This window comes from Parvibaculum sp., from assembly GCF_039973015.1.
GTDB lineage: Bacteria > Pseudomonadota > Alphaproteobacteria > Parvibaculales > Parvibaculaceae > Parvibaculum.
Genome location: NZ_JBDWLT010000008.1, coordinates 677,610 through 735,062 on the forward strand (window position 1 = coordinate 677,610; position 57,453 = coordinate 735,062).

Below are 57,453 nucleotides of genomic sequence, written 5' to 3' on the forward strand. Positions count from 1 at the left end.
ACTGCAGGTAGTGAAGATTTCGAACAATCTCGGCGACTCGAAAAGCCTCATTACACATCCCGCGACGACGACCCATCAAAGGCTTACCCCGGAAGTCCGCGAGGAGCTTGGCATCAGGGAAGGATTGTTGCGTCTTTCAGTGGGGCTGGAAGATTCCGCGGACCTCATCGAGGACATGGAACAGGCGCTCGCATAAAGCGTTAACCCTGTGCCCTGAAAACGCCGCTATTAACAGGAAGTTAGAGGGTGTCCGCTAGTGTCGGCATTCTGCGGGGGACGGGCTTTGCGGCGCTTGCCGGAAGGTCCATGCGGCACGTAACCCTGCAGGGCCTGGCCAGGAAGGCCTTGTCCCGCACCACCGACGCTCTCGCGCAAGGATCGCCCGATGTACAGCGCCATAACACGGTCCATCAATATTCTGGTCGAGCCGACCTATCTTGAGGACCAATCCGAGCCCGAGCAGGATTATTACGTCTGGGCATATCACGTCACGATTGAAAATCGTGGCCGTGAGACGGTGAAGTTGCGCGCGCGGTACTGGAAAATCACCGATGCCAGCGGCTATGTGCACGAGGTGCGCGGGCCCGGCGTGGTGGGCGAGCAGCCGGTGCTCAAGCCCGGCGAGAGGTATGAATATACGAGCGGCACACCGCTCGGCGAGCCCTCCGGCATCATGTTCGGGAATTACGAGATGGAAACGGACGAGGGCGAGACTTTCGAGGTCGATATCCCCGCCTTCTCGCTCGACAGCCCGCATGCCCTGCGAATGCTGCACTAGGATATTTCACACGCCTCGCATCCCGGCCTGCTCCGGTTTAGGATGATGTACGCTTTCAAAGCGTCCCCTCTTCCTGCCGGAACACAGATCTCATGGCCAAGCCGCAAATCTTCTCACCCAGAGAGATGATCGAAAAGCTCATCTCGTTCGACACGACGAGCCACCTCTCCAATCTCGAACTGATCGAATTCGTGGAGACCTACCTTGCGAGCCACGGCGTCTCATCCCGGCGCGTGATGAACGAGGAGGGGACCAAAGCCAATCTGTTCGCTACGCTTGGCGACGACACCCAGGCAGGCGGGATCGTCCTTTCGGGCCACACGGATGTCGTACCGGTGGAGGGGCAGGACTGGTCGAGCGATCCCTTCGGCGTTGTCGAGCGCGACGGCAAACTTTTCGGACGCGGCACCAGTGACATGAAGAGCTTCATCGCTCTCGCGCTTGCCTATGTTCCCGAATTCCTGAAGGACGGACCAAAGGTGCCGGTCCATCTTGCGCTTTCCTATGACGAGGAAGTGGGCTGCCTCGGCGTCCGCCCCATGATCGAAAGCATTGTGCGCAGCCTGCCGCGCCCTCAGGTCGTGATTGTCGGCGAGCCCTCCTCGATGAAGGTCGTCAACGCGCATAAAGGCATTCAGTCCTACAGCACGACCGTTACCGGTCTCGAATTCCATTCGAGCCAGACGCATCTCGGCGTCAGTGCCATCCAGTATGCCGTTGAACTGATCTCTTTCCTGATGAGGCTTGCGGAGGAAATGCGCGAGAACGGCGATCCCTCCAGCCGGTTCAGCCCGCCCTATACGACGATCAATATCGGCACCATCAAGGGCGGTACGGCCCTCAACATCATTCCGAAGAGCTGTTCCTTCGTCTGGGAGTATCGCCCCCTGCCCGACGCGTCCCCCTCGGAGATCATCGACCGTTTCAACGCCTTCGCGGAAGAGGATGTGCTGCCGCGCATGCGCAAGGTCTTTGCCGGCGCAAAAATCGAAACGATCACGCGCGCGCAATCGCCGGGACTGGCGGCACTTGACGGCGATCCGGGCGAGACGCTCGTCATGAAGCTCGCGCAGTGCAATTCGGCCGAAGCGGTCTCCTACAATACGGAAGCCGGGCTTTTTCAGCTTGCGGATATTCCGACCGTCATCTGCGGGCCGGGCGACATCGCACAGGCGCACAAGCCCGACGAGTTTGTCGAGCTCTCGCAGCTTGCGGAATGCGAAAAATTCATGAAGCGGCTCGTTGACCACGTCTCCGGGCGATCGATCTAAGCGCGGGATGAAGGCCCTGCGTTTTCCTTTTTTTTGCGCAGAGGGCTAGCGCAGTACCGGGCCCATGCTGCGTTCGACTTCGGCGGTAAGCGCGGCGTCGAATTGCCGGGCAAGGCTCTGCATCAAAGCCGCATAGGCCTCATCGCGCTCATTGAGGCTCGCGCTTTCCAGAATGGTGCGTTCCGCGGTGGCGTCTACATTGGCGGTCCATGATGCGGGGTTTCCTTCGGCGTCGGGCTTCTCGATGGTCAAGCGTGCCTTGAGGCGCGCCTTCAGCCGCGTGTCGAGCTGATCGCCGAAGACGCCGGTGAGACCGCCCTTCTTGTCGAGCTGCTCGGAGATCACTGTCCCATCCAGAATGGCGAGCGACGCCGTGCCCGAACCGCCCGTGGCGACGAGGCGCGCCTGCGCCCATGAGCGCGCAATCGTCTCGGGCGAGACATTGTGCAGATGCTCGACATAAGGAGCGCGCCCGGAAGAGGTGAAATGGCTGTCGACGGCGACAAAGGCAACCGGAATGCGGAAGGCAGGCCGTGCCTCGAAAGAAACGGATTGCGGCACATTTGCAGCGGGCGGATCGCCCGCACATGCCGCGAGCAGCGGCAGAAGAAACACGACTGAAAAGATGCGCAGGAAAAAAGAGTGCCGGCTTTCGGTACGAGTCAATTTCGTGCCTCTTTCAATTCAGCCCTTCCTTCAACTCGGCGGGCTCGAAAATGTAGACCTCGCTGCAGAATTCGCAGGTCACGGTAATGATACCTTCTTGCGCCATTTCGTCGATTTCATGACCGCCGAAAGAGCGTAGAACGGAACTCATGCGATCACGCGAGCAATGACAGGAAAACTCGACAGGAGAGGGGTCATAGGCACGTACACCATCCTCGTGGAACAAGCGGAAAAGAAGCCGGGTGGGCTCGATCTCGGGATCGAGCAATTCGTGATCTTCCACCGTGGCGAGCAGGATCGAGGCGCGGTTCCATGCCTCCTCCTCATCCGTATAGGGACGCTCGTCATCATCGCCCTCGCGGTAGCCGGTCAGGCCACCATCCCGCGCTATGTGCTGGATCATGATGGCGCCCGCGCGCCAGTTCTTTTCCGGCCCCGTTTCTTCGCGATGATAGAAAGGACCGGCAGCAAGGCGGATGCGGGTCGCCACCTGCTCCGAATTCGCAAAATATTCATGTGCGCTATGGCTGAGACCGTCTGGATGGAGCGCGACGATCCCCTGGTACGGCGCCATGTCCGGACCCTGATCGATCGTAAGCGCGAGATGTCCGCTCCCCATCAGATCGGCCGGCTCGGTGCGGCCCGCCTCGATTGCCTCGGCGACCCGCTCGGCGTTCATCATCGCATAACCGCGAATTTTCCCTGGCGCTTCATAGTCCGCGACAAGCATGCTGACCGGACCATCGCCCTGCGTCTGCAAGATGAAACGGCCGTCGAACTTCAGCGCGGAGCCGATCATGGCCGTCAACGCCAGCGCCTCACCGAGAAGCCGCGATACGGGTTCGGGATAGGCATGCGAAGTCAGCACACGGTCGACCAGCGGTCCGAGGCGGACGACCCGCCCGCGAATGCCCAGACCCTCGATCTGGAACGGCTGGACGAGATCGTCAATAGCGACACCGATTGAACTGCTCACGAAGACTCCCGGTTCTGCCCGCCAATATTACTGAAAGCACCAGGCGAGGACGCCCTTTTGCGCGTGCAGCCTGTTTTCCGCCTCGTCGAAGACCACGGAAGACGGACCATCGATCACATCCGCCGTCACCTCCTCGCCGCGATGCGCAGGCAGGCAGTGCATGAAGATCGCTTCCTTGCCCGCCGCCGTCATCAGACGCTCGTTCACCTGATAGGGTGCAAGAAGATTATGGCGGCGAGCGGCCGTCTCTTCACTGTCACCCATGGAGACCCAGGTATCCGCGTTGACGCAGTCCACATCCTTGACCGCTTCATACGGGTCGGTCGTCAGCACGACATTCGCCTTTCGGCTTTTTGCCCATGCAAGCGCTTCGGCACTCGGCGCCAGTTCCGGGGGGCATGCGAGCCGCAACTCGAAATCGAGCTGCGTCGCGGCATGAATCCAGGACGTTACCATGTTGTTGCCGTCGCCAACCCAGGCGATACGGCGCCCTGCAACCGGCCCCTTATGTTCCTCAAAGGTCATGACATCCGCCATCAATTGGCACGGATGGGAGCGATCTGTCAGGCCGTTGATAACCGGCACACTCGCGTATTCCGCAAGCTCCAGCAGATGCTTGTGGTCTGTCGTGCGGATCATGATCGCGTCGACATAGCGCGAGAGTACGCGTGCCGTGTCGGCGATGGTCTCGCCGCGCCCGAGCTGCGTATCGTTGCCATTCAACAGCAGCGTCTCGCCGCCAAGCTGGCGCATGGCGACATCGAAGGAAACGCGTGTGCGCGTCGAGGGCTTTTCGAAGATCATTGCGAGAAGCTTGCCCTTGAGCGGCTTGTCCGCGTCGGGCTCTGCATGCCCCAGACCGATGCGCGCGGATTTGCGCTGCCTGGAGCTTTCAAGAATCGTCCGAATATCCGCCGGCGAGACCTCATCGAGATCGAGAAAATGCCGAGTGCTCATGACTTTGCTCCCGAGGCGGAAGCTTCTTCCTCAAGGCCTGCGTCGATTTTCGCACAGGCATTGCCCAGCTTTTCGAGTGCCTCTTCGAGATGCTTCTCTTCAATGTTGAGTGGCGGCAGAAGGCGCACGACATTGTCGCCTGCGCCGACAGTCAGCATGTGTTCCGCGCGCAAGGCCGCAACCAGATCGGTATTCACAACCTTGCACTTGATGCCGAGCATCAGACCTTCGCCACGCACCCCCTCGATCACCCGTGGATATTGATCCGCGAGCATGGCGAGTTTCTGACGGAGTTTCAGGCCCAGCATGTTCACATGCGGAAGAAAATTCTCATCGAGCACCATCTCCATGACCGCACTCGCAACCGCCATCGCCAGCGGATTGCCGCCAAAGGTCGAGCCGTGCGTGCCCGCCGTCATGCCGCGCGCCGCCTCTTCCGTTGCCAGGCAAGCACCGACGGGAAAGCCGCCGCCCAACGCCTTTGCAATGGCCATGATGTCCGGCGCGATGCCCGCAAGTTCATGAGCGAAGAGCTTGCCAGTACGGCCAACGCCCGTCTGCACTTCGTCGAGGACAAGAAGGATGCCCGCCTCGTCGCAGAGCTCCCGGATATCTCGCAGCATCTCATTGGGGATCACGCGGATGCCGCCCTCGCCCTGGATCGGCTCGATCAGAATGCCTGCCGTCGCCGGACCAATCGCAGCCTTGAGGGCGTTCAAATCACCGAAGGGGACTTGCGGGAATCCGGGCATCGCCGGACCGAAGCCTTCGAGATATTTCTTCTGGCCGCCAGCCGCGATGGTCGCCAGTGTGCGTCCGTGGAAAGCACCTTCCATCGTGATGAGTTCGTAGCGCTCAGGCGCGCCGCCTGCGGCGTGGTATTTGCGCGCCATCTTGATCGCGCATTCGAGAGCTTCCGCCCCCGAATTGGTGAAGAAGACGGTGTCGGCAAATGTCGCTTCGACAAGCATGCGGGCGAGCTTTTCCTGGCCGGGAACGCGGTAGATGTTCGAGGTGTGCCAGACCTTCTGTGCCTGCTCCATCAAGGCAGCGATAAGCCGGGGATGGGCATGGCCGAAAGCGTTGACGGCGATGCCGGCACCGAAGTCGAGATAGCGCTCGCCCTTCGCAGTCACCAGGTAGGGGCCTTCGCCCCTTTCAAATTCAAGATCGGCCCGCGCATAGGTCGGCAGAACAGGCGTAATCACGGGAGTCAGTCCTTCTCATAAAATCCTGAGCAATGCTGTTCACGGAATGACGGAGAGAATGCCGCGGGGGTTTCCTTGCGGCGGCGGGGCTCCGACGGTCCGGCGAGACAGCAGTTTCCTGCAAGGCCCGGGCACTCGTCGCGCCCCGGCCACTTCGCTATCAGCCTCGTCGTTTCCCGCTCAGGATCATAACGATCACACCCTTTTGGCCCCTTTCGGGGGCTCCTCGCCGGTCCCTTGACCGGGCGCCCAATAGAAAATGCCGCCTGCAAGGGGCGGCAGTTCGAGAAGCAAAGGAGTATTAGGGCGAGGAACCAAGTCTGTCAATCACGCGCATACGCACCGATACAGGCCTTCTGAAGGCTGATTTTGGCCCTTCTCAGGCCTTCAGGCGATAGCCGGTACGAAAAAGCACGTGGCAGACCGTCCAGAGCAGCGCGTTGACGCCCACGACGATGGCGATGCCGGTCGCAATCGAACCGTCCGCATGGCCCGTAACGCCATAACGGAAGCCGTCGATCAGATAGAAAACCGGGTTCCACTTGGTCAGGTTGTGGGCAAAGTCGGGCAGCTGCGTCACCGAATAGAAGGTGCCCGACAGGAAAGTGAGCGGCAGAATGACGAAGTTCGTTACCGCCTGCAGATGGTCGAATTTTTCCGACCAGATGCCACCCAGCATCCCCAGCAACGACAGCATCAGCGATGCGCCTACCGCATAGAAGACAATCGCCCAGATATGGGCGGCCCCCATATGCACGAAGGGAAGCATGGCAAGCGTCGTGACGCAGCCACAGACGACACCGCGCGTGACACCAGCCATCGCAATGCCGACATTCAGCTCACCGGCCGAAAGCGGTGGCATCAGCACATCGACGATATTGCCCTGGATCTTGGAAATCAGGATCGAGGAAGAAGTGTTGGCGAAGGAATTCTGGATCATCGTCATCATGACAAGGCCCGGCGCCAGAAACTCGATGAAAGGGACACCATGCACATCGGGCCGGAACTTGCCGATGGCGAGCGCAAAAATCGCAAGATAGAGCAGCGTCGTAATGACCGGCGCCGCGACCGTCTGCGTCATCACCTTCCAGAAACGGCGAACCTCTTTCACATAGAGCGTCCAGACGCCCAGCCAGTTGACTGCACCGAAGCGGCGAGTGCCTTCCTGCGGATAGGGAGTGAAGCTCATGGACTGTCTCGTTGTTAGTTCGGCTTATTTCGGCGGGGTGCCGAGGCATACGCCAGAGTGGCGCGGCGGGCAATGAGGACGAGCCCGCCATCGATATACGGGCTTTCCCCATGTGAGGCCGCAAAAGCGCGGGTACAAGCGGGAAATGCCGCTGTTCTCCGCTCTTTTCTGTGGATAAGCCCCCTTCTGCCGTGCGCGCATGTTGCGATTTTGCCCCCGGATATTGTATATTCTTCGTTAATGCCTACGAAATCTAGTGGTGCCCGTGAGGTTCCACATGTGCCGGGTACATGGCTGGTTTCGTAGGTGATGCCGGAATCAGGCGGAATTCCGGGCATCCAACCGGGCCGGAGGAGGCCCCGAAGGGGAAGGTAAGATCATGTGGACCGATGAACGCGTGGAACTGCTGAAGAAGCTCTGGGCCGAAGGCCTGAGCGCCAGCCAGGTTGCCAAGCAACTCGGCGGCGTGACCCGCAATGCCGTGATTGGCAAGGTGCATCGCCTGGGCCTGTCCGGGCGCGCCATGCCGAGCCGTCCTGCCCGTGCGCGGCCTCAGGCACCCCGTACGCTTGTGCGCGGCCGTCCCGACCCGTTGACGGCGGAACCGCGCGAGGAGGAACAGGCGCAGAACCAGAGCGCACAGAAATCCGAATCCTCGCAGGCCGAAGAGCGCGGTCTCGAACCTGTGCAGCGTGCCACGGTGCTTACCCTCACAGAACATACCTGCAAATGGCCGATCGGTGATCCGGGACGTCCGGGTTTCCATTTCTGCGGTCGCGGCGCCGAGCACGGCGCCCCCTACTGCACAGAGCATGCGCGAATGGCCTATCAGCCTGCACAGGCAAGGCGGAATCGGGAGCGTGATCGCATGCGCAAGGAACGTCTGGTCAGCTAGAGCAGATCAATCAGGGTTTTCCGGGGGCGAGCCCGGGGGCACTCGAGGGGAAGGAACCGGCATCCACAGAATGTGGTTGCCGGTTTTCCTTTGCGTGAGGTCAGGACATAAACCCTTGCGGGTACCGTCAGCTGTGAAATTGTTCGTCCAGCGAATAGCCCGCCGAGCGGACAGTACGGATCGGATCCTTCTCGCCCTTGATGCTGAGCGCCTTGCGAAGGCGCCCGACATGGACATCGACCGTGCGCGCCTCAACATAGACATCCGACCCCCAGACGGCATCAAGCAGCTGTTCGCGGCTGAAAACACGCCCCGGATACTGGATCAGGTGATCAAGGAGGCGATATTCCGTCGGCCCGAGGCGAACCTCACGGTCGCCGCGCCTCACACGATGCGCCGCCCTGTCGAGAACAATGTCGCCGAAGGTGACGAGATCCTCGGTGAGGGCGGGGCGTATGCGCCGCATCACCGCCCGGATACGGGCAAGGAGCTCCGTCATAGAGAAAGGCTTCGTTACGTAGTCATCTGCACCGATGTCGAGGCCACGGATTCGATCCGTTTCCTCGCCGCGAGCGGTAATCATGATGATCGGAACATTACGGGTCTCTGCCCGGCCGCGAAGGCGCCGGCAAAGCTCTATGCCGGAGAGACCGGGTAACATCCAGTCCAACAGGATGAGATCCGGTGTCGTTTCGCGAATCATCAAATCCGCCTCCTCGCCGTCCGCAGCGGCGAGAACCTTGTAGCCTTCCTTGTCGAGATTGTACTGAAGGAGCGTCAGCAGCGCCTCTTCGTCCTCGACGATCATAACGGTCGGTTTCATTCTGCGATCGAATTGACTGCGATCGGACGGTGCCGCTTCCGTATCGCCGGCAACGGTCCGAATCTTTTCCAAGCTCTCTACTGAAGCCTGACCTTGTTCGCCGCGACGGGCAAGCGTTATTCCCATGGCGAAGGTGCCTCCTCTAACTACCGGTCTCTACCGCTGTCGTGCTGGTCGTGTCGCTCTTCGGGCGCTCGTCGCTCACCCATTCGCCGGTGACGAGATAGCTGACCGTCTCGGCGATATTCGTCGCATGGTCGCCGATCCGTTCGATGTTTTTCGCAACAAAAAGAAGATGCGTGGAGACCCCGATCGTCCGAGGGTCCTCCATCATGTAGGTAAGAAGTTCGCGAAAGACGGAGTTGTACATCGCGTCGATTTCCTCGTCGTCGCGCCATACCTCCATCGCGGCCTGTGCCTCCCGGCTCGAATAGGCATCGAGCACATGCTTGAGCTGGCGCTGGGCAAGACGGCCCATTCGGGAAATGCCCTGAATAAGGCGGTTCGCACCTTCGAAATCGCTTTGAAGAACGATGGCGCGCTTCGCAATGTTCTTTGCAAGGTCGCCGATACGCTCCAGGTCGATCGAAATCTTGATCGCCGCAATCGCCTCACGCAGATCCGTGGCCATGGGCTGGCGCAGCGCGATCATGCGAATGGCGTGCGCCTCGATTTCCGCCTCCAGCAAATCGATACGCTGATCCTCGAGGATCGTGCGCTCGGCAAGTTGCGTGTCGCGTCGAACGACTGCTTCGATGGCCGCGGAGAGCTGGGCTTCGGTGAGCCCGCCCATCTGGGCAATATTCGCAGAGAGCGTATCGAGCTCTTCCTGGAAGGATTTAACCGTATGCTGGGTCACACCCAAATCTCCTTTTGCTCGCATGGGAGCGGTCAGCCGAAGCGGCCGGTGATGTAATCCTGTGTGCGTTTGTCGGTCGGATTGGTGAACATCTTTTCCGTCTCGTCGACCTCGATCAGATTGCCGAGATGGAAGAATGCCGCCTTCTGCGACACGCGCGCCGCCTGCTGCATGGAATGCGTCACGATGACGATGGTGTAATGCTGCCTGAGTTCGTCGATCAGCTCTTCGACCTTGGCCGTTGCGATCGGATCGAGAGCCGAACAAGGCTCGTCCATCAGGATGACATCGGGATTAACCGCGATGGCACGGGCGATACAAAGCCGCTGTTGCTGACCGCCCGAAAGGCCCGTACCGGGCTCATTCAGACGGTCCTTGACCTCTTTCCAGAGACCCGCGCGGGAGAGACTCGTCTCGACGATCTCATCCATCGCCGAACCGTTCTTCGCCACGCCGTGAATACGAGGCCCATAGGCGATGTTATCATAGATCGACTTTGGAAATGGGTTCGGCTTCTGGAACACCATCCCCACCCGCGCGCGCAGAAGCACCGGGTCTATCTTCGGGTCATAGATGTTCGCCCCGTCGATCTCGATGGTGCCCGTCACGCTGCAGATGTCGATCGTATCGTTCATCCTGTTGATGCAACGCAGGAAAGTGGACTTGCCGCACCCCGAAGGCCCGATGAATGCCATGACCTGACGCGCGGGAATATCGATTGAGACGTCGAAGAGCGCCTGCTTTTCACCGTAGAAGACCGAGACGTTGGTCGCCGCGATCTTGGTTTCATGTCCGGCTTGCGCGGACGCGGCCGCTTTTGCCAGCGCTCCCGCTTCTTCGGCTGTCTTGTTCATAATCATTCCTGACACTTCAGTGGCATCCAGGGTTGTCATGTCACCACCTTCTTTCAAAACGTTTGCGCATGTAAATCGCGATTGCGTTCATGCAAACAAGGAACCCAAGCAGAACGATGATGGCCGCCGAGGTGCGCGAGGTAAAACCTCGCTCCGGGCTGTCGGCCCAGATGTAAATCTGGGTCGGCAAGGCGGTCGAGGGATTGAACATGCTGTCCGGGGCGGCCGTGATGAACGCGTTCATGCCGATCAGAAGCAACGGGGCTGTCTCACCAAGCGCCTGAGCCAGGCCGATGATCGTGCCCGTCAGAATGCCGGGCATGGCGAGCGGCAGAACATGGTGGCCGACCGTCTGCATCTTCGAAGCGCCAACACCGATGGCCGCTTCGCGGATCGAGGGGGGAACAGCCTTCAGCGCGGCGCGCGTGGCAATGATAATCGTCGGCAGCGTCATCAGCGAGAGGACGAGACCGCCAACAATGGGAGCAGAGCGCGGCATGCCAAAGAAGTTGAGAAACACAGCAAGACCGAGAAGACCGAACACGATGGAAGGAACGGCCGCCAGGTTGTTGATATTGACCTCGATGATATCGGTGAAGCGGTTCTTCGGCGCAAATTCCTCAAGGTAGACAGCAGCGGCAATGCCGACGGGGAAGCTTACGATGAAGCATATGAGCAGCGCATAGAAGGAGCCGATGAGCGCACCCCACAATCCGGCGAGTTCCGGGAAGCGGCTATCGGCATTGAAGATCATGCCCCAGTTGAGCGGCGCGGAAATGCGACCCTGTTCGACGAGGCGATCATACCAGCCGATCTGCGTATCGCTGACGCGACGGTAGTCGGGCGGCAGATCGCGGTCGATGACGCCCTTGTGGAGCTGGTCGCCGATATCCGAAAGCGGAAAGGTGACTTCGAATGTGCGTCCGATCAGGGAAGGATCGGCCACCACCTTGTCGCGAAGCGCATATTGTCCGCCATTGCTGAAGAGCTGACGCAACTCTCTCAACTCGCGCGGCGCATCGACATCAGGAAAAATGCGGGCGATCGATTCGTTCAGTATCTTCTGATAGCTGCCGCCGCGCGGATCCGTCGGGTCGACCGCCCCTTCCGGCACCACCACTTCAAGCGTCACCATGGTCTGCGTTACGGCAGGTGCCGCGGTGATCGCGATGGTACCGACCAATGTCGCCAGCATTGCGAGAGCGAATACAATCGCTGCGATGCCGTAGGCACGGAGACGCTTGTCGGCAGCATGCCGCCGCCTCAGCTTAGCATCCGGCTCATACCAGACGCCGCGTTTCGGTTCGCCCGGTCTTGCGGTCGTATCACTCATAGCGTTCCCGATAGCGCTTGACGACCTGGAGCGCGACGATATTGAGCGCCAGGGTCGAGATGAAAAGAACAAGCCCGAGGCCGAAGGCGGCGAGCGTTTTTGGACTGTCGAATTCTGTATCGCCGATCAGAAGCGTAACGATCTGCACGGTAACCGTGGTTACGCCTTCGAGCGGATTTGCGGTCAGGGTGGCCGTGAGCCCGGCGGCCATCACGACGATCATGGTCTCGCCAATAGCGCGGCTTGTCGCAAGCAGAACGCCACCGACGATGCCGGGGAGTGCCGCCGGCAGCAACACCTGGCGAATTGTCTCCGCCTTGGTCGCGCCGAGCGCATAAGCACCGTCACGCATCGACTGAGGTACCGCGGAAATCGCATCGTCCGAAAATGAAGAGATGAACGGGATCAACATGATGCCCATGACCCCGCCAGCGGCGAGCGCGCTGTTCGAGGCGACATCCAGACCCATGGACATGCCGAACTCGCGAATAAAGGGCGCCACCGTCAGCACCGCGAAGAAGCCGTAAACGATGGTCGGAATGCCGGCAAGAACCTCCAGAAGCGGCTTCACCGCGGAGCGAATTCGCTTGTCGGCATATTCAACAAGATAGATCGCCGAGAAAAGGCCGACCGGCAACGCAACAAACATCGCGATGGCGCTGATGAAGATCGTGCCCCAGAACACCGGTACCGCGCCGAATGCGCCTTCGGCCGCGATCTGATCGGACCGCATCGCCATTTGCGGGCTCCATTCCATTCCGAAGAGGAAGGAGAAAACGGGCACGCGTGCAAAAAAGGCGAGGCTCTCAATGACGAGAGAGAGAATGATTCCGAGCGTGGTGAGAATGGCAATGATGGAAGACAGGATCAGCAGGCCTCGAAGAATCCCATCCACACGATTACGAGCGCGAAACTCCGGCGAAAGACGCGCGCGGGCAAAGGCTATACCCGCCACCGCGGCGGAGAGGCCGCAGACGACGAGTGCATATCCCGCTGTGTTTTGGAAGGTTTTGTATGTCTCGGCCGCTTCTATGATCGCCTGTTCCGGCGTACCGAAAACGCGTCCTGCCGCGACATTCTTGATTTCGCCCAGCATCAGCGAGATGCGCGCGGGCGAAACACCGTCGGTCAGGTGACCGGGCAGGCTCGCGATGAGCAACTGGTCGACAACGCTGCCTTGCGCCGCCTGCCAGACGAGAATGAGAAGGAGAGCCGGAAGACCACACCAGAGTGCCACATAGTACCCGTGATAGGGCGGGATCGAGTGAAGTGCGTTACCGGAAGCCTTGAGACCGGAAGCATTGGCCCGGCCAAGCAAGTAACCGAGCAGGGCGAGCACAAGGATCGTTATGAAAAGCATCGTTACAGACATGAATCTCGCCCTGAAGGGATGAATCCCGACGCTCTGGAAGAAGAGCCACCCGGCGCCCCAGGCGCCGGGTGGTATTGATCGTTATTTCGGTGCGGACATGTCCGCGCCTTTGAGGGCGGCGTTGCGAACTTTTTCGCGATCTTCGGCCGAGAGGGGGATGAGACCACGCTCGGAGAGATAACCACCATCACCCATCGAGTCTTCGCTGACATACTCGGCAACGAATTCGTCGAGACCGGGGATCACACCGCGATGCGCGTTCTTCACGTAGAAGAACAGCGGACGCGAGACCTTGTAGGAACCGTCCGCGATCGTTTCGGTCGCGGGCGCAACACCTTCGACCTTCACGGCCTGAAGCTTGTCCTGGTTCTCGTAGAGGAAGGAGTAACCGAAGATACCGTAGGCATTCGAGTCCGCATCGAGACGCTGAACGATCAGGTTGTCGTTTTCACCGGCTTCGATGAACGGACCGTCGGTGCGCATCGGGCTGCAGGCCTTCTTCATGTCGGCCTTTTCCATCGCCTTGACGACATCAAACTCCTTGCAGCCTTCACGCATCACGAGTTCGACGAAGGCGTCGCGCGTGCCCGACGTAGGCGGCGGGCCGAAGACCGTGATTTCGGTGTCGGGAAGAGAGCTGTCGATGTCGCTCCACTTCTTGTTGGGGTTCGGCACGAACTTGCCGTCAACCACCACGTCCTTCGCGAGGGCGAGGTAAAGCTGCTTCTTCGTCAGATCGAGCGCCTTGCCCTTGCGGGAGACGGCGATGGAGAGACCGTCATAACCGATGAGAACTTCGGTGACGCTCTTCACGCCGTTTGCCTGGCAAGCCTCGTATTCGGACTTCTTCATGGCGCGCGACGCGCCCGTAAGGTCCGGATGCTCGGCGCCGATGCCACCGCAGAAGATCTTCATGCCGCCGCCGGTACCCGTGGATTCGACGACCGGAGCGGGGCTACCCGTCTCGTTGGCAAACTGTTCGGACACGGCCTGTGTGTAGGGGAACACGGTCGAGGAGCCGACAATCGAAATCTGGTCGCGGGCGTGCGCAACGCCGGCCACCGAAAAAGCAGCGACGGCAACCGTCGCGGCCATCGTCAGGGATTTGAGTTTCACGTTCATTCTCCAGTCATGTGATGCCGGGCACCGGGCAACCACAGTCAGCCCCCCTGTGCGCCCGAGCCTTGTGTGAATTCGCCAAGTGAATTCCAGTGGCTGTTAACCCTCAGGCCGGCGCACGCTATCGAGCCGTCGCAAAAGGTTTACGACGGTTTCGTGACACTTTTACGAATGTCAGAAAATTTAGATTTTACGATTGAGGCACGACCGGGAGCAGCACCGAAAAGGCAGCTCCATGTCCGAGCTCGCTCTCAATGGAGAGTGTGCCCTCATGGCGGTTCACGATGTGCTTGACGATGGCAAGGCCAAGACCTGTGCCACCGCGAGCACGGCTGGCCGCGGCGTCGACACGATAAAAGCGCTCGGTGAGCCGCGGGATGTGCTCTTTTGCGATGCCTGGCCCATGGTCGCGCACAGTGAGGCGCACAACGGGTTTGCCGCCCTTTTCGTCAGGGCTCAGCGAGATATCGATACGCTTGCCCGCGCGGCCATAGCGCAGCGCATTGTCTGCAAGGTTCTGCACAACTTGAGCGAGTTCATCGCGGTCACCGAGCACCTTTGGAAGCGAGGCCGGCGCCGTGACTCCGATCGCCACATCATACTGATCGGCAAGCGGCTTCAGCCCATCCGCAATGTCGTTTGCAACCCCGATGAGATCGACCGCATCGGAAGGCCGCACATGCTCGCGCAACTCGATGCGCGACAGAGACAGCAGGTCCTCGATCAGACGGCGCATGCGTGTTGCCTGATCCGCCATGATCGCGAGAAACTTGTCGCGCGCCTCGGGATCTTCTTTCGCGTGACCGCGCAGGGTGTCGATAAAACCGGAGAGCGAAGCAAGCGGAGTCTTCAACTCATGGCTTGCAAAGGCTACAAAGTCCGCCCGCATGGCCTCTATCCGTCGCGACTCCGTGACATCGCGGAGCAGTACAAGGACATATTTGGAGGCTGGAGCGACGCCCTGAACGGAGGAAACGAAAGCGCTGTAATTGCGCTGCACGGGAACGGGCACCGCATATTCGATGGTCCGCGTTTCGCCATCCCCGATGACACCGTTGACCGCTTCGACAAGCGGTGCGCTGCGCAGAACCGTCACGACATGACGGCCGAACGCGCCCTTTCCGACCAGCATTTCTCCGGCGCCGTTCGCATAGATGACACGCCCCGAACCGTCTACAACAAGAACCGGATCGGGCAAACGATCGAGAAGCGCAACAGCCGCACCGCCGCCCAGCGCAGCGGCACTTTCATCGTTGCGCGAAAGGCCAATGCGGATCGGCGCCGTCTCGCCCACGGCCATGAACCGCGCGCCCGAAATGCCCGCCAGGAAAAAGAAACTCAGAATGGCTGCGACGGGATGAAGCGCACCCGTCACCCCCAAGGAAAGAAAGAGGATAGCAGACGAAACAACGAAAGTGCGCGTCCCCGTCCACCGGGCCGCGAAATCTCTCAGATGCGCCCTGCCCCGCGAGAACCTTGATCCGCCTTCTTCCGTTGCCGCCATTCTCTACTACCGTCAGACCTCGAAGCCCCAACTCATATCATCGTGGTAACACTTGAACACGGATTTCGCGACGACAATACGATGAACCGCTTGCGAGGCCCGGGAAAGATCCAGCGGACGACAAAACAACGCGTTACGCTACGTGACATTCATGTGAATTTGCATAGGCTAGCGCCAAATCGAACAGCGCAAGGACGAGGGCGGCAATGACGACGATCAGCGGCAAACTGGCGGTGGTGACAGGTGCGGCAAGCGGCATCGGACGAGGCACGGCACTCGAACTCGCGAGACGAGGTGCGCGGCTGGCGATCTCCGATCTCGACCGGGCCGGCCTTGCCGAAACGGCGAAACGGATCGAGGCCGCCGGCGGCAAGGTCTCGACTTATCTCGTGGACGTGGCTGACCGCGATGCCGTTTACGCTTTCGCGCAGGAAGTGGAATCGCTGGGTGGTGCGGACATCGTCGTCAACAATGCCGGCGTGGCGCAGATCGCGCGCGTGGACGACCTCTCCTACGAAGACTTCGAATGGGTGATGAATATCGACTTCTGGGGCATGGTCTATGGCACCAAGGCCTTCCTGCCGCAAATCCAGAAGAAGGGCGAAGGACACATTGTCAATGTGTCGAGCATTTTCGGCATCGTCTCCGTGCCGAGCCAGGCCGCCTACAACTCCGCGAAGTTTGCCATACGCGGCTTCACGGAAGCACTGCGACATGAAATGAAGGGTACACGGATCAAGGTTTCCTGTGTGCATCCGGGTGGCATCAAGACGAACATCGTGCGCAATGCGCGCTTCCTGCAAAGCACGCAAGCGACGGAGCGCGAAGAAGCAGCATCGGGTTTCGACAAGCTTGCGATGACGACGCCTGAGAAAGCCGGGAAGACGATCGTCAACGGCATCGCCAAAGACAAGCCCCGCATCCTCATCGGTATCGACGCAAAAATCATCGATCTGCTGCAACGCCTGCTGCCGGCGTCCTACGGAAAAATCATGTTCCGGCGCGAGGTTGGGCCGCTTTCGGGTGCAGCTGGAACGGACCCCGCAAAGGCCTGATTTTACATCGTCTTCTTACGGAGCAATGGCCGAAACTTGTGCCCGGGTGCGGGGACAAGAAAGGCTCACCGTCACCAAAACGTCACCGAACCGTCACAAAAGACTCACTTGTCCCCGGGGCCGGGGATAAAGCGCACACAACAAGGATGCGCGCCTCACCCTGGCAGGTCGCGCGCGAGAACGCGGCGGGCTGCTTTTTCGAAAACAGGATCGAGATAGGGCACCAGCACATCGAAGAGCTGGTTTGCGCCTGCCGCCACGTCGGAGGGCGTAACGGCTTCCTTGCCTGAAATCTGAAGGAAGCGAATCCAGTTCATCCAGATGAGCCAGGTATTGAGAGCGACGGAGCGCAGACCATCGCGGCCACGCGGTCGCGACATGCTGCCATCCTTCACGAGCTGACCGGCGATGCTTTCCAGTTCGCCAATAGCCCACTCCTGGAGTGCGCGATAGCTGCGCGCAAGCTCCTCGTCGCGACGCAACAAGCCGAGCAAGCCGCCGAAGAAAAACCGGTAGCGCCAGGCGAGGTCGAAACTTCGCAGATAGAAAGCGGCGAACCGTGCAGGCCGGATAGGCGGGCCCACATCTTCCACAAGGACAGCCCGGAACTCCGCCTGCAACGTCTCGAAGAGGACGCGGACGATCTCCTCCCGGTTTCGGAAGTGATAGTAGAGATTGCCCGGACTGATGCCGAGCTCGGCGGCGATGCGCGTGGTGTTGGCAGCCTCCGCCCCCTCCTCGTTCATGAGGGTGAGGGCGTACTCAAGAATGCGGTCGCGATTGCTCATGCATTTTCATACCGCGTTCACACCGCGCCCTCCAGACACGGCACAGACTTGACAGAGATGAAAATTAGAGGGATTAGTCTATTTAGAGGAAACACTCTAATCGGGGGCGGCCATGCTGGCGCGCGACGGAACGGAGGAGGCAGCAGGAAACGCCGCGAACCGGATGACCGTGCGGCAGATGGGCTTTGCCTATCCGCAGACAATGAGCGGCCACTGGAACGCGAAGCGGCCCGAATTCTCGCAGATCGTCAACGCGGCCTCGCTGGCCATGCCCTATCTCGAACCCTACCTCATCCGCACCATGCGCCTGGCGCGAGCGCAGATCCGCGACGAGGCCTTGCGGCGCGAGCTCGACTCCTATGTGAGCCAGGAGGCATCGCATTACCGCCAGCACCGCAAGTTCAACGAGGAGCTGAAGGCGCGCGGCTACCGGTCCATCGAGAAGCTGGAAGCGAAGATCGACGCGTCCTACAAGCGGATCGAAGCAAGCGGCAGCCTCGCCTCGAATCTCGCCTATGCGGAGGGATTCGAATCCATGGCACTCGCCATCGGCGAAATGCTGATCGAGGACCGCGACTTCCTGTTCGGCGAGAGCGAGAGCGGCGTTGCCTCGCTGGTGCTGTGGCATTTCGTGGAAGAGATCGAACACAAGAATGTCGCCTATGACGTGTTCGAACATGTGGCAGGCAACTACTTCCGGCGCGTGGGCGGCTTCCTTCATGCGGCAACACATATTTTTCTGCTGACGCGCGCGGGCTACCGCGAACTGCTGAAGGAAGACGGGCTGTGGCGGAACCTGCGCTCGCGGCTCGCGCTGGCGCGGCTGCTCATTCGCATCTTCTGGAAACTCACACCGAAGCTCGTGCGCATTCTGGTGCCCGGCTACAGCCCGAGGCAAGTGGCCGACCCTGCATGGGCGCTCGCCTGGGCGCGGCTTTTCACGAAAGACGGCGAGGCCGCGGGGCGGCTCGACACGACGCGCCTCGACCAGCGCGAGCCTGTGCCGCATGCCGCGAGAACAACAGCCTGACGGGAGGGGGATGGCGATGAGTGCTGAAAATTCCGGGAATGTTTCCAAAAATATTCCGGGGAGCGGAACGATGAGCGAGCGCATGCGCGCGCTGCTTCTGCTCAACGGAGTGGCGCTGATCGCGCTCGCCGTTCTGATCGGCTGGGTCTGGTTCTTTGCGCTGCTCGGGCGGATCGTGCTGTGGCCTCTGCCCATCGATATCGAGGTGTCGATCCCCAACGACGCGCGCGGCTGGCGCATGGCGCATATGGAAGGGATCACGCAAGGGCTGATGCTGATGGCGCTCGGGCTCGGCGGGCGCTTCATGGCGCTCAGCAAAAAGCAATTCACCTGGTTCTTCTGGTCGGCGCTGGTGACGGCGTGGCTTTTCACCGTGCCTGCCGCCTTCAACGCGGTCTTCGGCACACGCGGCCTTGCCTTTGGCGGCGGGCCCTTCAAGCCGGGGCTCGCGAACGACATCATTTATCTGTTCGGCTGGCCGCCCGTTCTCGCCGTGCACATCATGCTGGCGCTCGCACTGCTGGGGCTGTGGCGGCACATGAAGATTTCGCGACACCAGGCCTAGCGGCTTGCAATCAACGGCGCACTCCTCCATATCGTTTCGAGACGCGGAGGTTCGCAATTCGCAAGCCTCAAGGGCACGGGAGCCGGATGTACGTTCCCGCCGCCCGATCCGCGTCGCCCTCTTCGCTTTTTATACCCGCTCCTTCCCCAAGAGCGCGTGACGCCCTCCCGCCAGCGGAGGGCGTTTTCGTTTGTGTACGGATCAATATCCGCAGAATCTGCGGAGCGAAACCCGCCCTGCCCTTCGCATGGCTCAGGGCCTTCGCCGCCCCCGCCCCAAACGGCCTTCAGCCGTTCGACCCTCCCCGAGGGGAGGGTGGGCTGAGAGGCTGAACTGCCCGCCGTTTGGCGGGCGGGGCGGTTCACGGTAATCTGGGCCCCAAGCGACGGAATGAAGAAGGACAAGCCCCATAATGACTGACAGCGCCAGCTCGCAGATCGGCCCGGCCTCGCATAATTATTTTTCGCAGCGGCTGCGGCTTCACTATGTGGATTGGGGCAATGAGGGCAAACCGCCCATGCTGATGATCCATGGCGGGCGCGACCATTGCCGGAACTGGGACTGGACGGCAGAGGCGCTTCGCGACCGCTACCACATCATCGCGCCGGACCTGCGCGGGCATGGCGACAGCCAATGGATGGTCGGCAGCTCCTATGAGATCAACGACTATGTCTATGACATTGCGCAGCTCATTCACCAGAAGGGGCTGGCGCCGCTGACCATCGTGGCGCACTCGATGGGAGGCGCCATCGCGCTTCGCTATACGGGGCTTTACCCGGAGAATGTGAAAAAGCTCGTCGTGATCGAGGGGCTGGGGCCCTCACCCAAGATGCTCGCCGACCGCAAAAAGGTGAGCGACGAACAGCGCATCCGCAACTGGATCGACGAGGTCCGCCGCCTCTCCTCGCGCCAGCCGCGCCGCTATGACAGTATCGAGGAAGCCTACAAGCGCATGCAGGGCGAGAACCCGCATCTCTCGCCGGAACGCGCGCGGCACCTCACCGTGCATGGCGTGAACCAGAACGAGGACGGCACCTATAGCTGGAAGTTCGACAATTATGTGCGCGCCTTTCCGCCGGGCGGCTTCGACCAGGAGCTGACGACAGAACTGTGGAGCCGCATCACCTGCCCGACGCTGCTCATTCGCGGCACGGAAAGCTGGGCGAGCGACCCTGTGGAAGACGGGCGGGCCAGGCATTTCAAGAATGCGAAGGTCGTGAATGTCGAAGGCGCGGGGCATTGGGTGCAGCATGACAAGCTGGACGAGTTCCTTGGCCTGCTGGACGGATTTCTGGGGGAGTGAGCGAAGCGATGCATCGCGGCTTTGTCGCGTTACGCTCGATCAACCCAATGATGTCACCCCGGCGAAAGCCGGGGCCCATTGGTTCTCTCAGCAAGAGCGGTTTGCCCTTCGGTTGTCGATACGCGCGCAATACTTCTCGCGCGCTGCGGCAAGAGGCTCTGCGAGTGGGTCCCGGCTTTCGCCGGGATGACACTTTTACTTTTGGCAGGGACCGGATTTTCGGAGCGAGGTTGAAATGAGTGAAACGGTCCATCGCGGCTCGTGCAATTGCGGCGCGGTCCGCATCGAGATCGAGGGGCCGCTCAGGGTCTTCGGCTTTTGCCACTGCACGACCTGCCGCAAGGCGAGCGGCACGGCCTTCACGGCAAATTCATCCGTGCGCAGAGAACGGGTGCGCTTCCTCGACGGCGAGGCGGCGATTGCGCGCTACGAGTCGAGCCCCGGCACGTTTCGCTGCTTCTGCTCGAAATGCGGCTCGCCCGTCTACAAGGAATCGGCGGCGAAGCCCGGCGTCATCCGCATCCGGCTCGGCATTCTCGATACGCCGGTGGGCGCGAAGCCCAAAGCCCATGCCTTCTGGGGCGAGCGGGCCGACTGGTACGACGATCCAGGCAGCATGCCCGTTTACGAGACATGGGCGCCGGTGCTGAAGGACGAGGTGGAGGAATAGGGCGGCGTCAGTTCCGCGAGGCGGCCCGCAGCGCGGCGAGGGTTTCTTCCGAGACCGGGGCCTGGAGCGCACCCGCGACGCCATCAAACAGGCTTTCGACGAAGAAGCGCCGCGCGGGCTCGTTCGTCATCGCGTCGGCGCGGCGCGTCCAGAGCGCGAGCGAGGTCAGCACCATCTCGATCATGAGGCGCTGGCGCTGGACCGCGACCTCGGGCACGAGATCGCCAAGGGCGGCGACGATGAGCGCATTGGCGCGGGAGATGCCCTGAAAGCCGCTTTTGAGGGCGACGGTCGGCAGGTCGAAATCGGGATCGTTCAGCACCTGGGCGGCGAAGCGGACGAAGCGGATGCCCTCCTCCGTGTCGAGAAGTTCGGTCAGGGGCTCGAAGGTCACGCGGATGACGGCCTTGAGGTCTTGCGTGCCGCGCGCCGCGACCAGCGCCTCGACGCGGGCCGCGCGCACGGCGTCGATGGCGGCGACACGATGGTCGAGGATCGCCTGCACGAGGCGCTGCTTGGAGCCGAAATGATAATGGAGCGCGGATTCGTTGCGCTGGCCGGCGGCGGCGTTGATTTCCTTCAGGGTCACGGCATGAAGGCCGCGCTCGCCGAAGAGACGCTCGGCCGCCTGCATCAGGCGGAGGCGCGTGTCGCCGCGCTTGCCGGCCGGGGCCGGGGGAGATTCAAGGTCACTCATACCGCCAGCGTAATGAACTGCATTATGGGTGGCAAGGGGGGAAGGTTTTCTGCCTATACGCCGGAAATGGCAACACGAGGATTGTCGACCTGAAGCGGAAATCGCTTTCCGTCTGAAATAGACCGCCGATCATCTGATCGACACTCACGAAGCACAGGAAGAATCCCATGCCATTTTACAATCTTCGTATCGTTCCGACGCATGAAACACTAAGCGAGATATGTGCAGACGATACCGAGGCACTTATCTGCTTCGAAAAATCTCTGGGTATCGAACTCACATTCGACGGAGATGGTCCAACAGACTTTCTAATGGCAGTGAGGCAGAAGTCTCTCGGCTGGGTCGTTCCACGGATTCCGGTTTGGCGTAGAGGGCCACGATGCTCTGCATCAGACGACAAACAACTGGCCTTTCCTTTCTAGCCCTCACCCCAACCGCACCCTCCGCAGCCGCAGCGCATTTGCGATGACGGAGACGGAGGAGAGCGACATGGCCGCCGCCGCGAAGACGGGGCTCAAGAGCAGGCCGAAGACGGGATAGAGGATGCCCGCCGCGATGGGGACGCCCGCCGCATTGTAGACGAAGGCGAAGAAAAGGTTCTGCCGGATATTGCGCATGGTGGCGCGGGAGAGCTCGCGGGCGCGCAGTATCCCTAAGAGGTCGCCCTTTACCAGCGTGACGCCCGCGGATTCCATCGCGACATCGGTGCCCGAGCCCATGGCGATGCCGACATCGGCGCTCGCGAGCGCCGGGGCATCGTTCACGCCATCGCCCGCCATCGCGACGATGCGGCCTTCGCGTTGCAGGCGCTTCACGACTTCGGACTTCTGCTCCGGCAGGACTTCGGCCTCGACTTCATCCAGCCCCAACTCCCTTGCGACGGCTTCAGCCGTGGCGCGGCCATCGCCCGTGAGCATGACGATGCGAAGCCCTTCGGCGCGGAGGCGGGAGAGGGCTTCCGCACTCGTCTTCTTCACCGGGTCGGCGACGGCGATGAGGCCCGCCAGCTTGCCGCCGATGCCGACAAAGACGGTGGTGGCGCCCTCACCCCGCAGCTCGTTTGAGCGCGCTTCGAGGGGCGCAACATCGATGCCGAGCCCGTCGAACAGGTTGCGGTTGCCGAGCGCGACATTTTTGTCCCCGACGCGGCCCGTGACGCCCTTGCCGGAGGGGGCGTCGAAATCCTCCGCCTGCTGAAGGCTCAGGCCCTCCGCCTTTGCGCCCGCGACGATGGCGGAAGCCAGCGGATGCTCGCTGCCATTTTCGAGGCTTGCGGCGAGGGAGAGCAGCTCTTCACGCGAGATGCCTTCAACGGGCACGACCTCGCGGAGCTTCGGCTTTCCTTCCGTGATGGTGCCGGTCTTGTCGATGACCAGCGTGTCGACCTTCTCGAAACGCTCCAGCGCCTCCGCATTGCGGATGAGGACGCCGAGGCCCGCGCCGCGCCCCGTCGCCACCATGATGGAGACGGGCGTTGCGAGGCCGAGCGCACAGGGACAGGCGATGATGAGAACGGAAACGGCGGCGACGAGCGCATGGGCGAAGGCGGGCTCCGGCCCCCAGAGGCTCCAGGCCGCGAAGGCGAGCACGGCGACGGCGATGACGGCGGGGACGAAATATCCGGCGACCTTGTCGGCCAGGCCCTGAATGGGCGCGCGGGAGCGACCGGCCTCGGCCACCAGTGCGACGATGCGGGCAAGGACCGTATCCTCGCCGATGCCCTCGGCGCGCATGACGAAGGAGCCCTGCCCGTTCAACGTGCCGCCGATGGCGCGGGCGCCGGGCTCTTTCTCGACGGGTACGCTTTCGCCGGTGACCATGGATTCGTCGACCGCGCTGCGGCCTTCCACGATCTCGCCATCGACGGGGACGCGCTCGCCGGGGCGGACGCGGAGACGGTCGCCCTTCTCGACTTCCTCCAGCGGCACTTCCTCGTCGCCCGCATCGGTAACGCGGCGGGCTGTGCGCGGCGCCAGATCGAGCAGCGCGCGCAGCGCATCGCCCGTGCGCTCGCGGGCGCGCAGCTCCAGCACCTGACCGAGCAGCACGAGGACGATGATGACGGCGGCGGCCTCGAAATAGAGCGGCACGGAGCCGTCATGCATACGGAAGGCGGCGGGGAAGAGGCCGGGCGCGAGAGCGGCGACCAGCGAATAGGCGTAGGCCGCGCCGGTGCCTATGGCGATGAGGGTGAACATGTTGAGGTTCATGGAGCGGAGGGAAGCGAGCCCACGCGCGAAGAAGGGCGCGCCCGCCCAGAGGACGACGGGGGTGGCGAGCGCCAGTTGCAGGAAGGCGGCGGCGCGGGGCCCGAGCGGCAGGTCGAGGCCGAAAAGATGGCCGCCCATTTCCATGAGGAAAAGGGGAAGCGCGAAGACGAGCCCCACGAGGAAGCGGCGCGTCATATCCTTCAGTTCCTCGTTTTCCGGCTTTTCGCGCGAAACGGTCACCGGCTCCAGCGCCATGCCGCAAATCGGGCAGGAGCCGGGGCCGTCCTGCACCACTTCCGGGTGCATGGGGCAGGTATATTTGCTGCCGGGCGCGGCGGGGGCGGCAGGCGTGGAGGGTGCGGCGTGGCCGGAACAGCAGCTTGCCGGCTCATTTTCGTGTTCATTTCGGGGGCCGTGCATGACTTCGCCTCTTTCCGCTCTAGATCGCTGGACTGGAGGTGAATATGGGGCTTCCATCAACTGGAAGGTCAAGACCCGGCAGCATGCTTGACGCTGGGGGACGGGGCTGGCACTTGGAATGGTCCCCGCCTGGAGGCCATCTGCCTCCCTGCTGCGTTTTCGGGGCTTTTTTTGAGGTTTTGCGTTCTTGTCCGCCGCGCTGAAACAACTGGCACTTCTGATTGCGCTCACGCTGGCGGCGGCCGCCGCCGCGCATGCGGAGGAAGAAACGCAGAAGAGCGAGGCGGAGGACGGCTATTCCTGGGAGCGCCCCGAGGACGGCATCGAGTTCTCGACGCGGATCGCGGGGCGGCGCATTCCCGACTATGTGCGCGACCTGATGGAGAACGCGCAGAGCCTCGCCCCGGACGCGGATGATGGCGTGCCGCCGCCCGCGACGCTGGCGCAGCTTCGCCGCCGGGCGGAAGAAGACGCGGACGAGATGAAAGAGGTGCTGCGCTCCGAGGCCTATTACAATGGCAGCGTGAGTTCCTCCGTGCGGCAGGGCGAAGGCGGCGGCTTCGAGGTCGTCTATCTCGTGGTGATGGGGCCGCGCACCATGATCCGCAACTTCACCATGCAATATAGCGGGCACCCTGATGGCGGGCCGGGGCTTGTGGAGAGCGCAAGCGAACTTGGCCTGCAACCGGACCGCGCGGCAACGGCGGGGCGCGTCATCGATTTCACGCAGAAGGCGATCGCGCATCTGCATAATAACGGCTACCCGGATGCGAAGCTCGACCGGCGGCGCGTGATCGTGGACCTGTCGGCGAGCCTTGCCGACATCACGCTCTACATCACGGCGCGCGAACGCTATGTGTTCGGCCCTGCGCTTGTGAGCAATGAAGGCGGGCGGACAGACCCGGACTATGTGCGCGGGCTGACGGCGTTCAAGGCGGGCGATGTCTATGACCGCTCGAAGGTGGATGCGACGAGCGAGGCGCTGCGCAAGACGAACCTCTTTGCCGGCATCGGCATTTCTTCCGCCGGGCCGGAAGACGGCGCGCTGCCGCAACGGATCGAGCTGACCGAGCGCGAGGCGCGGACCGTACGGCTCGGCGTCAAATGGTCGTCGAGCGAGGGCGCGGGCGTGAGCGGAAGCTGGGAGCACCGCAATCTCTTCGGCCGGGCGGAGACGCTGACGCTGGCGCTGTCGATCGCGCAGATCGAACAATCGGCGACGGCGGATTTTCGCAAGCCGCGTTTTCTGCGCGAAGACCAGAGCCTGCTCGCGAGCTTCGAGATCGCACATGAGGACAGCGACGCCTACAAGGAAGACCGCATCAAGACGGGCGTGTCGCTCGAACGGGTGCTGACGCCGGAATGGACCGGCTCGCTCGGCCTCACCTTCCAGCTTTCCGAAACGGAAGACTCCAACGGGCGCATCAGCTACCAGCTTTTCGGCGTACCCGTGACGCTCAAATACGACACGGCGGATGACCTGCTCGATCCGAAGGAAGGCATTCGCGCGACGCTTCAGGGTACGCCCTATTTCGGCGCCAGCGACGAGGAGCCGACCACCTTCACCAAGCTCGAAGCGACGGGATCGACCTATTTGACGCCGGTGGAGGAACTGACCTTCGCCTTTCGCGGGCGCTACGGGATGATCGCGGCGGGGGACACGGCGGATGTGCCGGGCTCGACACGCTTCTATTCGGGCGGCGGCGGCTCCGTGCGCGGCTATGGCTATCAGATGGCGGGGCCGCTCGACGCCAGCAACGACCCCACGGGCGGGCGCTCCGTGCTCGAAGCCAATGTGGAAGCGCGCTACCGCGCCTTCGAGGATATCGGCGTCGTCGCCTTCGTGGATGGCGGCCAGGCCTATGACAACCTCACGCCTTCCCTCGGCGATCCGCTGCTCTGGGGCGCAGGCCTGGGGCTGCGTTACTACACACCGATCGGCCCTGTCCGTCTCGATGTGGCCGTGCCGCTGAACCGGCGCGACAATGTGGACGACGCATTCCAGATCTATGTTTCGCTGGGGCAGGCTTTCTGATGGCGGAGACACAGACATATCTGCGGCGGAAAGGGAGCGCCCGGCGGATCGCGGGCGGGCTCATGGCCGTGGTGCTGGGGCTTGCGGGTGTCCTGCTCGCCCTGATCGCCATCGGCACCGGGCTTCTCAACATCGCGCCGCTGCGCCACGCGCTGCTGCATTATGCGCTCGATGCGGCGAACACCGGCGAGACCGTCATTGCCGTCGAGGATATTGGCGGGAGCTGGCCCGCGCGGCTGCATCTCGAAGGGCTGACGGCGGGCGATGGCGAGGGCACATGGCTGACGCTCGACGAAGCGGTGCTTGAGTGGCGGCCGCTCGCGCTCTGGCAAGGCCAGATCCATGTGACGCGGCTCGACGTGACCGGGCTCGACGTGGCGCGGCTGCCCGAAGGCGAAGCGACGGAAACGAGCGAGACGGAGAGCGGCTTCTCCCTCCCCTCGCTGCCGGTGGAAATCCGCATCGACCGTTTCGAGACGAGAGATATTTCGCTCGGCAGGCCGGTGATCGGCGAGGCCGTTGCCTTCAATGCGTCGGGCGGCCTTGCGCTGACGCGGGGCGGCAGCGAACTTGCGCTGCGCGCGGAACGCATAGACGCCACGCCCGGACGGATCGACGCGGAAGTGAGCTATGTGAACGGGCCGGAGCGCGGCAAGCTAAAGCTCGACCTTGCGGATGGCGGCGCGGGCAAGCCGGGCATCGCGGCGGCGCTTACCGGCATGAGCGAATTCAACCAGGTGACGCTCCACGCCGAGGGACAAAGCCTTGCAGGCCTGATGACCGGGCGCCTCACGCTCGATGCGGGGAAGGCACTCACGCTCGCCGCCAAGGCGCATGGCGGCATGGCGGAAAACACGAACCTCACTTTCACGGCAGATGCGGAAGGACGGCTCGTGGCGGAGAATCTTTCCTTTGCCGATGCGCGCGCGGCGCATGTCGAAGGCAAGATATCGGCGAAGGATTCCGGCAGCTATCGCCTGGAAATGCTGCGCGTGGATGCGGGCGACCTCAGCGTCACCGGTTCCGGCATGGCGGATGCGCTGGCGGGCGGGCGCTGGGGCATCGAGGCGGAAGGCACGGCGACGGGCCTTGGCAAGATTGCGGGGCTCGACAATGAGCGCCTGCTGGAAACGGCGGGCTGGCGCCTCACTGGCGACACCGATACCGGCTTTACGCAGATCGCGATTGCCGATGCGCAGATGTTGACGGAAGCAGGTGTCGCGACCTTCACGGGGGAGGTGACGAATGACGATAACGGCTTCGGCGTCAGCGGCGAAGGCCATGCCGATATCACCGACCTCCGCCCCCTTGGCGAGATCGCCGGACAAAGGATGGAGGGCACGGGCACACTCGACGTTTCCTCCTTCCGCTATGGCGAGGACGGTGGCGCCGCGGACTTCACGCTGGAGACAAGCGCCATCGAAACGGGCGATGCGAGCCTCGACGCACTTCTCGCCGAGGGTGTGAGCGGCAGTGCGCAGTTCGCCTTCGGCGCGGATGGCGGCTTCTCGGCCAAGGGCGTGTCGCTGAATGCGGCGCAGGGCTTTACCGCGACAGGCAACTTCTCCCTTGGCGCGGATGGCGCGCTGGCGGGCGAGGCAAAGATTGCGGCCAATGAAATCGGCGCCATCGCGGCAGGCGCCGCAACGGGCGCGCTCGATGCGAGTGCGGCGCTTTCGGGCACGATGGATGCGCCGGGACTTGCGCTCGATGCGCGCCTCACCAAAGGCACGCTTGGCGGCATGGATGCGCGCGAGGCAAAACTGACGGCCGAGATCGCGCAAGGCAAAGGCCCTGTCTCCTTCCGGCTTCAGGGCGCGGACGGCACGGCGACGCTCGCCACGCAACTTGCGATGCCCGAAGAAGGCGGCGCGCGCTTCGAGGCCATCGAGGCCAATCTTTTCGGGGCAGAGCTCGACGGCGAGGTTGCCATTTCGGATGAAGGTCTCGCCTCCGGCAAGCTCAGCGGCAAGCGCGTGGCGCTCAGCCCCATCGGCAAGCTTGCAGGCGTCGCGCTTGAAGGGCGGGCCGATATCGAGATCGGCCTCGACGCACCGGACGGCAAGCAGGGCGTTCATGCCCTGCTCTCTTCGCGCAAGATCGACATGGAGCTGACCGACAGCATCACGCTCGACCGCGTGGAGGCGGAAGCGACGGTGAGCGACGCGCTGGGCAACGGCTCACTCGACGCCTATTTTTCCGCTGAGGGCGGCGGCAGCGGCAATACGCGCTTCACGCAGATCAAGGCGAGTGCGAAGGGGCCCTTCGACAAGCTCGCGATTTCGGCAGGCATTTATGGCGAGCGGCTGACCGTGGAAGCGCAACCCGTTGCGCTCAAGCTGGACGCGCTTTACGCGCCTTCGGGTCTGACGCTTCAGACATTCGACGCGACGGTGGGCGAGGCGGAAGCAACACTTGCCGCGCCCGCAACCATCGAGATGACGGGCGGCATGACGCGGCTCAAGACGCTCGACGCCGCTTTCACCGGGCCGCAGGGCGCGGGCCGCCTCACCGCCTCGATGACACTGCGCGCCCGCAGCGCCGATATCGACGCGACCATCGAGAAGCTGCCGGTCGAACTCATCGTACCCTTTCTGCCGATGGAGGCGCTGGGCGGCACGATCTCCGGCAAGGCCGATCTCGACACAGGCCGCGAACGCGGCGAGGCACGCCTCTCCTTCGACGAGGTGGTGCTGACGGAAGCAGGCAGCGACCGCCTCCCCGCCTTCAGCGCAACCGTGGATGCAGGCTGGGCGAAGCGGCGGCTCAATATTTCCGCGCAGGCGCAGGGCGTATCCGAAGAACCCTTCATGCTCTCAGGTTCGCTGCCGCTGATCCGCGACCCGCAAGGCGCTTTCCCGACGCTGCCGGAACGCGGCAGCGTCGATGCGCGTCTCGACTGGCACGGGCCGATGGCTTCGCTGATGGCGCTGGCGGACCTGCCCGGCCAGCGGCTGACAGGCGACACCGAAACCTCGGTAACGGTGGAGGGCGATATCTCCTCGCCGGTCGTTTCGGGACGCGCGACACTGCGCGACGGCACATTCGAGAATTTCGAAACGGGCACAACGATGCGCGATCTCGACGTAACGGTGGAAGGCGAACGGAGCGAGCGGCTGCGCTTCACGATGACGGCGCGCGACACCGGGCAAGGCCGGATCGAGGCGGAGGGCATAGTATCGCTTGCGGGAGATGCGAACCCGGCGGTCGACATGCGCGCGACGCTCGACAACATGGAGATGGTGCGGCGGCGCGACCTCATTCTCGGCATGGACGGAACGCTGACCCTGACCGGACCGGCGCTGCCTGCGAGCATGGAAGAACCGCTGCGCCTCGAAGGCGAACTCACCACGACGAATGCGCGCTTCAACATTCCCGACCAGATTGGCGGCGGCGTGCCGCATATCGATGTGATCGAGATACAGGGGCCGGACGAGGAAATTACCGAAGAAGCGCAGGAGGCACCACCGCTGCCGATGCTGCTCGACGTGACGCTGAAGATCGGCAATCCGCCCGCGCAGGTTTCGGGGCGCGGCGTCAGCTCGCTCTGGACGGGATCGGTGACAGCGACGGGGCTTGCCGAAGACCCGGCGCTCAACGGCGTTCTGGTGGCGCAGCGCGGCACGCTCGATTTCGCGGGCAAGACCTTCACCCTGTCGCGCGGAAGCGTGAATTTTGCGGGCGAGAAGCCCATCGACCCGCTCATCGACATTGCGCTCGACTATTCGCGCAGCGATTTCAGCGCGACGGTCGAGGTGACCGGACGCGGCTCATCGCCGGACATCGAGCTGAGTTCGGCGCCTTCGCGGCCACGCGACGAGATCATTTCGCGCATCCTGTTCGGAAAGAATGTGGGCGAGCTTTCCGCCTTCGAAGCGGCGCAGCTTGCAAACACGGCGGCGGAGCTATCGGGCAGCGGCATTGGCGGCTTCGGCATACTGAGCCAGATCCAGAACGAACTGGGGCTCGACGTGTTGCGCGTCGACACCGGCGCGTCCGGCGGCACCACCGTCTCGGCGGGCAAATATGTCCGCGAGGGGGTTTATGTGGGCGTGGAACAGGGCGCGCTTGCCAGCGATAGCGGCGTGAAGGTCGAGGTGGACGTGACCGACAATATCAGCGTCGAGACGAAGATCGGCAATGACGCGTCGAGCGATGTCGGCGTGAACTGGAAGTGGGACTATTGAGGCCGGGCGGAAGACCTAGCGGCCGAAGTCACTCGTCGGCGTGACGCCATCGGTCGTAATTGCGCCGGAGGTGAAGTCCTGGATGCGGTCGAGCTGATCCCTGTTGCGCATCTTTTCCTCGCGCTGCTGCCGCTCATATTCCTCGGCATACATTTCAGCGTCGTGGTTTTCGGGCGTATCGAATTCCTCATCCGCATCGGAACGATAGTTCACGGGCGGCGAGTCCACGGGGTCGGCGGTTTCGTAACGGATGTCGCCGGCAGGGGCCATCTCGTTGACCTCCTGCCCGGACATTTCATCGGCGGCGGCCGGAACTACAGCAAGGCCGAACGCAAGAGCCGCGATGGCGGCAGAGATTTTCATTCCACGCATTTTCAACTCCATCTCCCGCCACCACAGGGCCCCGAGGGGTCCAACCAGACATAAGCATACAGGAACCCCGGGGAAAGGGGTATGGCGAGATTCAGGGCGCCTCGGACACCTTCACGACAAGCTTGCCGATGTTTTCGCCATCGAAAAGACGGTTAACGGCGACGGGTGCATTTTCAAGGCCATCCACGATGGTTTCGCGGTGCTTGAGCTTGCCCTCGACCACCCATTGCGCGAGCTGCATCGCGCCTTCGGCGAATTTTTCCATGAAATCGACGACGATGAAGCCGCGAACCTCGATGCGGCGCATGAGGATGGGCGAGAAGTCACCGCGCATGGCCGGGTCGCCGGTGTTGTAACCGGAGATCATGCCGCAAAGGGGCATGCGGCTGAAAAGGTTCATCCGTGTCATGACGGCTTCCATGATCTCGCCGCCGACATTCTCGAAATTGACGTCGATGCCGTCCGGCGTTGCGGCTTCGAGCTGGGCGCGCCAGTCCGCCGCCTTGTAGTCGACGGCGGCATCGAAGCCGAGATCCTCGATGATGTGGCGGCACTTGTCCGGCCCGCCCGCGATACCGACGGCGCGGCAGCCCTTGATCTTCGCGATCTGGCCGACGACCGAGCCGACGGCACCGGCGGCCGCGGAGACGAGGACAGTGTCGCCGGGCTTCGGGCGGCCAAGCTCCAGCAGGCCGAAATAGGCGGTGAGGCCCGTCATGCCGCAGGCGCCGAGCATGACCGGAAGATCGACCGGGAGACCCGTGGGCAACACGCTCATGGCGCGCATGCCTTCATCGGCGATGCAGTAATCCTGCCAGCCGGTGAGGCCGCTCACATGATCGCCTTCCTTGTAGCGCGACGAATTCGACTTCACGACGACGCCGACACCGCCGCCGCGCATGACCTCGCCGATTTCGACGGGCGGCATGTACTGGTCCATGTCGCTCATCCAGATGCGGTTGGTCGGGTCGAGGCTGAGATAGAGGACACGCACAAGCGCCTCGCCGGGGCCGGGCTCGGGCATAGGCTCTTCCACGAAATCGAAATTCGATTTCTCGATGCGGCCCGTGGGGCGCGTCTTGAGGCGGAACTGGCGGTTGAGATCGTTCTTCATGGTGTGCCTCCCGGGCATTGCGGTAGCGGATGTCTATCTGTGGGGATGCCGCTCAGGGCATCACGATTTCGAACCAGAAATCGAAACGGTCGAGGAATGAGAGAAGCGCCGCGAAGGGCGCCGCATCGCCATCGACTGCAACATTCTCGTCGGGTAGCGCGATTTCGCCGATGACGAGGCTCGCAAGCGCACCACGCGTGAGCGAGACGGTGGGTGCGTCCTTTGCCTCGCGGCCGGGATAGTGATGGAAGACCGCGTTCTCCACCGTGACGAGGAAGCGCTCGCCCGTATCCGTGAAGCGGATATTGACGGCGATTTCGCTGGCGCCCGCGCGCTCGCCATTGAGGCGGACGGAAAGCGAGTCGAGCAATTGTTCGGCGGGGAGCGAACGGAGCTGACCGGCGGCGCCCTGACGCGGTGTATCCGATGGCGGGCGCGGATTGCGAAGCTCCATCGCGGCAGTGAGATAGAAGGCGCGCCAGGGACCGGACTCCGCCTGATAGCCGAGCTGTTCGAGCGCATCGGCCTGAAGATTGCGCGCATCGGCATTGGACGGGTCGGCGAAGACGAGATGGTTCACGAGTTCGGCAACCCAGCGATAGTCGCCTTTCGCGAAAGCCGCGCGTGCCTTTTCGATCAGTGCATCGGCGCCGCCCGCAAGCTCGACATAACGCTTGCCCGCCTCGACGGGCGGATGCTTGTGGAGGTTTGCGGGGTTGCCGTCGAACCAGCCGAGATAACGCTGATAGACGGCCTTGGCGTTGTGGTTCAGCGTGCCGTAATAGCCGCGCGTGTACCACTCGGCGGCGAGCGTCGGCGGGAGCGCGAGCTTCTCGGCGATTTCGAGCGGCGTGTCCCCGTGGTTCGCCATGCGCAGCGTCTGGTCATGGACATATTTGTAGAGGTCGCGCTGCTTCTTCAGGAAAGCGGCGGCGGCATCCGAGCCCCAGCGCGGCCAGTGATGGCTTGCAAAGAGAACATCCGTCTGACCTGCGAAAAGCTCGATGGCCTCGTCGATGTACCAGCTCCACGCCTTTGCATCGCGGACCTGCGCACCGCGCGGGGTGTAGATGTTGTGGAGGTGGCAGGAGCAGTTCTCCGCCATGCAGAGCGCCTTGAACTGCGGAAAGTAGAAATTCATTTCAGCGGGCGCTTCGGTGCCGGGCGTGACCTGGAAGACGATCTCGATACCGTCGACCGTCATGCGTGTGCCGGTTTCTGAAATATTCACCGTCGGCGGCACGAGACTCACCTGCCCCATCGACACGGTCTTGCCGAGGCCTGCATCGACATGGCCCTTCGCGTTGCGCGGAAGAAGCGCGCCATACATGTAAGTGGCGCGGCGGCCCATCGCGTTGCCCGCGAGCACGTTCTCGCTGACCGCCTCTTCGAGGAAACCTTCGGGCGCGATGATCTGGAGGCCGTTTGCTATGTCCTCATCGGAGAGGACGCCCTTGATGCCGCCATAGTGATCGACGTGGCTGTGGGTGTAGATGACGCCCACGACCGGCTTGTCGCCCCTGTGCTCGCGCATCAAGGCAAGCGCGGCGGCGGCCGGCTCGGCAGAGATCAGCGGGTCGATGACGAGGTAGCCGGTATCACCCTCGATGAAGGTGATGTTGGAGAGGTCGAAGTTGCGGACCTGATAGATGCCTTTCGTGACCTCGAAAAGGCCGTGAATGGAGTTCAGCTTCGCCTGACGCCAGAGGCTTGGGTTCACCGTATCGGGGCAATCGCATCCCTCGCCCTCGAAAGCGAAGGTGCTCATGTCCCAGACGGCGTTGCCCGCCGCGTTGACGATTTTTCCGTCGGGGATGGTGCCGATGAAACCCTGTCTCACCAGTTCAAAATCGGCGCCGGTATCGGCGGGGAGTTCCTTCGCGAAATCCGCGAGCGCGCGCTTCGTCGCTTCCGTGGCGTCTTTCGGCTGTTCCATGTCCTGCCCTCCCGGCTCTTGTTCGGCTGTTGCGGGAGAGTATATCGCGCGGGCGGCTTGACCAAGCGCACTCAGCCTGAGAGGGACGGCATCCCGAAATCGGAGAGAAGATAAAGAATGTCGATCTCGTCGCCTGTTCGGCTGAGCGGTGCGAGAAGCAGCTCGAAGGTAATGAAACTTCTGTCTTCATGAAGTACCTGCCCCGTCGCGCGCAAGGGGACGCCCGCCTCGACCATGGTGCGGGCCGCGCCATGCCAGCGCTCGAGAATTTCCGGCGGCAGAACGGTATGCAGTTCTTTTTTGTGGATCTGCCCGAAGACTTCCTCGAATTTCGCTCCGGCGAGACGGGGAAAGATACTGAAGACGCCATCTTGCGTCCGTATCTCGAAAAGCGAGAGGAAAGGAAGAAGCGAAACGATTTCCTCCGGGCGGATATCGGCAAGAAGCGGCATCTGCCGGCCCTCCGCCTGCTTGTTCCAATAGGCAAGGCCGTCAGCCAGCGCAGACGAACTGAATTCAAGCTCCGCATCCAGCGCAATGGGCGGCAATTCGATCGGTGCCGGTCTAGCGCCTCCAGAAACTGGCACTCCTACCCCCTCCTGCTTCCTTCCCTATGCAAAGCCTATATGGCGCAGCTGCACGGCAAAAGACAAATTTCAGGAAGGGCCGTAGCGGTGGATTACGCCTGTTCGTCTCGCCAGAGCAAAGCCTCCGTCACCTCTTCAAGACGGCGGCAGCCGGTGAGTGCCATGGCGACCTCAAGTTCGGCGCGCAGCATGTGGAGGAGATGGGCGACACCGGGCGCACCCGCAGCGGCAAGCGCGTGAATGACCGGACGGCCGATCATGACAGCTTTCGCACCGAGGGCGAGCGCCTTCAGAACATCCGTACCGCGGCGGATGCCGCCATCCATCAGCACGGGGACGCGGCCAGCAACGGCACGGACGACAGCGGGCAGCGCATCGATGGTGGCGGGAAGAGTGTCGAGCGTACGGCCGCCGTGATTGGATACGACAATACCGGCAGCGCCCGCCTCGACGGCGCGGGCGGCGTCGGCAGGATGAAGAATGCCTTTCAGGAGCACAGGGAGGCGTGTATTCGACAAGAGCCAGGCGATTTCCGCCCAGCCGGGCGCGGCGGTGGCGAGCGGCGAAGAGAAAATGGCGCTCTCGCCCGGGGCGGCGATGTGCGGCGGAAGCTGCGTCATGCCTTCAAGGTTCACAGGTGCAACGGAGGAAGGACGCACAAAGCCCGCGCGCTGCTCGTCATTGCGCAGGCCGCTGACCGGCGCATCCACGGTGACGACAAGCGCGCGGTAGCCCGCTTCTTCCGCGCGCCGGATCAAGGCCAGCGTGAATTCGCGGTCGGGCAGAATATGGAGCTGGAACCAGAGCGGACCGGGAGCGGCGGCCGCGATATCCTCGACCCTTGTACTCGCCTCCATGCTCACCACCATAGCGCCGCCCAGCGCGGAGGCTGCCATCGCCGTCGCGATCTCGCCATCGGGATGAGCGAGCTTCTGCAAGGCGACCGGCGCGACGAGAAGCGGATGGGCAAGCCGGGTGCCGAAGAGTTCCACGCCGGTATGGCCGCCCTCCAGTTCCGCGAGTACGCGCGGCGCGAGACGCAGACGGCGAAAGGCGGCGAGATTTTCCGTCAGGGTCAGGCCGTCCGCGGCCGCACCATTCAGATAGGCCCAGGCGCCCTCCTCTATCCGCTCACGCGCGGCCGCTTCGTAGTCAGCGGCGCAGACAATCGAAGGCGGAATGCGTTCCAGCGGCGGCTTCAGAAAATGGTTCATGGGAAGGCCGTCATGTGTTCGACCATTCGCGCAGCAGATTGTGATAGACGGCCATGAGCTTCGGCGCGGCATCGCTTTCGGAATTGTCCCGCCGCACATCTGCGATTGCACCGTCGAGTTCCCAGAGAAGAGCGCGGCGGCTGTCTTCGCGGACGAGGCTCTGCACCCAGAAGAAAGAAGCGAGGCGCACACCCTTCGTGACCGGCGTGACGCGATGCAGGCTGGTGCCCGGATAGAGGACCATGTGCCCGGCGGGCAGCTTCACCGTGTGGCTGCCATAGGTGTCCTCGACAACGAGTTCGCCGCCTTCGTATTCATCCGGCTCGCTGAAAAAAAGCGTGGCCGAAATGTCGGAGCGAATGCGGTGCGGTGTGCCGGGCACGGAGAAGATCGCGTTGTCGACATGATTGCCGTAGGTGCCCCCATCTTCATAGCGGTTGAAACGGGGCGGCAAGACCTTGAGCGGCAAGGCGGCGGCCAGGAAGCGGTCGTTCCTGCCGAGACAATCGAGGATGAGATCGCCAAGCTCGCGTACAAGCGGATCGCCGGGTGCAAGCTGCCTGTTCGCCTTGACGCGGGCCGCGAGGTCTCCCGCCGTTTCGCGCCCGTCCTGCCAGTCCGCCTTTTCCAGCGCCTCTCGGCAATGGCGCAGCTGATCCGGCGTCAGAAAATCGGGGATGGTGATCATCATGGGCGGGGCGCTCCCTGGTCCGCTTTCTCACATGTATAGAAGAGAGGAAGGCCTCGGGCCAGTTTCGAGGCGGACAAGAAAAAGTCCCGGCCGCGCGGGCCGGGACCGATTTTCGCAAGAGACCTGCATTCCCGAAAGAACCGGGCTTCTCCTCAGAAGGTGAAGCTGGTGGTGACGGTGAAGGTCCGGGGATTGCCGAGCATCACGCGACGGCCATTCCAGTTGGATGTCGAGACATAGGTCTTGTCGGCGATATTTTCGACGTTGAGACGGACTGCGACATTCTCCGTCACTTCGTAGGAAACCATCGCGTCGAAGACGGTATAGGCCGGCAGTTTGCCATATGTGCCGTTGGCGACGATGCGGAGCGCATCGTCCGGGCGGCCGAGCCAGGACGAGCCCACATATCGCGCACCACCACCCAGCGTCAGACCGACGGGGAAGCGATAGGTCATCCAGAGATTCGCCGTCACATTGGGCGTGAAGGCAAGTTCATCGCCATCCGATGTCGTGGCCGTGCCGTAATCGCCCGCGCGGTTACCCGCCGGGTCCAGGGGATCGAGGATGATGGAATCGATCAGCGCGGGATTGTCGAGCTGACGCTCGCTATCCATCAGAAGCAGCCCGCCATAGACGTTCCATTCCGGCGTGATCTGGCCCGCCGCGCCCAGTTCCAGACCCTGGACGACCTGATCCTGATAGCCGATCAAGGTGCCGCGCGGCGCAATCGGCACATCCTGCTTTTCCGTGTGGAAGAGCGAGGCCGTGAGCGAGAGCCTTTCGTCCAGCACATCCCACTTCGCGCCGACTTCATAGTTGACGGAGGTGACGGGGCCAACGCCGGGCACGAAGCCCGGAAAGGCATTGCCGCCCGTGCGCGAGATATCCGGGTTGGAGAGGAACGAGGTGTGCGGATCCTCGGCCATGCCCGCCGACACGTAGAAGCTGCCATTGGGGGCGGGCTTGTAGACGACCCCGACCTTGCCGCCGAAAAGCGTTTCGCTTTCCTCATAACGCGAGAAGCCGCCAATGCTTGCGTCGGAGGCGCTGACCTCCGCATCGTAGCGTTCGGCGCGCGCACCGCCCGTCACCTGCCATTGCGGGCTGAACTCGACCGTGTCGTAGACATAGGCCGCCACCGTCTTCACCTCGACCTCGTTCGTCGAGGCGGGCACGAAGGGCAAGGCTCCGGCGCGGTAGGGGTCCGGGTCATAGGCGCTGGTCGCACCGGCGACACCGTTGAAACGGCCGGCGGAGGACTCTTCCTTCGTCAGATCGATACCGGCGGAGAGGTGGTGCTTCAGCGATCCTGTCGCGAATTCATAAGACAGATTGGTGAGGTTCGAGAGCGTCTTGTTCTCGCGGTCGTAGAACAGCGTCTGCGTGTCGATCACGCCGCCGCCCGCATTGCCCGTCGGCGTCGTGAAGCGGGACTGCCGGTCCACGACCGAATAGCGCGTCTGGTTGCCGAGCGTCACGGCGGAGGAGAGGTCGTATTCGAAGCTGGCGAGGAACACATCGCTCGTCACATCGTCGAAGTCCGATGCAAGACCATAGAAGTTGTCGCGAGAAATGCCTGCCAGCGCGGGATCGAAGGCGGCCTGAGCATCCGGCGAGCCGGTTTCCGCAAATGCCGCGCCGGGCAGGCCCCAATCGGGGATGTCGTTGCGCTCGACATGCTCATAGGAAAAGACGGTGCGGAATTCCTCGCCAAGGCCGAAAGCAATGGAGGGCGCGAAGCCCCAGGCGTTCGCCTCCGCCATCTCGCGGCCCGGCACACCGCTATCCTCGATCAGCGCGTTGATGCGAACCGCGGTGCTGTCATCGATCTTCCGATTGACGTCGACGGTCGCGCGGCGGCGATCCTCGCTGTCATATTCATCGAAGCCATAGCTCACGTCGGCATTGGTGAAATCGCGAAGACCGGGCGTCTTGGTGACGATATTGACGTAGCCCCCGGCGCTGCCACGGCCATTATCCGCGGCCGGGCCCTTGAACACCTCGACATCCTCGATGTTGAAGGCGTCACGCGTATAGCTGCCGCTGTCACGCGAACCGTCGATGAAAATGTCGCCGCTCGCGTCGAAACCGCGGAGCTGGAAATTATTGGCGCTGGTGGCGAAACCGTTTTCACCGGCATTGAAGGAGATGCCGGGCGTATTGCGCAGAATTTCAGTCAGGTTGCGCGCGCCCTGCTCCTTGATGACCTGCTGAGGAATGACGTTCACCGTCTGCGGCGTGTCGAGAAGCGGCGCGGTCTGCTTGGCGGAGGAAAGGTGATCGGTCGTGTAGGCGTCGTCAGCCCCCCAAACCTCAAGCGGCGCCGTCACGACGGGCGCGACCGCTTCCTGCTCATCTGTCCCGGCCGTCTCCTGGGCGGCGGCCTGCGCCGGCACGAAGGCCGTAAGCGATACGGAAATGCCTGCGGCAAGCGCGAGCCGCGAGGCGGATGAAAGCAGGACAGTTTCATTCTTCATTGGTCTGGAAGCCCCCTTGGAATACAGAATGCAGTCTGAAGCGCGATGATAATGCGAACCGTTCCTAGCAGAGGGGTGGCGGAGTTCCATTCATATTTCTGTCTTATTGCGTATCATTCTTAAGTGTAGCATATGGGCCACACTCAAAGAGCAGGCCTGCTGCCGTACTCTGCGGCAACACGGCAAAACCGGCAGCGGGGCATTTTGTCTTATTGATAATTACTCGCAGATGTGGCCTATGGGGCCGCGAGGGAGGAGAGAGGTTTTCTGTCCGCCCCCTCCCGCCCCTCCCGCCCCCGGCGGGCCAGTTCAGGCGGAGCGGGAGCGCAGATCGCAGTGGCATGCCGACGGCGCCCAGATGAAAATGGTGACGATATGACTTACGATTTGGCGTTCGACCGGCTTGCGCCCCGGCTTGTCAGCTTCCTTGGCGCGGGCCTTGTCTGCCTGATGCTTGCGGGGCCCCTGCAGGCACAGGAAGCGCCGGCAAGCGGCATGGAGAGCGAAAGCACGACCGGCACGGCGCCCCTTGCCGATGAGGCCATCGGTATGGTCGAGGATGGCGCGCTCACGGAAGGTGCGGGCGAGGAGGGCTTCGCCATGACCGAGGCGGACGCAGAAGCGGAGCTTGCACTGCCGCACGATCTTTCGCCCTGGGGCATGTTCATGCAGGCGGACATCGTGGTGAAGGTCGTGATGATCGGCCTCGTCTTCGCCTCCTTCGTCACCTGGACGATCTGGTTTGCGAAGCGGATGGAGATTTCCGGTGCGCGCCGCCGCGCGAAGGCGGCGTTCCAGACGCTCGCCTCCGCCTCCTCGCTCGATGAAGCAAGCACCCGCCTTGCCAGGTCGAAAGGGCCGGTGATACTGCTCGCCGACGCCGCGATGCAGGAGGTGCAGGCCTCCGGCGACACCCCCGAGAAGGAAGGCGTGAAGGAGCGCATCGCATGGCGCTTCCAGCGCATCGAGGCGAATGCCGCGCGCGAAATCGGCATCGGCACGGGCGTCCTCGCGACCATCGGCGCGACGGCCCCCTTCGTCGGATTGTTCGGCACGGTCTGGGGCATCATGAACAGCTTCATCGGCATCGCGCAGACACAAACGACGAACCTCGCCGTCGTCGCGCCGGGCATTGCCGAAGCGCTGCTCGCGACGGGGCTCGGCCTTGTCGCCGCCATTCCCGCCGTTGTGATCTATAATTCTTTCTCGCGCTCCATCGCGGGCTATCGGGCGCTCGTTGCCGACAGCTCGGCGGAACTGCTGCGCCTCGTGAGCCGCGACCTTGACCTCGGCCGCCGCTCACGGCTGACCAAAGCGGCGGATTGATCCCATGGCCGTCCGTCTCGATCATGGCGACGACGATCTCGCCGAAGTGCATGAAATCAACGTCACGCCGTTCATCGACGTGATCCTGGTACTGCTGATCGTCTTCATGATCGCGGCACCGCTGGCGACGGTCGATGTGCCGGTGGATCTGCCATCGGCCAATGCCGAACCGCAGCCACGCCCCACGGAACCGCTCTATCTCTCAGTGAAAGCCGACCTCAGCCTGCTGATCGGTGACGAAGTGGTGGCAAAAGACGGGCTGCGCGCGGCCCTTGAGGAGCAGACGAGCGGCGACCGGGAACAGCGCATCTTCCTGCGCGCGGACAAGTCGGTCGATTACGGCGACCTCATGGAGGTGATGAATGGCCTGCGCAGCGCGGGCTATCTGAAGATCGCCCTTGTCAGCCTGGATTCCGCGGACGCGCCATGAGCATTGCCGGCCCCGAGGGGACCGATATTTCCTCTGGCGGAGCGGCGAGCCCGCCGGGCGAGGCCGGGTATACCGGTGTTGCTCCCGCGTGGCGCGGCGGCGCCATTTTCGCCATCGTCATTCATGCGGCTGTCGCCGGCGGCTTCGTTGCCTGGCAGTTCGGGCAGACGCCTCCCCCCGAAACGGCGGCAGCCATCACCATCGACCTTGCGCCGATGGTGAGTGCACCGCCCTTACCGGAGGTGAGCGCACCGGAAGGTCCGCAGGAAGAGGAAACGCCGCCCGAAGAGATCATCGAGCCGACGCCGCTGCCGGAACCGCCGCTGCCGCGCGAGGCCCTTCCCGAGCCCGAGAAAAAACCCGAGAAGAAGCCGGAAAAGAAGCCGATGAAAAAGGTCGTGAAGGAAACGACGGCGCCGCGCGCCCAGCCCCTGCCCGCGGCGAAGGAACTGGCCGCGCCCGTGAAGGCGGCGCCAAGCGCAGCGGAAGCGCGCGCCATGCCGACCTATGAACAGGCGCTGCTCGCACATCTCGAACGCTACAAGCGGTATCCCCGTTCGGCGCAGAGACGAGGACAGGAAGGCATCGTCTATGTGCGCTTCAAGATCGACAGGCAGGGCAAGCTGCTCTCGCACAGCCTTGAACGGACATCCGGCAGCTCGCAGCTCGACCGGGGCGGGATCGACACGGTAACGCGGGCCGACCCCTTTCCGCCGGTGCCGAAGGATATTTCACGCGACCCCTTCGAGGTGGTCGTGCCGATCCGCTTCAACATCGACCGTTGAGTACGCTCAATGTACCCCGCCACGGGCAACCTCACGACAGGATGAGACCGCCATCGACGATGAGCGTCTGGCCGTAGATATAGGAAGAGAGCGGCGAGGCGAGGAACAGCGCGGCACCTGCCATGTCTTCCGGCTTGCCGAGGCGGCCTGCCGGAATGCCGCGGATTGCCATTTCCCGGCGCTTCGGATCTTCCGTCGTCACTTTCGTGAGCTTCGTATCGACAAGGCCCGGCGCAATGCCATTCACGCGGATGCCATCGCTTGCCCATGCTTCGCCAAGCGTGCGCGTGAGGCCGACAGCGCCGGTCTTCGATGCGTTGTAGGCGGGGTTGCCGCGTGTCGCATGAAAGCCAGCGGTGGAACTGACCGTGATGAGCGAGCCTTTCGCGGCGGCCAGCATGTCGTGAAACTTGATGGCGCAGGCCATGAGACTGTTCAGGTTGACGTCCACGACCTTCTGGAAGCCATCCATTTTGAACTCGCCGCGCTTGTAGATGACAGTACCCTGGCAAAGCACGAGTACATCGAGCGAGGAGAAGGGCGGCGCATAGGCCTCGATCGCGTCGAAATCGGTGACGTCCATCTGCGCGTAGTGGAGGCCCGTCATGTCGGAGCCTTCGGTGCCCTCATAGTCCTTTGCGCTGACGCGCGTACCCCAGATGTGAGCTTCGGCGCCGCGCTCGCGAAAGGCATGGGCGATGCCGTTGCCGATACCGCTGGAGCCGCCGACGACGAGTATGCGCTTACCCGTGAAATCCATATCCTTCATCGCACTTCCCTCTCTCATTTTTCAGATTTTGTTTCAGCCAATCCAGCGAAGCGCCCGCTCGAAGAGGCCGACCGTGCTCGCATGGAGCTTGTCACCCGTTTCCTTCGGCGCCTTGCCTTCACAGGCGCGGGCATGTGTTCCCTCTAGGATGATGCCGAGCTTGTAGCAGGCGAGCACGCCGTACCATTCGATATTGCCCATGTCGCGCGAGGTGCGCGGGCGGTAATGCGCGACGAGTTCGTCCGCAGACGGAAAACCATCCCATGGACGGACGCCGACCGCACCCGCCGCGGGCCCGTCACCTTGCGGCCATGTAGCGAGAAGCCAGCCGAGATCGAGCAGCGGATCGCCGATGGTGGTGAGCTCCCAGTCGACGATGGCGGCGAGTTCCGGCCCGTCATGGCGGTACATGACGTTGGCGAGATGATAGTCGCCATGAATGATGCCGGGCTGGAAGGTGGAAGGACGATTATCCTCCAGCCATTTTGCGACCTTCGCGACACCCGGAATGCGCTGCGGTCCCGGCCATGACGGAAATTCGCGGTAGCTTTCGAGCTGGCCCTGCCAACGCGCAACCTGGCGCTTCAGGTAATTGTCCGGCTTGCCAAAACCGTCGAGCCCGGCCTTCTCGTAATCGATGGCGCCGAGCGCGGCGATGCCCTCGACCAGCGACAGCCCCATACGATGGCGAATGGCGGGATCGTTGCCGTGAAGCTCAGGGAGTGCGACCGTCGGATTGAAGCCGTCGACCGGTTCCATCAAGTAGAAAGCGGCGCCGATCACATCCTCTTCGGGACAAGCAGCGATGAGGCCCGGATGCGGCACATCGCTTCGCGCAAGTGCGGCCAGCATACGCGCCTCGCGGCGCATGGTTTCGTTTGAATTCTTGCGCAGATGCGGTGGCGGGCGGCGGAGCACATAAGGGCGGCCATTACGCGTGAAGCGGAGCAGAATGTTCTGCGTACCGCCGCCGAGAAGCGTTACGTCCTCAAGCGGACCGGAACCCAGTTCCTCGCCGTCCATCCAACGCGCGAGCGCGCCGAGATCGACCGGAATTTCTTTGGTCATTGCCTGTCACCTCCCCGGCATCGGCCGACCCGGATTTATCACAGGCGAATATGCTTCTCCACTGCGATAGAGGCCTGTGTGCGGATGCGCGCGGGAACGCTACGGAAAGGGGCGCGCGGAGAGACCGCGCCCGAGAAAAAGCAGCGCCGGTTGCGCAATGAATGCTTCGTAACGCTTGCGAATGATCACTTCGGCTTCCAACATCAGCAAAACAAATAAAGGAAATAGAAGAAAGAGGGAGGCCGCAATCATGTCGAAGAATTACGACCTCATCATCGTGGGTGGCGGCATAGGCGGATCGGCACTGGCCACGACCGTGGCAAAGGCGGGGCGCAACGTGCTGCTGCTCGAAAAAAGCGCCGTCTATGAAGATCATGTGCGCGGCGAGTGGATCGCGCCCTGGGGTGTCGCGGAGACGAAGCGGCTCGACTTCTACGATACGCTGGTGGCGGCAGGCGGACATCACGTCGCGCGGCATGTGACCTATGACGAGACGCGTGCGCCGGAAGAAGCGGACGCGATGCCGCTGCCGCTCGACATGTTCGTTCCCGATGTTCCGGGGCCGCTCTGCATCGGCCACCCAAAGCATTGCCAGACATTGTTCAACGAGGCGGTGCGCGCGGGCGCGACGGCGCTGCGCGGCGTCAACGTAACGAAGATCGAGACGGGAAAGAACCCGCGCATTGCGTATGAGCATGAAGGCGAGGCGCATGAAGCAACGGCGCGGCTCATCGCGGGGGCGGACGGGCGCGCCTCCGCGGTCCGCGCGGCATGCGCCATCGAACTTCACCAGGACAAGCCGCATCACATGTTCGGCGGGTTGCTCGTCGAAGGCGCGGATGGATGGGACGCCACGAAACAGGCAATCGGTACGGAAGGCGATTTTGCCTTTCTCGCCTTTCCGCAGGGTGATGGCCGCGTGCGCGTCTATGGCAGCTATTCGCTCAATGAGCGGCGGCGCTTCGCAGGGGAAGACGGACCACGCGCCTTTCTCGAAGCCTTTCGCATGAACTGCGCGCCCGACAACAAGTATCTTGCCGAGGCCAGACCCGCCGGGCCACTGCTCAGCTATTTCAACAATGATTCATGGACGGACGAGCCCTTCACAGAGGGCGCCGTGCTGATCGGCGATGCGGCGGGCTGGAACGACCCGATCAACGGGCTCGGTCTTTCGATCACCTATCGCGACGTGCGCATCGTGAGCGACCTCCTGAAGAAGAGTGACGAGTGGAGCCCTGCCCTCTTACAGCCTTACGCGGAAGAACGCTTTGAGCGGATGAGGCGCCTGCGTTTCGCAGGTCAATTACAGGCATCGCTCGATGCGGAGTTCGGCGAGGAAGCGCGCGAGCGCCGCCGGAACTATCACGAGCGGTCAGCGGCCGACCCGGCCATCGGCTCTCATGCCTTCGCGATCATGGCAGGACCGGAAACACTGCCGCCCGAAATGTTCACCGAAGAGCATCGCGCGCGAGTGCTCGGACTGGCGGCAGAGGAGAATGCATGATGAGCGTCGACATCGAAGACTTCAATGCACGCTGGCTTGCCAAATGGACCGAGAAAGATGTGCCGGGCCTTTTGCAATTCTATTCGGCGGATACGGTCTATCGCGATCCGCAGGTGCCGGACGGGCTCAAAGGCGAGGAGGCGCTCGGCGCCTATCTCAAGCAGCTTTTCGCGAACACGCCGCCCATGCATTACGAGCCGCATGAAACATGGAAGACGGCGAACGGCTTCTGCGGGCGCTGGTACTGCACAATTTCCGCGCCGGACGGCACGAAGAGCCTGATGCGCGGTTTCGACCTTGTCGTTCTTGAAGGCGACCGCATCAAGCTCAACGAAGTCTATGTGCATAATGTGACGAAGATACCCGACTGAGATCGGGACATAAGAACAAGGGAGAGAAGCATGGGAGAGACGCTCGACCTGCCGATACTGCCGTCGGCGGAAATCACGGCCGACTGGATGACCGCCGCGCTGCGCAAGGCTGGACACAATGTGACCGTTGCCGCGCTCACGGGAAAGCGCGTGGGCACAGGCCAAGTGGGTGAAAGCGTTCGCTTCACGCTCGACTATCAGGGCGACGCTGGCAATGCGCCACGCACGGTCGTTGGCAAGTTTCCCTCGTCCGATCCTGAAAGCCGGGCGACCGGCGTCAATTTCGGCAATTATATTCGCGAGGTGAACTTCTATCGCGAACTCGCCGACAGCGCGGGCGTGACGACGCCCGTCTGCCTTCATGCGGATGTCGAGCCGGAGACGAGCAACTTCGTGTTGCTGATGGAAGACCTCTCGCCCGCCGTTCCCGGCGACCAGATAAAGGGAACGACGGTGGCGGAAGCCGCGCTCGTGCTCGAAGAAGCGGCGAAGTTCCATGCCTCGCACTGGAATGACGACCGGATGGACGAAATTCCCTGGCTCTTCGAGACGAAGGCGTCGCCCAAGCGCACGCAGCCGGACCTCATCAACCAACTCTGGCAGGGTTTCCGCGAACGCTATGGCGACCGCATTCCTGCCGATTGCGTGGAAATCGGCGAGGCGATCACCCGGAACTACGAGTTCTTCAAGGACGGCTATCAGGGGCCGAAATGCCTCACCCATAACGACTTCCGGCCGGACAACATGATGTTCGGCACGGCGGAAGGCGGCTATCCCGTCGCCGTCGTCGACTGGCAATCAGTGGGCTATGGCTGCTGTATGGCGGACGTGTCGTATTTTCTGAGCGGCGCGCTGAAGCGGGAGGAGCGGATCGCGCATGGAAGTGAATTGCTGCGCACCTATCATCGCAGACTTGGTGAACTTGGCGTCACCGGCTACGCCTTCGAGGAGATGATGAAGCATTACGCGCTTTACAGCTTCTCGCTTTTCAACATGGCCTTTACCGCCTCGATGATCGTCGAGCGGACGGAGCGCGGCGACAACATGTTCTTCCAGATGCTGCGCGGCGGGGCGGACCATGCTCTCGATACGGGGGCGATGGATCTGCTGCCGAAATAGGCGGGTTTTCTGAACGCCACGGGCCAATTTCGTGGTAGTACGCGACAATCCCTACAAAGGAGCCAAGCTGTAGCTCCGGCCGATCAATATTCCGCGATATTGCGGGCTATTCTTCGGTGCGCTCTACCCCCAGTTCGGCAAAGAACTTCCTCAACCAAAGCTCCCCGAACTCATCATTCATGTGGTTCACGTCTTCCTCCGGATGCGGATCGTCATCAATTGCATTGCCGACGGCCAGTCTCCTTGAGCCTATGGTGTATTTCAGGTCCGTCGCGTTTCCGTTGACAATCGTTTCGGCAGGCTGGGAAATCATGTGCACATTCATTGGTGCAAACATGGTCTCGTTAAGAAGCGCCATTCCTTTTGTGTAAGAATCAAGATTCTGATTTTCAGATATTCTTTCTTCCGCACTCAATGGCCTGTGCCCAATGTAGACGGGTATATCCGACAGACGGCGGATCATGGTTGCCAGTCTGAAGTGGAGCCTCCCCCGCACGAGATCTTCCATCACCCGCCGTATGCACTGAGCGGAATAAAAATTCTCAAGGGGGAAAAAGAACGGCTGGCCCTGAACTCCATAAATGAGAACCACATCGTGCTTCGTGGGGTCGAAACCAGTGTGACCTCTGGATATGAATTTGATGGAATTCAACACTTTCTTGTCCGTGGGCACAATTCTGCGTCCGCGAACCTTAAGGTGTCCAAGACCTCCACCCTTGGCTCCAAAGAAGACAATTTCGACCGAAGCATATTCTTCAGAGATTCGATCCCAAGCCCGCTTCAAACTTCCGATATGACTGTTCCCAATAACAGCCAGCCTCATGAGCGCCTCCCGAATGCGTCGAGTAATTCCTCTTCGCAAACTTCATCCGCGCGCTTTTCTTTTGCCGGTTTCTGCCGCTTTCGCGCCCTCCCCTTCTGGTTTTTCCCGATTTTTTCTTCGAAGGCATCGAAGAAGTGGCTCATGACGAAGTCCACACCGAAGGCCGTGACATTTCGCTGATTGGGTTCGAAAAAAGATCCCCGGAAGGTCGGGCTATTTATGATTTCGAAGGAGGGAAAATAGTCCACGAAGTCGCGCTCCGCTGCGATGTCCCCTGCCACCGCGCGCAACACCGATTTAGAATAGGTGGTTGCAACAAGCACATGTTTTCCAGAGCAGGTCGCCGTAAGCGGGACGGGGGAAACCGTCAGCAGGAATTTCAGATCCGGGTTCACCTGCCGCATCATTTCGATCGACGCCACGAGGTTTTCACGAATGACCGGGAACGACTGGTTCTCGAACAGATGCCGAGACTCGTCGAACTCACCAGCGACCGTACCCGGGCACATAGGGTATTCGTATCCGCCCGTCGCGTTGACCCAACTCTCAGTCAAACCCAGCGTAAAAACGAAACACTTCGACCTCTTGATGCATTCGCAAAAAGCATCAATTGCGACTTGCCGGGACTTTTCCATTTCATCGCGGGACTCAAACCCGTCCCGTTCGACGGCGGGCCGGAACGGGTCGTAGTATCTGCCCGAGGCCTCCCAGCATTCGTCCGGTGGCGCTTTTCCCTCGAGCGCCCATGACGTCCACTGCCTGAGAAGCGACGTCGTATATATATTGCCGGTGCGGCAGGAGAAAACTTCGTAGTTGAACTCCTGCGCGCTTCCGGGTTTCATTCCCAGCGGAGAATGTTCCGTTATCAACCAGTTGAAGTCTCGCGCCTTGAGCGCCTTTCCAATGTGCTGCGCGAAGCAGGAGCCAAATGTCGCGACCGGCATCTTCGGCCTCAATGCAAACTTTGGCTGCCAGAGTTCGTCGATCTGGAACATCGAACGGTCGGCAATAGCCGGCCGCCAGAATGCCTTATCCGGAAGTCTTTCATAGGGATTCATAGCCCGCTCCATCCGCTCCCCGGTCATCGCGGATCACGGTACCCCCCGGAACGCAAAGAAGAAAGCCGCCAGGCACACAAGCACCCAGCGGCTTTTCGAACTCGTCATCACATGCAGCTTATGCCGCGAGGAGTCCTTCGAGGCGCTTGCGGATGATGGTCTCGGCTTCCGACATCAGCCGGTCAATCAGCTCCTTGCAGGTCGGGATGTCGTGGATGAGGCCGGCGACCATGCCGCAGCTCCATGCGCCCGCATCCATGTCGCCTTCCTGCATGACGCGCGGATAGACGCCGCCCACCAATTCGCGAATGTCCTCAATGCCGAGGCTCGCACCCTTCTCGCGCTCGATCTCGACGATCTTCTCGACCGCCGGATTGGTCAGGACGCGCTCCGTATTGCGCAGCGGGCGCATGATGAGGCGGGTGTCGAGTTCGCTTGCGGCGATGAGCGCCTTCTTCACATTTTCATGAACGGGCGCTTCCTTCGTGGCGATGAAGCGCGTGCCCATGTTGATGCCGTCGGCGCCGAGAGCGAGGGCCGCAACAAGCTGCGAGGCCGTGCCCATGCCGCCGGAAGCGACGAAGGGGATTTTCAGCTCTTCGGCCGCGCGAGGCAGCAGGATCATGTTGGGAATATCGTCCTCTCCCGGATGACCACCGCATTCGAAACCGTCAACGCTCACCGCATCGCAGCCGATGCGCTCGGCCTTCAGCGAATGGCGAACGGAGGTGCATTTATGGATGACCTTGATGCCGCCTTCCTTGAGCGCGGGCATATAGGCCTCGGGGCTGCGGCCCGCCGTTTCCACAACCTTCACGCCGCCTTCGATGATCGCCTGGATATATTCAGGGTAAGGCGGATTGGTGAAGCCCGGCAGGAAGGTGAGGTTCACGCCGAATGGCTTGTCCGTCATATCGTTGCACTTCGCGATTTCCTTCGCGAGGGCTTCCGGCGTCGGCTGGGTGAGACCGGTGATGATGCCAAGGCCGCCCGCATTCGAAACGGCGGCGGCCATCTCCGCGAGGCCGACGAAATGCATGCCACCCTGGATGACAGGATGCTGGATGCCGAAAAGTTCCGTGATGCGCGTCTTCATGTAGGACGTCTCCCGAGTGTCTGTTCTTGCCGGCCCGCGGCGCGGCTGCATGTTCCTGCCCGGCAGGATAGCCTTATCGGCGGGCTTTCGGAACTCACTCCGGGGGGAAAGCCCGTTCAGATGCGAACAGCCGGTTGAGCCTTTGCTGACGGGAAAGGTCAGGCATCCTCAAGCTCTAGCTCGCGCGCCGGTGCGGCAAGCGGCGGTGCATCATGGATGAATCCGTAGCGGACGGCTGTGGTTTCGAGCGGCAGAAACAGAAACACTCATGCAGCATCTCGACCTTGCAATGCTCAGCGCATAGGTCACTTCAGGGATGCCGATGGTGGCCGAGCCCGATGCCAGATATCGGCGCAGTTGATGTTCTGATCTTTAGCTCGCCTCAAGACTCGTCTTCGCATCCTTGCAGCAATTGCATTTGAAATTGGCCGCGGCAGCCGGCGTCGCCCGTCCAATTAATTGACGCATAAAGCGTCAAATTACCCCTCCTCACACATAGATTTCGGGTTGCGATTTCAGGCTGCGGCCTTTCGCGAAGCAAAGCAAATGCCCGAAAAGGTCATGACCAGCTCGCTTGACGCTACATTCTTGTGTCATTAATCATGTCAAAAGTCCAAAGGAACAGGGGGGACGTGCCTTGAAGAAGTGGCAGATTTACTCGCTCGCAGCCGCCGTCATCGTCGCGGGGCTTGCGGGCACAGCCTATGCCTTCCGCAAGGATATCGTTCTCTATGCGGTGGCGACACGCGCGCGCGACGCAACGAATGTGGCGCCCAACCGCGAGATCATCTGGGAGAAGGGGCCCGAGGCGGCTAGCGTCCCGGCAGGCAAACGCCCGCCCAACATCGTCGTCATCCTCGCCGATGATCTCGGCTTCAACGATATCAGCTATTTCGGCGGCGGCCTCATCGAGACGCCGAACATCGACGCGCTTGCGAAAACCGGCGCAAATTTTTCTCATGCCTATGCAGGCACGGCTGCCTGCGCGCCATCGCGCGCGATGATCATGACCGGGCGCTACGGCACACGCACCGGGTTCGAATTCACGCCGACACCGCCCGGCATGACGACGATCGTCGACCTGTTCTACAATGACGGCACGCGCCCGCACGAGATGATCTTCGACAAGCAAGCGGCGGAGAATGCACCGCCCTTCAGGGAACAAGGCTTGCCGGGGTCCGAGATCACACTGGCCGAAGCATTGAAGCCGCAGGGCTATCACACAATGCATATCGGCAAGTGGCACCTCGGAAATTCACCGGAGTTCATTCCCAATGCCCAGGGCTTCGATGAAAGCGTGATGCTGGAAAGCGGGCTCTTTCTGCCCGAAGACAGCCCCGTTGTGGTCAACGCAAAACTTCCTTTCGACCCGTTCGACCAGTTTCTCTGGGCGCGTATGCAATATGCCACGTCCTACAATGGTGGTGAATGGTTCGAGCCGGAAGGATATCTCACCGACTTTTATACGGATGAAGCGGTGAAGGCGATTGAAGCGAACCGCAACCGGCCTTTCTTCCTCTATCTTGCCCATTGGGCTGTACACACGCCCCTGCAAGCCTCCAGGGCGGATTACGACGCGCTTTCGGAAATCGAGAATGAGCGCGAGCGGGTCTATGCGGCAATGATCCGTGCGCTGGACCGCAGCGTCGGCCGCGTGATGGAGGCGTTAAAGCAAAACGGCCTTGAGGAAAACACCATCGTTATCTTCTCCAGCGACAATGGAGGACCGGGCTATATCGGTATTCCAGACGTGAACAAGCCCTATCGCGGCTGGAAGCTCACCTATTTCGAGGGTGGTATTCGTGTGCCCTTCTTCGTGCGGTGGCCGGGCAAGATCGAACCGGGCACGGAACAGGACATGCCGGTCGCGCATCTCGACATCTTCCCGACGCTAGTCGCTGCCGCCGGTGCGCCACTGCCGGCCGACCGCGTGATCGACGGCATCGACATCCTGCCTTATGCGACAGACACCGCGAGCGAGCCCGCACCTGAGCGCCCGATCTTCTGGCGCGACGGGCACTACCATGCCGTGCGCATGAACGGCTGGAAGCTTCAGTACCTCGCACGTCCGGACAAGGTCTGGCTCTTCAACCTGAACGAAGACCCAACCGAACAGCACAATCTCGCAAAAGAAAATCCGGAGAAAGTAGCGGAACTGAAAGCGTTGATCGAAGCGCATGACGCAACGCAGCGCGAGCCTCTTTTTCCCGCTGTCGCGGAAATGCCGGTCACGATCGACAAGACGCTTGAAGAGGAGACGACGCCGGAAGACGAATATATCTACTGGCCGGGCTGACGGGGGAGGCGATCGGCAAACTGGACAGTTGCAGCGCCCTCAGACGGGGCACAGGTGGCGGTCATGCGACCTTGCGCGTTTCACATTCATTTCAATGTTGAACGATGCAGGCCAAGCGGCGACACTGACGCCGACGGCCGGTGCGCGCCAGGGATGCGAGACAGATGGAACTCATTCTGCATATTGGCGACGGCAAGTGCGGAACCTCGTCGGTCCAGTCCAGCCTTTTCGACGCGCGAGACGCACTGCGCGGAGCGGGCATACTCTATCATCCCGTCACACGGATAAACGGTCATTTTCATTACCGTCTGCTCTGGGGTGCCTCCACGAGAGGCAATGACTCCAACAGAACAGGCAAGGTGAAGAAAAACCGGGCGGAGACTACCCGCCTGATCGAGGAAGCGAGGCCCCGCTTCCTGCTCCTGTCCGCAGAATCTTTTTTCTATGCGCCGCCCCGCATCGTTCTCGACCTTTTTTCAGGCATGCCGCAGCCGGTCGAGAAGATTCACGTCATTGGCTATATCCGCAATCCAGTCGAACATTTTCTGTCGTTGCTTCAACAGAAGCTGAAAGGTTCGCACAAGCTTCTGAACCCGGAAAAGTACAAGCGCAATTTCCTCGCTGCGCTCGATCGCTGGCAAAAGCAGCCTGATGTGAACAGCCTGACGGTCCGAAATTTCGACCGGCGATATCTGAGCGGCGGATCGGTGGTTTCCGACTTTCAGAACGTCATTCGTGACATCACGAACATCCCGATCGACCTTGCCGATCGCGTGGAAAATTCAACGCTTTCCGCAGAACAGATGATCGTGCTGCACGAGCTCAGAAAAGATCGCCTTGCAGATTTCGATGGAAAATTTCATCCCTTGTCGCACAGCTTGATCGGCTTCTTCCGCGACCTGAACCGGCATGAAGGTTTGATCGGCACGAAGCCGGGGCTCCGACGCAGCGTCGAAGATATCCTCCACGAGAAGCATCATGAAGATGCGGTGGAGATCGAGGCGAGATTTCCAGAGACCCTCTTCACATCGTCCTGCCGGCTCAAGCCGCGCACGGGAGACATTCTCCCCGATTATCCGGGTGGCTTCTCGGACATCAGAAACATCATTTCAGGGTTTGACGAGGGCATTGCCGAGGCGTTGCGCACCGTCGTCCCGGGGGCCAGCGCCGCGAACCACGACATCTGGGCGGCCAGAGCGGAGCGCAATCTGGAGGCGCTGAAGGTGAGCGGGGAAGCGATAGAGCTTTTCAGAAAATATGCCGGAAAGCTTCACGCCGAAGTTCACCCGTGAGGGAACGGCGAGAGAGGCTGCGAAACACGACCGATCCGATTGTGAAGACTATCGTGCACTTCAGGATGTGCATTGATTGTTCTTTGTCCGGCACCGAAACGGCGGAACGTGTTTCCGTTCATTGGCATAGAGCGTCGAAGCCCCTCACCTCTCCGGCCTCGTCCATATCCAGCTTCCCCCAATCAGTGCTGCCGCCACCGGCGCCAGCGACCAGGGCAGCGGCGCGAACAGGAGCGCGATGGCAATGCTGATCGCGAAGGCGGCGAGTGCCGCCTGTTTGCCCTTCCGTGAAATCGCACCCCGTTCCCGCCACAGCCGGATGTGAACGCCGAATCTTGGATGATCCAGAAGCCGCTGCTCCAGCGCCTCGTTGCTGCGCGCAAAACAGAACGCGGCAAGAATGAGAAACGGCACCGTCGGCAGGAGCGGCAGAACCGCACCTATTCCACCCAGCCCGAGCGCGATGAATCCGGCAATCAGATACAGTGTTCTGGACAACGGAAACTCCGCATGACGGCGGTCCGCACGGAGAAACGGCACACCCGTTCGAACTCTTTTTCATGGAGAAGGTGCCCATTCCCGGAGAAATGGTGCGCATAGACGAAGAAAGTGCGAACGAGCTTTTCAACACGCTGGCCGACTGGAACGCTCAACTTGAGGCTCGCGCGGCGTCTCTTCCCGATGAGCCAGAGCCGCCAGAACCTCATTAAGTCCGTATACAACGAGAAGGAAACAGCGTTGTGCTGTTTGAAACAACGTTATAGTCTAAAAACACACAATAATTTTGGTAATTTAATGCACCGCGATGGACACTCAGGCTAAGCAAAAATTTTCTATCTCTGCGCGGTATTTAGGCCCGGTCTTCTCCCTCGATGGAGAGGTCACCAAGCATGACCAGAATCTGATATTTGCCCGCAACGGCACGGGTAAATCATTTCTGTCACGAGCATTTCGATATCTGGATTTGCACAGCGATGATCGCGAGATCGATGAAGCAGCCGGTTGCCTCGTCTCTGATGAATCTCCCGACGGTAAGGGCGAGTTCACGTTCAGGCGCGGAACACAAATCTTAGGTTCTCTACGGCTAGAGAAAAACGAGGCGGTCGCTACAGCATCAGTGTCAGATGCGATCTTCCACGTCTTTTCAGAAGACTTTGTCCAGGAGGAGCTACGAGAGAAGCGCTATACCTTAGATGGCGATATCGAGAATCAAATCGCGGTAGATAGTGAGAACATTAAGCTCGATGAAGCGAAGAAGGCTCTGCTTAAAGCACAGACAGATGAGCGGCAGGCGGCCAAGGAACTCCAAGACGATTACGAAAAGAAGAAGGTTTCCGAACTCCATGAGAAGGCAGGAATTAACAAGCGTCTGACTGAGTACCGGAATCTGGACTTGGAGGCATTGGTAGTACGCTTTCCGGAGAAGCCGGGGTTACCAGAACGCAGCTTCGCGGAAATTCTAAAAGACCTAGATAGGTTGAAATCACTTCCGTCTGAGCCTGACTACCCGGAAGCGGTCGGCTCTCTTTCGACCAATGACGTTGATATTGAGGCAATTCGCAAAGCGCTGCAGAAGGTGACATCACCATCGAGCGTTTCCGAAACGATTAAGCAGAAGATCGAGACGCATCACAACTTCTACGAAACCGGCCTAAAGATTATTCATGACGAAGGGCGCTCGACTTGCCCGTTTTGCGAACAGGGAATTGGCGTCCCGGACGCTAAAGTTATCATCGACACTTACGTTGAGTATTTTTCCAATGAGGAGGAAAAGCACAAGTCAGAGCTTCGGGCGTTTTACAAAGGTCTTAAGACCAAAGAAGATGAAGTGTCTCACCTCGAAACTCGAATTTCTCGGCAAATAGCGCGATACGACGCGCTGAAGCACTACATTCCATCGAAGAAAGAAACTACATTGGAAACTGGCGAGCAAGAACTCGCCAAGACGCGTGAGACGATCACCGCTTACAAAAGGGTGATAGAGGAAAAAGCCAAAGCACTCGCCACCGCGTTTGATCTTCCAGATAACGACCTTGCCTCCTGCGCCGAAGCTCTCACCAAAATCATTAACGAGAATAATCAAAAGGCGGCAGCTCTAGCTTCGGCCGTAGGGAAGACGGATGACGAACGGAAGGGATTGCAGCGCGCCGCGTGCCAAGTGTTCGACGTTGAATTCGCAATTGAGCATTGGAAAGACATCGAAGCGCTTAAGGCGTTGCAGGAGATAGTTAAGGAGAAAGCTCTTGAACTAGCAGCGCTTGAGAAAGAGAGCCCCTCCACAGAGGCTCGCGCGCGCGTCGCAGACACATTTGAAATCCTGCTTCGCGATTTCTTCGCTGATAAGTACGTGTTTGACAGAGACACTTTTGTATTGAAACGCGGCACTCACGAAATGACACGCGGACCTCATCGCACACTAAGTGACGGCGAAAAGACTGCCATTGCGTTTTGCTACTTCGTTGCATGCACGCATCGCAAAGTAGAAAGCGCCGGAGATTATAAAAAGCTTTTTCTCGTGTTTGATGACCCCGTTACATCGATGTCGTACGACTACGTGTTTGCGATTGCCCAGACACTCAAAAACCTGAGCATCTCGGCTCAGGGGGAGATTTCCATCAATCCTGGACTTATTGCTAACAACCAATGTGCTCGACCGGAAATTCTAATTCTGACGCATAGCAGCTATTTCTTTAACCTCTCCATCGCAAACAGAGTTGTGAAGGAAGACGCCGCGTTTGCTCTGCACACCGACAAACTTGAACACAAGATTTCTCGCTTAGACAAGTATGTAGCACCGTTTCAGCACCAACTGAGGGACGTCTGTGAAGTCGCAGACGGCAAAGATCCAGACCACGGAACTGGTAATGCGGTTAGGTCTGTTCTGGAAGCTGTTGGTCGGTTTTGTCGTCCAGACAAGACAAAGAGCCTAACCGATTTCATTACCTTCTTAGCGGGCGATGGGGGCTTCACTCTTAAAAGCGTGCTGATCAACAACCTTTGCCACGGTACGTATTACGATGAGACGCCCTCTCCCGATGATCTGCGTTTGGCATGTCAGGAGACGCTTCAGGTTGTAGAAAAGTACGCCGAAGGGCAGCTCGAACTCGTTCGGAACGCCGCTTAAATCGAAGCACTATATCGACGTGATGGCTTTTAACGTGCCTTCGCACTGATCGCGGCCAAAAGCCGCTTTCCCCCAATTTGCCTAACTAAAGGCCGCATTCTGTCCCGACGGATAGATGCGGCCTTTTCCATTTCGAAAGATCGATGCCTGAGAGAACCCCGAAGCCCCCGCCCTTCTCACTGCGCCTGACGCCCGAGGAGCGTTCGCGGCTGGAGGAGCTGGCCGGGAACGAGCCGCTCGGGGCATACATCAAACGCAAGGTCTTCGACGGCAACGGCATCGGCGCGAAGCGCGCCCGCTCCCGCCTACGCAGGCCGCTCAAGGACGAGCAGAAGCTCGCTCAGGTGCTGGCGATGCTCGGCCAGTCCCGCATCGCCAATAACCTGAACCAGCTCGCAAAAGCCGCAAACATCGGCACGCTGCCCGTGCTGCCGGATACCGAGCAGGAAATCCGCAAAGCCTGCGCCGATGTCGCCCTGATGCGGCGCGAGCTGCTGCTGGCGCTCGGTCACCGCAGCGATACAGAGCCTTCGCCATGATCCTGAAAGCCTCACAACGCGGCGGCGCAAAACAGCTCGGGCTGCATCTCCTCAAAACCGAAGAAAACGAGCATGTCGAGATACACGACATTCGCGGTTTCATGGCTAATGACGTCATCGGCGCGCTGCGCGAAGCGGAAGCTATCGCCAAGGGGACGAAGTGCAGGCAATACCTGTTCTCGGTTTCCCTGAACCCGCCCCAAAACGAGCGCGTCCCTATCGGCACCTTCGATAGTGCGCTTGACGCCATCGAAGAGAAGAACGGTCTGGACGGCCAGCCGCGCGTGGTCGTTTTTCATGAGAAGGAAGGGCGGCGTCATGCGCATGCGGTGTGGAGCCGGATTGATCCTGAGACGATGACGGCCAAGCCGATGTCGTTCTATAAGAGCAAGCTGCGGGATACTTCCCGTCAGCTCTATCTCGAAAACGGCTGGCAGATGCCGCGCGGTCTGATCGATCCCAAGGACCGCGATCCGCGCAATTTCTCGCTCGATGAATGGCAGCAGGCCAAGCGCGTCGGCCGGAACGCGGGCGAGCTGAAAGAACTCATTCAGGAAGCCTGGGCGACTTCGGATTCCGCCCGCAGCTTTTCGCATGCTCTTGAAGAGCGCGGGCTCTATCTCGCGCGCGGCGATAGTCGCGGCCATGTCGCCGTGACCTTCGAAGGCGGGGTGGTTTCCATCTCGCGTGCCACCGGC

At 61.3% G+C, this 57,453-nt stretch carries 50 protein-coding genes (2 of these 50 running past the window's edge); 22 read left to right on the forward strand and 28 right to left on the reverse strand.

Going from position 1 to position 57,453, the window contains the following annotated elements; all coding sequences use genetic code 11:
* From metZ to argE, 3 genes are all read left to right on the forward strand, one after another.
* Window positions 1-196: the final stretch of an O-succinylhomoserine sulfhydrylase gene (gene metZ / locus ABJO61_RS09360; protein WP_348324027.1), read on the forward strand. 995 nt of this gene lie to the left of the window's left edge; the window shows 196 of its 1,191 coding nt (coding positions 996-1,191); its start codon lies beyond the left edge, outside the window; its stop codon occupies window positions 194-196.
* Between the two features lie 189 nt (window positions 197-385).
* Window positions 386-778, forward strand: a complete 393-nt coding sequence (gene apaG / locus ABJO61_RS09365; protein WP_348324025.1) for a Co2+/Mg2+ efflux protein ApaG — start codon at window positions 386-388, stop codon at window positions 776-778.
* Between the two features lie 92 nt (window positions 779-870).
* Entirely contained in the window at window positions 871-2,049 is a 1,179-nt protein-coding gene (gene argE / locus ABJO61_RS09370; RefSeq protein WP_348324023.1) for an acetylornithine deacetylase, read from the forward strand.
* Between the two features lie 45 nt (window positions 2,050-2,094).
* Here the strand turns inward: argE and ABJO61_RS09375 are convergent, their stop codons facing one another.
* The 5 genes from ABJO61_RS09375 to ABJO61_RS09395 form a co-directional block, all read right to left on the reverse strand.
* Window positions 2,095-2,715, reverse strand: a complete 621-nt coding sequence (locus tag ABJO61_RS09375; RefSeq protein ID WP_348324021.1) for a hypothetical protein — start codon at window positions 2,713-2,715, stop codon at window positions 2,095-2,097.
* A gap of 13 nt (window positions 2,716-2,728) precedes the next feature.
* Window positions 2,729-3,691, reverse strand: a complete 963-nt coding sequence (locus tag ABJO61_RS09380; RefSeq protein WP_348324019.1) for an Hsp33 family molecular chaperone — start codon at window positions 3,689-3,691, stop codon at window positions 2,729-2,731.
* A gap of 27 nt (window positions 3,692-3,718) precedes the next feature.
* Complete coding sequence (gene argF / locus ABJO61_RS09385; protein ID WP_348324017.1) at window positions 3,719-4,648, reverse strand: ornithine carbamoyltransferase; 930 nt, start codon at window positions 4,646-4,648, stop codon at window positions 3,719-3,721.
* A complete protein-coding gene (locus ABJO61_RS09390) occupies window positions 4,645-5,856 on the reverse strand; it encodes an aspartate aminotransferase family protein (RefSeq protein WP_348324015.1) in 1,212 nt (403 codons plus the stop codon). The genes argF and ABJO61_RS09390 overlap by 4 nt, the downstream gene beginning before the upstream one ends.
* A gap of 379 nt (window positions 5,857-6,235) precedes the next feature.
* Window positions 6,236-7,045, reverse strand: coding sequence for an ABC transporter permease (locus ABJO61_RS09395; RefSeq protein ID WP_348324013.1), 810 nt, complete (start codon window positions 7,043-7,045; stop codon window positions 6,236-6,238).
* 379 nt (window positions 7,046-7,424) lie between these two features.
* Here ABJO61_RS09395 and ABJO61_RS09400 point away from each other — a divergent pair, with 379 nt between their 5' ends.
* The gene (locus ABJO61_RS09400) at window positions 7,425-7,940 is read left to right on the forward strand and encodes a GcrA family cell cycle regulator (protein ID WP_348324011.1); all 516 of its coding nucleotides are present in this window, start codon (window positions 7,425-7,427) and stop codon (window positions 7,938-7,940) included.
* A 127-nt stretch (window positions 7,941-8,067) separates the two neighbouring features.
* On the opposite strand, the gene phoB is transcribed toward ABJO61_RS09400, so the two are convergent.
* The 7 genes from phoB to ABJO61_RS09435 all read right to left on the reverse strand — a co-directional run bounded on the left by phoB (window position 8,068) and on the right by ABJO61_RS09435 (window position 15,804).
* Window positions 8,068-8,763 (reverse strand): phosphate regulon transcriptional regulator PhoB, encoded by a 696-nt coding sequence (phoB, locus tag ABJO61_RS09405; protein ID WP_293335652.1) that lies wholly within the window; start codon window positions 8,761-8,763, stop codon window positions 8,068-8,070.
* Between the two features lie 142 nt (window positions 8,764-8,905).
* On the reverse strand, window positions 8,906-9,622 hold the full coding sequence (gene phoU, locus ABJO61_RS09410) for a phosphate signaling complex protein PhoU (protein ID WP_348324009.1): 717 nt from the start codon (window positions 9,620-9,622) through the stop codon (window positions 8,906-8,908).
* Window positions 9,623-9,654: 32 nt separating this feature from the next.
* Window positions 9,655-10,476: a phosphate ABC transporter ATP-binding protein PstB gene (gene pstB / locus ABJO61_RS09415; protein WP_348324007.1), complete on the reverse strand. Its 822-nt coding sequence runs from the start codon at window positions 10,474-10,476 to the stop codon at window positions 9,655-9,657.
* A 40-nt stretch (window positions 10,477-10,516) separates the two neighbouring features.
* Window positions 10,517-11,809, reverse strand: a complete 1,293-nt coding sequence (gene pstA, locus ABJO61_RS09420) for a phosphate ABC transporter permease PstA (protein WP_348324005.1) — start codon at window positions 11,807-11,809, stop codon at window positions 10,517-10,519.
* A complete protein-coding gene (gene pstC / locus ABJO61_RS09425; RefSeq protein WP_348324003.1) occupies window positions 11,802-13,181 on the reverse strand; it encodes a phosphate ABC transporter permease subunit PstC in 1,380 nt (459 codons plus the stop codon). The genes pstA and pstC overlap by 8 nt, the downstream gene beginning before the upstream one ends.
* A gap of 81 nt (window positions 13,182-13,262) precedes the next feature.
* A complete protein-coding gene (locus ABJO61_RS09430) occupies window positions 13,263-14,303 on the reverse strand; it encodes a substrate-binding domain-containing protein (protein WP_348324001.1) in 1,041 nt (346 codons plus the stop codon).
* Window positions 14,304-14,490: 187 nt separating this feature from the next.
* Complete coding sequence (locus ABJO61_RS09435; protein ID WP_348323999.1) at window positions 14,491-15,804, reverse strand: ATP-binding protein; 1,314 nt, start codon at window positions 15,802-15,804, stop codon at window positions 14,491-14,493.
* Between the two features lie 206 nt (window positions 15,805-16,010).
* Between ABJO61_RS09435 and ABJO61_RS09440 the strand changes: the two genes are divergently transcribed.
* Window positions 16,011-16,859, forward strand: a complete 849-nt coding sequence (locus ABJO61_RS09440; protein WP_348323997.1) for an SDR family NAD(P)-dependent oxidoreductase — start codon at window positions 16,011-16,013, stop codon at window positions 16,857-16,859.
* A gap of 155 nt (window positions 16,860-17,014) precedes the next feature.
* Here the strand turns inward: ABJO61_RS09440 and ABJO61_RS09445 are convergent, their stop codons facing one another.
* On the reverse strand, window positions 17,015-17,647 hold the full coding sequence (locus ABJO61_RS09445) for a TetR/AcrR family transcriptional regulator (protein WP_348323995.1): 633 nt from the start codon (window positions 17,645-17,647) through the stop codon (window positions 17,015-17,017).
* A gap of 112 nt (window positions 17,648-17,759) precedes the next feature.
* Here ABJO61_RS09445 and ABJO61_RS09450 point away from each other — a divergent pair, with 112 nt between their 5' ends.
* The 4 genes from ABJO61_RS09450 (at window position 17,760) to ABJO61_RS09465 (ending at window position 21,215) form a co-directional block, all read left to right on the forward strand.
* Complete coding sequence (locus ABJO61_RS09450) at window positions 17,760-18,677, forward strand: metal-dependent hydrolase (protein ID WP_348323993.1); 918 nt, start codon at window positions 17,760-17,762, stop codon at window positions 18,675-18,677.
* Window positions 18,678-18,747: 70 nt separating this feature from the next.
* Window positions 18,748-19,242: a hypothetical protein gene (locus tag ABJO61_RS09455; protein WP_348323991.1), complete on the forward strand. Its 495-nt coding sequence runs from the start codon at window positions 18,748-18,750 to the stop codon at window positions 19,240-19,242.
* 412 nt (window positions 19,243-19,654) lie between these two features.
* Window positions 19,655-20,545 (forward strand): alpha/beta hydrolase, encoded by an 891-nt coding sequence (locus tag ABJO61_RS09460; RefSeq protein WP_348323989.1) that lies wholly within the window; start codon window positions 19,655-19,657, stop codon window positions 20,543-20,545.
* Between the two features lie 235 nt (window positions 20,546-20,780).
* The gene (locus ABJO61_RS09465; RefSeq protein ID WP_348323987.1) at window positions 20,781-21,215 is read left to right on the forward strand and encodes a GFA family protein; all 435 of its coding nucleotides are present in this window, start codon (window positions 20,781-20,783) and stop codon (window positions 21,213-21,215) included.
* 7 nt (window positions 21,216-21,222) lie between these two features.
* On the opposite strand, the gene ABJO61_RS09470 is transcribed toward ABJO61_RS09465, so the two are convergent.
* Complete coding sequence (locus ABJO61_RS09470; RefSeq protein WP_348323985.1) at window positions 21,223-21,912, reverse strand: TetR family transcriptional regulator; 690 nt, start codon at window positions 21,910-21,912, stop codon at window positions 21,223-21,225.
* A 425-nt stretch (window positions 21,913-22,337) separates the two neighbouring features.
* Window positions 22,338-24,542 carry a copper-translocating P-type ATPase gene (locus ABJO61_RS09475; RefSeq protein WP_348323983.1) on the reverse strand — a complete coding sequence of 735 codons (2,205 nt, stop codon included), beginning with the start codon at window positions 24,540-24,542 and terminating at the stop codon, window positions 22,338-22,340.
* 187 nt (window positions 24,543-24,729) lie between these two features.
* On the opposite strand from ABJO61_RS09475, the gene ABJO61_RS09480 reads away from it, so the two are divergent.
* The gene (locus ABJO61_RS09480; RefSeq protein WP_348330930.1) at window positions 24,730-26,577 is read left to right on the forward strand and encodes an autotransporter assembly complex family protein; all 1,848 of its coding nucleotides are present in this window, start codon (window positions 24,730-24,732) and stop codon (window positions 26,575-26,577) included.
* The gene (locus ABJO61_RS09485; protein ID WP_348326884.1) at window positions 26,577-30,764 is read left to right on the forward strand and encodes a translocation/assembly module TamB domain-containing protein; all 4,188 of its coding nucleotides are present in this window, start codon (window positions 26,577-26,579) and stop codon (window positions 30,762-30,764) included. The genes ABJO61_RS09480 and ABJO61_RS09485 overlap by 1 nt, the downstream gene beginning before the upstream one ends.
* A gap of 15 nt (window positions 30,765-30,779) precedes the next feature.
* On the opposite strand, the gene ABJO61_RS09490 is transcribed toward ABJO61_RS09485, so the two are convergent.
* The 7 genes from ABJO61_RS09490 to ABJO61_RS09520 form a co-directional block, all read right to left on the reverse strand.
* Complete coding sequence (locus tag ABJO61_RS09490) at window positions 30,780-31,136, reverse strand: hypothetical protein (RefSeq protein ID WP_348326887.1); 357 nt, start codon at window positions 31,134-31,136, stop codon at window positions 30,780-30,782.
* Between the two features lie 91 nt (window positions 31,137-31,227).
* Window positions 31,228-32,250: an NADP-dependent oxidoreductase gene (locus tag ABJO61_RS09495; protein WP_348326890.1), complete on the reverse strand. Its 1,023-nt coding sequence runs from the start codon at window positions 32,248-32,250 to the stop codon at window positions 31,228-31,230.
* A 52-nt stretch (window positions 32,251-32,302) separates the two neighbouring features.
* Window positions 32,303-34,186, reverse strand: coding sequence for an alkyl sulfatase dimerization domain-containing protein (locus ABJO61_RS09500; protein ID WP_348326893.1), 1,884 nt, complete (start codon window positions 34,184-34,186; stop codon window positions 32,303-32,305).
* Window positions 34,187-34,257: 71 nt separating this feature from the next.
* Window positions 34,258-34,773: a PAS domain-containing protein gene (locus tag ABJO61_RS09505; RefSeq protein ID WP_348326896.1), complete on the reverse strand. Its 516-nt coding sequence runs from the start codon at window positions 34,771-34,773 to the stop codon at window positions 34,258-34,260.
* 92 nt (window positions 34,774-34,865) lie between these two features.
* A complete protein-coding gene (locus ABJO61_RS09510) occupies window positions 34,866-35,987 on the reverse strand; it encodes an alpha-hydroxy acid oxidase (RefSeq protein ID WP_348326899.1) in 1,122 nt (373 codons plus the stop codon).
* Between the two features lie 10 nt (window positions 35,988-35,997).
* Window positions 35,998-36,678: a Fe2+-dependent dioxygenase gene (locus ABJO61_RS09515; RefSeq protein ID WP_348326902.1), complete on the reverse strand. Its 681-nt coding sequence runs from the start codon at window positions 36,676-36,678 to the stop codon at window positions 35,998-36,000.
* A gap of 152 nt (window positions 36,679-36,830) precedes the next feature.
* Window positions 36,831-39,155, reverse strand: coding sequence for a TonB-dependent receptor (locus ABJO61_RS09520; RefSeq protein ID WP_348326905.1), 2,325 nt, complete (start codon window positions 39,153-39,155; stop codon window positions 36,831-36,833).
* Window positions 39,156-39,530: 375 nt separating this feature from the next.
* Between ABJO61_RS09520 and exbB the strand changes: the two genes are divergently transcribed.
* From exbB to ABJO61_RS09535, 3 genes are read left to right on the forward strand one after another with little or no spacing between them, the layout of a single operon-like run.
* The gene (gene exbB / locus ABJO61_RS09525) at window positions 39,531-40,481 is read left to right on the forward strand and encodes a tonB-system energizer ExbB (protein WP_348326908.1); all 951 of its coding nucleotides are present in this window, start codon (window positions 39,531-39,533) and stop codon (window positions 40,479-40,481) included.
* A 4-nt stretch (window positions 40,482-40,485) separates the two neighbouring features.
* Window positions 40,486-40,911 carry a TonB system transport protein ExbD gene (gene exbD, locus ABJO61_RS09530; RefSeq protein ID WP_348326911.1) on the forward strand — a complete coding sequence of 142 codons (426 nt, stop codon included), beginning with the start codon at window positions 40,486-40,488 and terminating at the stop codon, window positions 40,909-40,911.
* On the forward strand, window positions 40,908-41,696 hold the full coding sequence (locus tag ABJO61_RS09535; protein ID WP_348326914.1) for an energy transducer TonB: 789 nt from the start codon (window positions 40,908-40,910) through the stop codon (window positions 41,694-41,696). The genes exbD and ABJO61_RS09535 overlap by 4 nt, the downstream gene beginning before the upstream one ends.
* A gap of 31 nt (window positions 41,697-41,727) precedes the next feature.
* Here ABJO61_RS09535 and ABJO61_RS09540 read toward each other — a convergent pair whose 3' ends face one another.
* Both ABJO61_RS09540 and ABJO61_RS09545 read right to left on the reverse strand, forming a co-directional pair.
* Window positions 41,728-42,465, reverse strand: a complete 738-nt coding sequence (locus tag ABJO61_RS09540) for an SDR family oxidoreductase (RefSeq protein ID WP_348330928.1) — start codon at window positions 42,463-42,465, stop codon at window positions 41,728-41,730.
* Between the two features lie 33 nt (window positions 42,466-42,498).
* On the reverse strand, window positions 42,499-43,533 hold the full coding sequence (locus ABJO61_RS09545) for a phosphotransferase family protein (protein WP_348322854.1): 1,035 nt from the start codon (window positions 43,531-43,533) through the stop codon (window positions 42,499-42,501).
* Between the two features lie 250 nt (window positions 43,534-43,783).
* Between ABJO61_RS09545 and ABJO61_RS09550 the strand changes: the two genes are divergently transcribed.
* Genes ABJO61_RS09550 through ABJO61_RS09560 form a run of 3 tightly spaced genes read left to right on the forward strand, consistent with a single transcriptional unit; the run spans window position 43,784 to window position 46,527 of the window.
* Window positions 43,784-45,037 carry an FAD-dependent monooxygenase gene (locus tag ABJO61_RS09550; RefSeq protein WP_348322855.1) on the forward strand — a complete coding sequence of 418 codons (1,254 nt, stop codon included), beginning with the start codon at window positions 43,784-43,786 and terminating at the stop codon, window positions 45,035-45,037.
* Window positions 45,034-45,408: a nuclear transport factor 2 family protein gene (locus ABJO61_RS09555; protein ID WP_348322856.1), complete on the forward strand. Its 375-nt coding sequence runs from the start codon at window positions 45,034-45,036 to the stop codon at window positions 45,406-45,408. The genes ABJO61_RS09550 and ABJO61_RS09555 overlap by 4 nt, the downstream gene beginning before the upstream one ends.
* Window positions 45,409-45,438: 30 nt before the next feature.
* Complete coding sequence (locus tag ABJO61_RS09560) at window positions 45,439-46,527, forward strand: phosphotransferase (RefSeq protein ID WP_348322857.1); 1,089 nt, start codon at window positions 45,439-45,441, stop codon at window positions 46,525-46,527.
* Window positions 46,528-46,633: 106 nt separating this feature from the next.
* Here the strand turns inward: ABJO61_RS09560 and ABJO61_RS09565 are convergent, their stop codons facing one another.
* The 3 genes from ABJO61_RS09565 to ABJO61_RS09575 form a co-directional block, all read right to left on the reverse strand.
* Window positions 46,634-47,350, reverse strand: a complete 717-nt coding sequence (locus tag ABJO61_RS09565) for a hypothetical protein (protein ID WP_348322858.1) — start codon at window positions 47,348-47,350, stop codon at window positions 46,634-46,636.
* Window positions 47,347-48,408 (reverse strand): GSCFA domain-containing protein, encoded by a 1,062-nt coding sequence (locus ABJO61_RS09570; RefSeq protein ID WP_348322859.1) that lies wholly within the window; start codon window positions 48,406-48,408, stop codon window positions 47,347-47,349. The genes ABJO61_RS09565 and ABJO61_RS09570 overlap by 4 nt, the downstream gene beginning before the upstream one ends.
* Window positions 48,409-48,526: 118 nt before the next feature.
* Window positions 48,527-49,504 carry a nitronate monooxygenase family protein gene (locus ABJO61_RS09575; RefSeq protein ID WP_348322860.1) on the reverse strand — a complete coding sequence of 326 codons (978 nt, stop codon included), beginning with the start codon at window positions 49,502-49,504 and terminating at the stop codon, window positions 48,527-48,529.
* A gap of 637 nt (window positions 49,505-50,141) precedes the next feature.
* Between ABJO61_RS09575 and ABJO61_RS09580 the strand changes: the two genes are divergently transcribed.
* Both ABJO61_RS09580 and ABJO61_RS09585 read left to right on the forward strand, forming a co-directional pair.
* Entirely contained in the window at window positions 50,142-51,800 is a 1,659-nt protein-coding gene (locus tag ABJO61_RS09580) for a sulfatase (protein WP_348322861.1), read from the forward strand.
* Between the two features lie 164 nt (window positions 51,801-51,964).
* A complete protein-coding gene (locus ABJO61_RS09585; protein WP_348322862.1) occupies window positions 51,965-53,092 on the forward strand; it encodes a hypothetical protein in 1,128 nt (375 codons plus the stop codon).
* A gap of 144 nt (window positions 53,093-53,236) precedes the next feature.
* On the opposite strand, the gene ABJO61_RS09590 is transcribed toward ABJO61_RS09585, so the two are convergent.
* Window positions 53,237-53,590, reverse strand: coding sequence for a YbaN family protein (locus tag ABJO61_RS09590; protein ID WP_348322863.1), 354 nt, complete (start codon window positions 53,588-53,590; stop codon window positions 53,237-53,239).
* A gap of 307 nt (window positions 53,591-53,897) precedes the next feature.
* Here ABJO61_RS09590 and ABJO61_RS09595 point away from each other — a divergent pair, with 307 nt between their 5' ends.
* From ABJO61_RS09595 to ABJO61_RS09605, 3 genes are all read left to right on the forward strand, one after another.
* Window positions 53,898-56,216, forward strand: coding sequence for an AAA family ATPase (locus ABJO61_RS09595; protein ID WP_348322864.1), 2,319 nt, complete (start codon window positions 53,898-53,900; stop codon window positions 56,214-56,216).
* A gap of 143 nt (window positions 56,217-56,359) precedes the next feature.
* Window positions 56,360-56,755, forward strand: coding sequence for a plasmid mobilization relaxosome protein MobC (mobC, locus tag ABJO61_RS09600; protein WP_348322865.1), 396 nt, complete (start codon window positions 56,360-56,362; stop codon window positions 56,753-56,755).
* Window positions 56,752-57,453: the start of a relaxase/mobilization nuclease domain-containing protein gene (locus ABJO61_RS09605; protein ID WP_348322866.1), read on the forward strand. 723 nt of this gene lie beyond the right edge of the window; only the first 702 of its 1,425 coding nucleotides appear in the window; its start codon is at window positions 56,752-56,754; its stop codon lies off the right edge, out of view. The genes mobC and ABJO61_RS09605 overlap by 4 nt, the downstream gene beginning before the upstream one ends.

Excerpts from the sequence above, each read along its gene's own strand:
- apaG (WP_348324025.1), top strand. The coding sequence starts at position 386 with ATGTACAGCGCCATAACACGGTCCATCAATATTCTGGTCGAGCCGACC.
- argE (WP_348324023.1), top strand. The coding sequence starts at position 871 with ATGGCCAAGCCGCAAATCTTCTCACCCAGAGAGATGATCGAAAAGCTC.
- argF (WP_348324017.1), bottom strand. The coding sequence starts at position 4,648 with ATGAGCACTCGGCATTTTCTCGATCTCGATGAGGTCTCGCCGGCGGAT.
- ABJO61_RS09395 (WP_348324013.1), bottom strand. The coding sequence starts at position 7,045 with ATGAGCTTCACTCCCTATCCGCAGGAAGGCACTCGCCGCTTCGGTGCA.
- ABJO61_RS09400 (WP_348324011.1), top strand. The coding sequence starts at position 7,425 with ATGTGGACCGATGAACGCGTGGAACTGCTGAAGAAGCTCTGGGCCGAA.
- phoB (WP_293335652.1), bottom strand. The coding sequence starts at position 8,763 with ATGAAACCGACCGTTATGATCGTCGAGGACGAAGAGGCGCTGCTGACG.
- pstB (WP_348324007.1), bottom strand. The coding sequence starts at position 10,476 with ATGAACAAGACAGCCGAAGAAGCGGGAGCGCTGGCAAAAGCGGCCGCG.
- pstA (WP_348324005.1), bottom strand. The coding sequence starts at position 11,809 with ATGAGTGATACGACCGCAAGACCGGGCGAACCGAAACGCGGCGTCTGG.
- pstC (WP_348324003.1), bottom strand. The coding sequence starts at position 13,181 with ATGTCTGTAACGATGCTTTTCATAACGATCCTTGTGCTCGCCCTGCTC.
- ABJO61_RS09430 (WP_348324001.1), bottom strand. The coding sequence starts at position 14,303 with ATGAACGTGAAACTCAAATCCCTGACGATGGCCGCGACGGTTGCCGTC.
- ABJO61_RS09435 (WP_348323999.1), bottom strand. The coding sequence starts at position 15,804 with ATGGCGGCAACGGAAGAAGGCGGATCAAGGTTCTCGCGGGGCAGGGCG.
- ABJO61_RS09440 (WP_348323997.1), top strand. The coding sequence starts at position 16,011 with ATGACGACGATCAGCGGCAAACTGGCGGTGGTGACAGGTGCGGCAAGC.
- ABJO61_RS09445 (WP_348323995.1), bottom strand. The coding sequence starts at position 17,647 with ATGAGCAATCGCGACCGCATTCTTGAGTACGCCCTCACCCTCATGAAC.
- ABJO61_RS09450 (WP_348323993.1), top strand. The coding sequence starts at position 17,760 with ATGCTGGCGCGCGACGGAACGGAGGAGGCAGCAGGAAACGCCGCGAAC.
- ABJO61_RS09455 (WP_348323991.1), top strand. The coding sequence starts at position 18,748 with ATGAGCGAGCGCATGCGCGCGCTGCTTCTGCTCAACGGAGTGGCGCTG.
- ABJO61_RS09460 (WP_348323989.1), top strand. The coding sequence starts at position 19,655 with ATGACTGACAGCGCCAGCTCGCAGATCGGCCCGGCCTCGCATAATTAT.
- ABJO61_RS09465 (WP_348323987.1), top strand. The coding sequence starts at position 20,781 with ATGAGTGAAACGGTCCATCGCGGCTCGTGCAATTGCGGCGCGGTCCGC.
- ABJO61_RS09470 (WP_348323985.1), bottom strand. The coding sequence starts at position 21,912 with ATGAGTGACCTTGAATCTCCCCCGGCCCCGGCCGGCAAGCGCGGCGAC.
- ABJO61_RS09475 (WP_348323983.1), bottom strand. The coding sequence starts at position 24,542 with ATGCACGGCCCCCGAAATGAACACGAAAATGAGCCGGCAAGCTGCTGT.
- ABJO61_RS09485 (WP_348326884.1), top strand. The coding sequence starts at position 26,577 with ATGGCGGAGACACAGACATATCTGCGGCGGAAAGGGAGCGCCCGGCGG.
- ABJO61_RS09490 (WP_348326887.1), bottom strand. The coding sequence starts at position 31,136 with ATGCGTGGAATGAAAATCTCTGCCGCCATCGCGGCTCTTGCGTTCGGC.
- ABJO61_RS09495 (WP_348326890.1), bottom strand. The coding sequence starts at position 32,250 with ATGAAGAACGATCTCAACCGCCAGTTCCGCCTCAAGACGCGCCCCACG.
- ABJO61_RS09500 (WP_348326893.1), bottom strand. The coding sequence starts at position 34,186 with ATGGAACAGCCGAAAGACGCCACGGAAGCGACGAAGCGCGCGCTCGCG.
- ABJO61_RS09510 (WP_348326899.1), bottom strand. The coding sequence starts at position 35,987 with ATGAACCATTTTCTGAAGCCGCCGCTGGAACGCATTCCGCCTTCGATT.
- ABJO61_RS09515 (WP_348326902.1), bottom strand. The coding sequence starts at position 36,678 with ATGATGATCACCATCCCCGATTTTCTGACGCCGGATCAGCTGCGCCAT.
- ABJO61_RS09520 (WP_348326905.1), bottom strand. The coding sequence starts at position 39,155 with ATGAAGAATGAAACTGTCCTGCTTTCATCCGCCTCGCGGCTCGCGCTT.
- exbB (WP_348326908.1), top strand. The coding sequence starts at position 39,531 with ATGACTTACGATTTGGCGTTCGACCGGCTTGCGCCCCGGCTTGTCAGC.
- exbD (WP_348326911.1), top strand. The coding sequence starts at position 40,486 with ATGGCCGTCCGTCTCGATCATGGCGACGACGATCTCGCCGAAGTGCAT.
- ABJO61_RS09535 (WP_348326914.1), top strand. The coding sequence starts at position 40,908 with ATGAGCATTGCCGGCCCCGAGGGGACCGATATTTCCTCTGGCGGAGCG.
- ABJO61_RS09540 (WP_348330928.1), bottom strand. The coding sequence starts at position 42,465 with ATGAAGGATATGGATTTCACGGGTAAGCGCATACTCGTCGTCGGCGGC.
- ABJO61_RS09545 (WP_348322854.1), bottom strand. The coding sequence starts at position 43,533 with ATGACCAAAGAAATTCCGGTCGATCTCGGCGCGCTCGCGCGTTGGATG.
- ABJO61_RS09550 (WP_348322855.1), top strand. The coding sequence starts at position 43,784 with ATGTCGAAGAATTACGACCTCATCATCGTGGGTGGCGGCATAGGCGGA.
- ABJO61_RS09555 (WP_348322856.1), top strand. The coding sequence starts at position 45,034 with ATGATGAGCGTCGACATCGAAGACTTCAATGCACGCTGGCTTGCCAAA.
- ABJO61_RS09560 (WP_348322857.1), top strand. The coding sequence starts at position 45,439 with ATGGGAGAGACGCTCGACCTGCCGATACTGCCGTCGGCGGAAATCACG.
- ABJO61_RS09565 (WP_348322858.1), bottom strand. The coding sequence starts at position 47,350 with ATGAGGCTGGCTGTTATTGGGAACAGTCATATCGGAAGTTTGAAGCGG.
- ABJO61_RS09570 (WP_348322859.1), bottom strand. The coding sequence starts at position 48,408 with ATGAATCCCTATGAAAGACTTCCGGATAAGGCATTCTGGCGGCCGGCT.
- ABJO61_RS09575 (WP_348322860.1), bottom strand. The coding sequence starts at position 49,504 with ATGAAGACGCGCATCACGGAACTTTTCGGCATCCAGCATCCTGTCATC.
- ABJO61_RS09585 (WP_348322862.1), top strand. The coding sequence starts at position 51,965 with ATGGAACTCATTCTGCATATTGGCGACGGCAAGTGCGGAACCTCGTCG.
- ABJO61_RS09595 (WP_348322864.1), top strand. The coding sequence starts at position 53,898 with ATGGACACTCAGGCTAAGCAAAAATTTTCTATCTCTGCGCGGTATTTA.
- mobC (WP_348322865.1), top strand. The coding sequence starts at position 56,360 with ATGCCTGAGAGAACCCCGAAGCCCCCGCCCTTCTCACTGCGCCTGACG.